53 protein-coding genes (2 of these 53 cut by a window edge) are annotated in these 57,671 nt (G+C 68.0%); 41 read left to right on the forward strand and 12 right to left on the reverse strand.

Features of this window, described 5'->3' with window-relative positions; genetic code table 11:
- The 3 genes in view from ACLJPD_RS31975 to ACLJPD_RS31985 are tightly spaced (at most 55 nt apart) and all read left to right on the forward strand, a layout consistent with a single transcriptional unit that may run on beyond the window.
- Positions 1 to 767, forward strand: the 3' portion of a protein-coding gene (locus tag ACLJPD_RS31975; RefSeq protein ID WP_410877188.1) for an FAD-dependent monooxygenase. 448 nt of this gene lie to the left of the window's left edge; 767 of the gene's 1,215 nt are visible here — the last part of the coding sequence; its start codon lies off the left edge, out of view; the stop codon is at positions 765 to 767.
- Between the two features lie 55 nt (positions 768 to 822).
- Positions 823 to 1,863, forward strand: a complete 1,041-nt coding sequence (locus ACLJPD_RS31980) for a nucleoside hydrolase (protein ID WP_410877189.1) — start codon at positions 823 to 825, stop codon at positions 1,861 to 1,863.
- Positions 1,860 to 2,738, forward strand: coding sequence for an amidohydrolase family protein (locus ACLJPD_RS31985; protein ID WP_410877190.1), 879 nt, complete (start codon positions 1,860 to 1,862; stop codon positions 2,736 to 2,738). Before ACLJPD_RS31980 ends, ACLJPD_RS31985 begins: the two co-directional genes overlap by 4 nt.
- A gap of 53 nt (positions 2,739 to 2,791) precedes the next feature.
- On the opposite strand, the gene ACLJPD_RS31990 is transcribed toward ACLJPD_RS31985, so the two are convergent.
- The gene (locus tag ACLJPD_RS31990; protein WP_410877191.1) at positions 2,792 to 3,424 is read right to left on the reverse strand and encodes a response regulator; all 633 of its coding nucleotides are present in this window, start codon (positions 3,422 to 3,424) and stop codon (positions 2,792 to 2,794) included.
- Complete coding sequence (locus ACLJPD_RS31995) at positions 3,421 to 4,569, reverse strand: sensor histidine kinase (RefSeq protein ID WP_410877192.1); 1,149 nt, start codon at positions 4,567 to 4,569, stop codon at positions 3,421 to 3,423. The genes ACLJPD_RS31990 and ACLJPD_RS31995 overlap by 4 nt, the downstream gene beginning before the upstream one ends.
- A 237-nt stretch (positions 4,570 to 4,806) precedes the next feature.
- Between ACLJPD_RS31995 and ACLJPD_RS32000 the strand changes: the two genes are divergently transcribed.
- Both ACLJPD_RS32000 and ACLJPD_RS32005 read left to right on the forward strand, forming a co-directional pair.
- Positions 4,807 to 6,297, forward strand: coding sequence for a multicopper oxidase family protein (locus tag ACLJPD_RS32000; RefSeq protein WP_410877193.1), 1,491 nt, complete (start codon positions 4,807 to 4,809; stop codon positions 6,295 to 6,297).
- Between the two features lie 128 nt (positions 6,298 to 6,425).
- Entirely contained in the window at positions 6,426 to 7,778 is a 1,353-nt protein-coding gene (locus ACLJPD_RS32005; RefSeq protein ID WP_410877194.1) for a TIGR01777 family oxidoreductase, read from the forward strand.
- A 131-nt stretch (positions 7,779 to 7,909) separates the two neighbouring features.
- On the opposite strand, the gene ACLJPD_RS32010 is transcribed toward ACLJPD_RS32005, so the two are convergent.
- Positions 7,910 to 8,746, reverse strand: coding sequence for a MerR family transcriptional regulator (locus ACLJPD_RS32010; protein WP_410877195.1), 837 nt, complete (start codon positions 8,744 to 8,746; stop codon positions 7,910 to 7,912).
- Between the two features lie 172 nt (positions 8,747 to 8,918).
- On the opposite strand from ACLJPD_RS32010, the gene ACLJPD_RS32015 reads away from it, so the two are divergent.
- The 7 genes from ACLJPD_RS32015 to ACLJPD_RS32045 all read left to right on the forward strand — a co-directional run bounded on the left by ACLJPD_RS32015 (position 8,919) and on the right by ACLJPD_RS32045 (position 16,001).
- Positions 8,919 to 9,512, forward strand: a complete 594-nt coding sequence (locus ACLJPD_RS32015; RefSeq protein WP_410877196.1) for a lipocalin family protein — start codon at positions 8,919 to 8,921, stop codon at positions 9,510 to 9,512.
- The gene (locus ACLJPD_RS32020) at positions 9,509 to 10,819 is read left to right on the forward strand and encodes a cryptochrome/photolyase family protein (RefSeq protein ID WP_410877197.1); all 1,311 of its coding nucleotides are present in this window, start codon (positions 9,509 to 9,511) and stop codon (positions 10,817 to 10,819) included. The genes ACLJPD_RS32015 and ACLJPD_RS32020 overlap by 4 nt, the downstream gene beginning before the upstream one ends.
- A gap of 120 nt (positions 10,820 to 10,939) precedes the next feature.
- Complete coding sequence (locus ACLJPD_RS32025) at positions 10,940 to 11,593, forward strand: fasciclin domain-containing protein (RefSeq protein ID WP_410877198.1); 654 nt, start codon at positions 10,940 to 10,942, stop codon at positions 11,591 to 11,593.
- 122 nt (positions 11,594 to 11,715) lie between these two features.
- Entirely contained in the window at positions 11,716 to 12,363 is a 648-nt protein-coding gene (gene sigK, locus ACLJPD_RS32030; protein ID WP_410877199.1) for an ECF RNA polymerase sigma factor SigK, read from the forward strand.
- Positions 12,360 to 13,094: an anti-sigma factor domain-containing protein gene (locus ACLJPD_RS32035; RefSeq protein ID WP_410877200.1), complete on the forward strand. Its 735-nt coding sequence runs from the start codon at positions 12,360 to 12,362 to the stop codon at positions 13,092 to 13,094. The genes sigK and ACLJPD_RS32035 overlap by 4 nt, the downstream gene beginning before the upstream one ends.
- Positions 13,095 to 13,141: 47 nt before the next feature.
- Positions 13,142 to 14,683 carry a molybdopterin-dependent oxidoreductase gene (locus ACLJPD_RS32040; protein WP_410877201.1) on the forward strand — a complete coding sequence of 514 codons (1,542 nt, stop codon included), beginning with the start codon at positions 13,142 to 13,144 and terminating at the stop codon, positions 14,681 to 14,683.
- Positions 14,684 to 14,876: 193 nt separating this feature from the next.
- Positions 14,877 to 16,001 carry a magnesium and cobalt transport protein CorA gene (locus tag ACLJPD_RS32045; protein WP_410877202.1) on the forward strand — a complete coding sequence of 375 codons (1,125 nt, stop codon included), beginning with the start codon at positions 14,877 to 14,879 and terminating at the stop codon, positions 15,999 to 16,001.
- A gap of 14 nt (positions 16,002 to 16,015) precedes the next feature.
- Here the strand turns inward: ACLJPD_RS32045 and meaB are convergent, their stop codons facing one another.
- From meaB to ACLJPD_RS32060, 3 genes are read right to left on the reverse strand one after another with little or no spacing between them, the layout of a single operon-like run.
- Positions 16,016 to 17,107 (reverse strand): methylmalonyl Co-A mutase-associated GTPase MeaB, encoded by a 1,092-nt coding sequence (gene meaB, locus ACLJPD_RS32050; protein ID WP_410877203.1) that lies wholly within the window; start codon positions 17,105 to 17,107, stop codon positions 16,016 to 16,018.
- Positions 17,104 to 19,368, reverse strand: coding sequence for a methylmalonyl-CoA mutase (gene scpA / locus ACLJPD_RS32055; protein WP_410877204.1), 2,265 nt, complete (start codon positions 19,366 to 19,368; stop codon positions 17,104 to 17,106). Before scpA ends, meaB begins: the two co-directional genes overlap by 4 nt.
- Positions 19,368 to 21,239: a methylmalonyl-CoA mutase family protein gene (locus tag ACLJPD_RS32060; protein WP_410877205.1), complete on the reverse strand. Its 1,872-nt coding sequence runs from the start codon at positions 21,237 to 21,239 to the stop codon at positions 19,368 to 19,370. The genes scpA and ACLJPD_RS32060 overlap by 1 nt, the downstream gene beginning before the upstream one ends.
- Before the next feature lie 173 nt (positions 21,240 to 21,412).
- Here ACLJPD_RS32060 and ACLJPD_RS32065 point away from each other — a divergent pair, with 173 nt between their 5' ends.
- From ACLJPD_RS32065 to ACLJPD_RS32095, 7 genes are all read left to right on the forward strand, one after another.
- On the forward strand, positions 21,413 to 22,087 hold the full coding sequence (locus ACLJPD_RS32065) for a TVP38/TMEM64 family protein (protein WP_410877206.1): 675 nt from the start codon (positions 21,413 to 21,415) through the stop codon (positions 22,085 to 22,087).
- Positions 22,088 to 22,140: 53 nt separating this feature from the next.
- Complete coding sequence (locus ACLJPD_RS32070) at positions 22,141 to 23,079, forward strand: hypothetical protein (protein ID WP_410877207.1); 939 nt, start codon at positions 22,141 to 22,143, stop codon at positions 23,077 to 23,079.
- A 254-nt stretch (positions 23,080 to 23,333) separates the two neighbouring features.
- Positions 23,334 to 24,752, forward strand: a complete 1,419-nt coding sequence (locus ACLJPD_RS32075; protein WP_410877208.1) for a condensation domain-containing protein — start codon at positions 23,334 to 23,336, stop codon at positions 24,750 to 24,752.
- A gap of 2 nt (positions 24,753 to 24,754) precedes the next feature.
- On the forward strand, positions 24,755 to 26,011 hold the full coding sequence (locus ACLJPD_RS32080) for a glycosyltransferase (RefSeq protein WP_410877209.1): 1,257 nt from the start codon (positions 24,755 to 24,757) through the stop codon (positions 26,009 to 26,011).
- Positions 26,008 to 26,961: an ATP-binding cassette domain-containing protein gene (locus tag ACLJPD_RS32085; protein ID WP_410877210.1), complete on the forward strand. Its 954-nt coding sequence runs from the start codon at positions 26,008 to 26,010 to the stop codon at positions 26,959 to 26,961. Before ACLJPD_RS32080 ends, ACLJPD_RS32085 begins: the two co-directional genes overlap by 4 nt.
- A gap of 23 nt (positions 26,962 to 26,984) precedes the next feature.
- Entirely contained in the window at positions 26,985 to 27,800 is an 816-nt protein-coding gene (locus ACLJPD_RS32090; RefSeq protein ID WP_410877211.1) for an ABC transporter permease, read from the forward strand.
- 11 nt (positions 27,801 to 27,811) lie between these two features.
- A complete protein-coding gene (locus ACLJPD_RS32095; protein WP_410877212.1) occupies positions 27,812 to 29,188 on the forward strand; it encodes a hypothetical protein in 1,377 nt (458 codons plus the stop codon).
- Between the two features lie 3 nt (positions 29,189 to 29,191).
- Here the strand turns inward: ACLJPD_RS32095 and ACLJPD_RS32100 are convergent, their stop codons facing one another.
- Complete coding sequence (locus ACLJPD_RS32100; protein WP_410877213.1) at positions 29,192 to 29,590, reverse strand: DUF779 domain-containing protein; 399 nt, start codon at positions 29,588 to 29,590, stop codon at positions 29,192 to 29,194.
- Between the two features lie 159 nt (positions 29,591 to 29,749).
- On the opposite strand from ACLJPD_RS32100, the gene ACLJPD_RS32105 reads away from it, so the two are divergent.
- The 15 genes from ACLJPD_RS32105 (at position 29,750) to ACLJPD_RS32175 (ending at position 45,688) form a co-directional block, all read left to right on the forward strand.
- Positions 29,750 to 30,745 carry an MsnO8 family LLM class oxidoreductase gene (locus ACLJPD_RS32105; protein ID WP_410877214.1) on the forward strand — a complete coding sequence of 332 codons (996 nt, stop codon included), beginning with the start codon at positions 29,750 to 29,752 and terminating at the stop codon, positions 30,743 to 30,745.
- A gap of 380 nt (positions 30,746 to 31,125) precedes the next feature.
- Positions 31,126 to 32,175, forward strand: a complete 1,050-nt coding sequence (locus tag ACLJPD_RS32110) for a 3-oxoacyl-ACP synthase III family protein (RefSeq protein WP_410877215.1) — start codon at positions 31,126 to 31,128, stop codon at positions 32,173 to 32,175.
- A 9-nt stretch (positions 32,176 to 32,184) separates the two neighbouring features.
- Positions 32,185 to 33,084, forward strand: coding sequence for a hypothetical protein (locus ACLJPD_RS32115; protein ID WP_410877216.1), 900 nt, complete (start codon positions 32,185 to 32,187; stop codon positions 33,082 to 33,084).
- The gene (locus ACLJPD_RS32120; protein ID WP_410877217.1) at positions 33,081 to 34,739 is read left to right on the forward strand and encodes a fatty acid CoA ligase family protein; all 1,659 of its coding nucleotides are present in this window, start codon (positions 33,081 to 33,083) and stop codon (positions 34,737 to 34,739) included. Before ACLJPD_RS32115 ends, ACLJPD_RS32120 begins: the two co-directional genes overlap by 4 nt.
- Entirely contained in the window at positions 34,736 to 35,779 is a 1,044-nt protein-coding gene (locus tag ACLJPD_RS32125) for an NAD-dependent epimerase/dehydratase family protein (RefSeq protein WP_410877218.1), read from the forward strand. Before ACLJPD_RS32120 ends, ACLJPD_RS32125 begins: the two co-directional genes overlap by 4 nt.
- A 135-nt stretch (positions 35,780 to 35,914) precedes the next feature.
- Positions 35,915 to 37,057: a peptide synthetase gene (locus ACLJPD_RS32130; protein ID WP_410877219.1), complete on the forward strand. Its 1,143-nt coding sequence runs from the start codon at positions 35,915 to 35,917 to the stop codon at positions 37,055 to 37,057.
- 52 nt (positions 37,058 to 37,109) lie between these two features.
- The gene (locus ACLJPD_RS32135) at positions 37,110 to 37,265 is read left to right on the forward strand and encodes a hypothetical protein (RefSeq protein WP_410877249.1); all 156 of its coding nucleotides are present in this window, start codon (positions 37,110 to 37,112) and stop codon (positions 37,263 to 37,265) included.
- A gap of 127 nt (positions 37,266 to 37,392) precedes the next feature.
- Positions 37,393 to 38,121 carry an IclR family transcriptional regulator gene (locus tag ACLJPD_RS32140; protein WP_410877220.1) on the forward strand — a complete coding sequence of 243 codons (729 nt, stop codon included), beginning with the start codon at positions 37,393 to 37,395 and terminating at the stop codon, positions 38,119 to 38,121.
- A 323-nt stretch (positions 38,122 to 38,444) separates the two neighbouring features.
- A complete protein-coding gene (locus ACLJPD_RS32145; RefSeq protein ID WP_410877221.1) occupies positions 38,445 to 39,527 on the forward strand; it encodes an ABC transporter substrate-binding protein in 1,083 nt (360 codons plus the stop codon).
- On the forward strand, positions 39,524 to 40,387 hold the full coding sequence (locus ACLJPD_RS32150) for an ABC transporter ATP-binding protein (protein WP_410877222.1): 864 nt from the start codon (positions 39,524 to 39,526) through the stop codon (positions 40,385 to 40,387). The genes ACLJPD_RS32145 and ACLJPD_RS32150 overlap by 4 nt, the downstream gene beginning before the upstream one ends.
- On the forward strand, positions 40,380 to 41,273 hold the full coding sequence (locus ACLJPD_RS32155) for an ABC transporter permease (protein ID WP_410877223.1): 894 nt from the start codon (positions 40,380 to 40,382) through the stop codon (positions 41,271 to 41,273). The genes ACLJPD_RS32150 and ACLJPD_RS32155 overlap by 8 nt, the downstream gene beginning before the upstream one ends.
- A gap of 15 nt (positions 41,274 to 41,288) precedes the next feature.
- On the forward strand, positions 41,289 to 42,629 hold the full coding sequence (locus tag ACLJPD_RS32160) for an LLM class flavin-dependent oxidoreductase (protein ID WP_410877224.1): 1,341 nt from the start codon (positions 41,289 to 41,291) through the stop codon (positions 42,627 to 42,629).
- A gap of 107 nt (positions 42,630 to 42,736) precedes the next feature.
- Entirely contained in the window at positions 42,737 to 43,672 is a 936-nt protein-coding gene (locus tag ACLJPD_RS32165; protein ID WP_410877225.1) for a TauD/TfdA dioxygenase family protein, read from the forward strand.
- A gap of 94 nt (positions 43,673 to 43,766) precedes the next feature.
- Positions 43,767 to 45,353 carry an FAD-dependent oxidoreductase gene (locus tag ACLJPD_RS32170; protein ID WP_410877226.1) on the forward strand — a complete coding sequence of 529 codons (1,587 nt, stop codon included), beginning with the start codon at positions 43,767 to 43,769 and terminating at the stop codon, positions 45,351 to 45,353.
- Positions 45,350 to 45,688: a 4Fe-4S dicluster domain-containing protein gene (locus ACLJPD_RS32175; protein ID WP_410877227.1), complete on the forward strand. Its 339-nt coding sequence runs from the start codon at positions 45,350 to 45,352 to the stop codon at positions 45,686 to 45,688. Before ACLJPD_RS32170 ends, ACLJPD_RS32175 begins: the two co-directional genes overlap by 4 nt.
- Here the strand turns inward: ACLJPD_RS32175 and ACLJPD_RS32180 are convergent.
- Positions 45,678 to 46,385, reverse strand: coding sequence for a hypothetical protein (locus ACLJPD_RS32180; protein ID WP_410877228.1), 708 nt, complete (start codon positions 46,383 to 46,385; stop codon positions 45,678 to 45,680). The two genes, ACLJPD_RS32175 and ACLJPD_RS32180, sit on opposite strands and share 11 nt — an antisense overlap.
- A 185-nt stretch (positions 46,386 to 46,570) precedes the next feature.
- Between ACLJPD_RS32180 and ACLJPD_RS32185 the strand changes: the two genes are divergently transcribed.
- On the forward strand, positions 46,571 to 46,912 hold the full coding sequence (locus ACLJPD_RS32185) for a hypothetical protein (protein ID WP_410877229.1): 342 nt from the start codon (positions 46,571 to 46,573) through the stop codon (positions 46,910 to 46,912).
- On the opposite strand, the gene ACLJPD_RS32190 is transcribed toward ACLJPD_RS32185, so the two are convergent.
- Together ACLJPD_RS32190 and ACLJPD_RS32195 are read right to left on the reverse strand one after the other, a co-directional pair.
- Positions 46,913 to 47,314: a YybH family protein gene (locus ACLJPD_RS32190; protein ID WP_410877230.1), complete on the reverse strand. Its 402-nt coding sequence runs from the start codon at positions 47,312 to 47,314 to the stop codon at positions 46,913 to 46,915.
- A 69-nt stretch (positions 47,315 to 47,383) separates the two neighbouring features.
- Positions 47,384 to 47,953, reverse strand: a complete 570-nt coding sequence (locus tag ACLJPD_RS32195) for a hypothetical protein (RefSeq protein ID WP_410877231.1) — start codon at positions 47,951 to 47,953, stop codon at positions 47,384 to 47,386.
- 752 nt (positions 47,954 to 48,705) lie between these two features.
- On the opposite strand from ACLJPD_RS32195, the gene ACLJPD_RS32200 reads away from it, so the two are divergent.
- Genes ACLJPD_RS32200 through ACLJPD_RS32220 form a run of 5 tightly spaced genes read left to right on the forward strand, consistent with a single transcriptional unit; the run spans position 48,706 to position 54,821 of the window.
- The gene (locus ACLJPD_RS32200; protein WP_410877232.1) at positions 48,706 to 50,232 is read left to right on the forward strand and encodes a condensation domain-containing protein; all 1,527 of its coding nucleotides are present in this window, start codon (positions 48,706 to 48,708) and stop codon (positions 50,230 to 50,232) included.
- Between the two features lie 4 nt (positions 50,233 to 50,236).
- Positions 50,237 to 51,652, forward strand: a complete 1,416-nt coding sequence (locus tag ACLJPD_RS32205) for a glycosyltransferase (RefSeq protein WP_410877233.1) — start codon at positions 50,237 to 50,239, stop codon at positions 51,650 to 51,652.
- Positions 51,649 to 52,596, forward strand: a complete 948-nt coding sequence (locus tag ACLJPD_RS32210) for an ATP-binding cassette domain-containing protein (RefSeq protein ID WP_410877234.1) — start codon at positions 51,649 to 51,651, stop codon at positions 52,594 to 52,596. Before ACLJPD_RS32205 ends, ACLJPD_RS32210 begins: the two co-directional genes overlap by 4 nt.
- 20 nt (positions 52,597 to 52,616) lie before the next feature.
- The gene (locus ACLJPD_RS32215; RefSeq protein WP_410877235.1) at positions 52,617 to 53,444 is read left to right on the forward strand and encodes an ABC transporter permease; all 828 of its coding nucleotides are present in this window, start codon (positions 52,617 to 52,619) and stop codon (positions 53,442 to 53,444) included.
- Between the two features lie 9 nt (positions 53,445 to 53,453).
- A complete protein-coding gene (locus ACLJPD_RS32220; RefSeq protein ID WP_410877236.1) occupies positions 53,454 to 54,821 on the forward strand; it encodes a hypothetical protein in 1,368 nt (455 codons plus the stop codon).
- A 30-nt stretch (positions 54,822 to 54,851) separates the two neighbouring features.
- Here the strand turns inward: ACLJPD_RS32220 and ACLJPD_RS32225 are convergent, their stop codons facing one another.
- Together ACLJPD_RS32225 and ACLJPD_RS32230 are read right to left on the reverse strand one after the other, a co-directional pair.
- The gene (locus ACLJPD_RS32225; protein ID WP_410877237.1) at positions 54,852 to 56,225 is read right to left on the reverse strand and encodes an FAD-dependent oxidoreductase; all 1,374 of its coding nucleotides are present in this window, start codon (positions 56,223 to 56,225) and stop codon (positions 54,852 to 54,854) included.
- Positions 56,226 to 56,340: 115 nt separating this feature from the next.
- A complete protein-coding gene (locus ACLJPD_RS32230) occupies positions 56,341 to 57,102 on the reverse strand; it encodes a 3-hydroxyacyl-CoA dehydrogenase (RefSeq protein WP_410877238.1) in 762 nt (253 codons plus the stop codon).
- Positions 57,103 to 57,172: 70 nt separating this feature from the next.
- On the opposite strand from ACLJPD_RS32230, the gene ACLJPD_RS32235 reads away from it, so the two are divergent.
- On the forward strand, positions 57,173 to 57,671 hold the 5' portion of the coding sequence (locus ACLJPD_RS32235; RefSeq protein WP_410877239.1) for a TetR/AcrR family transcriptional regulator. It continues 101 nt past the right edge of the window; only the first 499 of its 600 coding nucleotides appear in the window; its start codon is at positions 57,173 to 57,175; the stop codon falls past the right edge of the window.

Consider the following 57,671-nt stretch of genomic DNA (forward strand, 5'->3'; position numbering starts at 1 on the left):
CCGCAGGCAACACCGAGCGATTCGACCTGGTGATCGGCGCGGACGGCGTCCACTCGGCGACCCGTGGGCTTGTCTTCGGACCCGAGGAGAACTTCAGCACCAACCTCGGTGGCTACGGTGCCTTCTTCACCATGCCGAAGCCGGCCGACGTCGAGCCCGGCTGGTTCAGCATGCGCTTGGTGCCCGGTGCCATGCTCGGCATCCGTCCCGACGCCGACCCGAGCACCGCCAAGGCGATCATCACCCTGCGCACCGCGAAGGATCCGGCTCTGCGCCGCGACGTCGACGCCCAGCGCGCTCTCATCAGGAAGGCGATCGGCGACGCGGGCTGGCATGCGCCCGCGATCCTCGCGGCGATGGATTCCACGCCCGACTTCTACTTCGACGAAGTCGCCCGCGTCGATGTGCCCGAACTGTCCATCGGCCGGGTCACCCTGATCGGCGACGCGGGCTACTCTGGCTCCCCGCTGAGCGGCATGGGTACCGCGATGGCGATCGTCGGTGCCTACATCCTGGCTGCCGAGATCGCCGCCACCCCGGATGATCTGGCCGGCGCGCAGCGGCGGTACCAGGACAAGATCTTGCCGTTTCTCGACAAGGCGAAGGAGATTCCCGGTGGCGGTATGGCGATGATGATCCCCAAGTCGCCGCTGGTGACGCGGCTCGCCAAGGTGAATGTGCGGCTGATGATGTCGCGCCCGATGCGCCCGCTCACCAAGAAGATCTTCTTCGGCCACACCGAGGAATTCGCCCTCCCGACCTACTGATCCCACCCACACACTGGCCGCGGACCGCGAAAGGTCCGCGGCTACTCTCGATGACGTGCCGCAGAAGATCATCCTCGACGTCGATACCGGGATCGACGACTCCCTGGCCATCCTGTACCTGCTGGCTTCCGACGACGCCGAGATCATCGGCATCGCCGCCACCGCGGGCAACGTGGACGGCGCGCAGGTCGCGGCGAACACGCTGGCCGTGCTCGATCTCGGCCGGGCACCCGAGATCGAGGTGGCGCTCGGCGCGGCCGAACCGCTGGCCGTCCCGCTGCGCACCACCGAGGACACCCACGGCCCGCAGGGCCTCGGGTACGCCGAGCTGCCCGTCTCGCCGCGTTCGCTGTCGTCCCGGTCGGCGGCCCAACTCTGGGTGGACCTGGTTCGCGCCGACCCCGGCGAGGTGACCGGGCTGTGCACCGGTCCGCTGACCAATCTCGCGCTGGCCCTGCGCATCGAGCCCGAGCTGCCGCGCCTGCTGCGTCGCCTGGTCATCATGGGCGGCGCGTTCAACCACCCCGGCAACACCACCCCGACCAACGAGTGGAACATTCACGTCGACCCCGAAGCGGCCAAGGAGGTCTTCGACGCCTTCTCCGCGGCTCCACAGGACCGCAGGCCACTGGTCTGCGCGCTCGACATCACCGAGTCCATCGAGATGCTCCCCGAACACCTCGCATCGCTCGCACGGTCGGCACACAGCGCACCGGTCGAGCAGATCGGCGCAGGAGATCCCCCCGAATTCCGCTCGGCGGCGAGCAATCCGATCATCCGCTATCTCACCGACGCGGTGCGGTTCTATTTCGACTTCCACCACCAGTACGACCTGGGCTATCTGGCGCACATGCACGACCCGTTCGCCGCCGCGGTCGCGCTGGATCCGGCCCTGGCGATCACCCGCCCGGCCACCGTCGACGTGGAGCTGGCCGGCACCATCACCCGGGCCACCACCGTTGCCGACTGGGCGGGGATGTGGGGCCGAAAACCCAACGCCGACATCGTGATCGGCACCGACCCCGCCGTCTTCTTCGAACGCCTCGTCACCCGCGTCGGTGCGCTGGCCCGCCACCTCTACCCGGAGCAGTCATGACCGTAGACACCGTCGCCTACCTCGCCGACTTCCGCACCCGCTACGCCCTCCCCGCGATCGTGGACGTGCACACGCACTTCATGCCCGATCAGGTGATGCGCAAGGTCTGGGCCTATTTCGATGCCGCCGGTCCGCTGACGGGCCGACCATGGCCGATCACCTACCGTGACGACGAGCAGGTGCGCCTGAAAACGTTGCGCGACTTCGGTGTTCGCGCGTTCACCTCGCTGGTGTACCCGCACAAGCCCGGCATGGGCGAGTGGCTCAACTCGTGGACCGCCGAATTCGCCGCTCGCACGCCCGACTGCCTGCACACCGCCACCTTCTATCCCGAACCGGACGCGCCCCGCTATGTGCGAGCGGCGATCGATGCGGGTGCGCGAGTCTTCAAGGTACACATCCAGGTCGGCGCGTTCTCCCCGCTCGATCCCCTGCTCGACCCGGTGTGGGCGATCCTCGCCGAAGCCGGAACCCCCGTTCTCATCCATTGCGGCTCCGGTCCCGCACCCGGAGAATTCACCGGCCCCGGCCCCATCAGCGAACTGCTGCACCGATTTCCGACCCTGCGCTTGATCATCGCGCATATGGGGACCCCCGAATACAGTGAGTTCCTCGACCTGGCCGAGCAGTACCCCCAGCTCTTTCTCGACACCACCATGGTCTGGACGGATTTCAGCGAGGGTGGCGCGCCCTATCCGCCCGCCGAACGCGATCGACTGATCCGCTTCGGTGATCGCATTCTCTTCGGCAGCGACTTCCCCAATATCCCCTACCCTTACGCCGAGGCGGTCAACGCACTCGAACGCTTGGACCTCGGCACCGAGTGGATTCGAAACGTGTGCCACAACAACGCGGTTGCCCTTTTCGACCTGTGACCGTGCGCCCCTCGGTGCGCATTCCCTCGGACGCCGGTGACCGCGCCTGGCTTTCAGCGGCCGATGATCTCGGCCGCGTAGACGGCGAGCCGAACACGGTTGTCGGTGCCGGTCTTTGCGAGCAGGTTGGCGATGTGGGTCTTGACGGTGCTCACGCCCAGGTGGAGCCGGTCAGCGATCTCCTGATTGCCGTACCCCTCGGCGACGAGACGAAGGACGTCGCGCTCCCGTGGTGTCAGATCGGGCGTGGGGACCGGCGCCGACGGTGCCGCGAGCGCCCGGTCGACCAGGCGGCGCAGCAGCGCGGGCGAGAACAACAGGTCGCCCTCCACCGTGCGCCGGATCGCGTCGAGCAGCACGGCCGGCTCGGTGTCCTTGACGAAATAGCCCGCGGCACCGGCGGACAGCGCGGGCAAGAGGTGTTCATCGTCATCGAAGGTGGTCAGCACGAGCACTTTCGCGCGCGGCGACGACGCGAGGATCTGCTGGGTCGCCGCGACACCGTCGAGGCCGGGCATCCGCAGATCCATGACGACGAGATCGGGGGTGAGTTCGGCGTACAGCCGCACCGCTTCGACGCCGTTGGCCGCTTCCCCCACGACGGCCAGGTCGGTGGTGTCCTCGATGAGCATCCGCAGGCCCGCGCGGACCAGGCGCTGGTCGTCGACGAGTAGCACGGTGATCACAACAGCTCCTCCGCTCGCGCGCTGTCGGGCAGCCACGCCCGCACCACCCAGGTTCGTTCCTCGGCGCCGACTGAGAGTGTCCCACCGGCGAGTTCGGCCCGTTCCCGCATTCCGACGATGCCGTGTCCCGGCGGTGCCGCCGTTTCGCGCCTACCGTTGACAACCTCGATCGCGATGCCGCCGCCACTGCTGCCCACCCGAAACCGCACGGGCACACCACGATCCGCGTATTTCATCACGTTGGTCAGCGATTCCTGCACCAATCGCAACAGTGTGAGCCTGCTGATGGCGTCGAGCCCGTCGAGATCGGTGTCCACGGTTGCCTCTACGGTGAATCCGGCGGCGCGCACTCGGGTGAGTGCGGCGGTGATCTCGGTGGCGACAGCGTCGGAGTCGACCAGGGCGACGGTGCCGAGGGCCGGATCACGTAGCGCGGCGAGCAGCCTGCGGATGTCGGCGAGTGCGTCGGCCGCCGTGCCGCGTACGTCGTCGAGGACGGCACGCACGCGCGGATCGGCTTCTCGCACAACATGTCCGGCGACCGAGATCCGAAGGATGATCGAAGCCATGTGGTGGGCGACCACATCGTGGAGTTCTCTGGCCAGTGCGGCTCGCTCGTCGAGGCGGGTCCGTGATTGCGCCTCTTCGGCGCGCATGCGCACATTCTCCGCCAGGTCACGCTGCCCACGCAGGTACAACCCGAGCAGCAACGGCAGTCCCACATACGCCGCGGCCTCGACGAGGGTGGACGCCCGGCCGATCGAGTTGTCGTGCAGACCGACCCGCCCGAGCGCCACGGCGGCTGCCCAACCCGCCGTCGCCACCGCCGCGATCGACCACCGGTGCGTGCGCGCGACCACGTCGACCAGCGCCACCGCACCGAGGTAGGGCACCAGGCCCGACACGCCCCAGGCGTCTGTCCGCAGCATCGGCACCGCCAACGCCGACAGCACCATCGACACCGCGAGCGGCCACCGCGACCCGGCCAGGAACACCACGCCCGCCGTCATCGCGAGCACCCAGTAGTGCGGTGGCACACGGTACTGGCCCGGGTACGTGCTGGCCAGCAGCAATACCGGGATCAGCACGAGCGGCAGCCACCGCAGCAGCCCTCGCCAGTCGCGGTGTGCACGGATGTCGATCACGCCCCCACGCTAGGTGACCGAAGGGCGTGGACCGCGCGAGTAGGCGGTCGGCGAGTCCGCGCGGGCACGTGGTCGGCCCGCTGCCAGGGCGCCAGATCAGACCTCGGCTACCACGCCACGAGCACGTCCGCAAGGGTCGCGCGGGCGGATTCCGGCTGTCCTGATCCGGCTGTTCGGCGGAGTCGCCGCGGCCGTGACCGAACAAAGCTGGAGGTTCCCGCACAGAAGGAGCACACGTTGGTCTCGCGACGAGGATTTCTCACCGGGCTCGCCCTCGCACCGGTGGCGTACGCGGCCGGATGTTCGATGCGCCCGTCGGCACCTGGTTCGGCAGCCGACTCGACCCGCCCGTTACCCATCCCGCCGCCGGCCGCGTCCACCGTCGGTGCCGACGGTGTCCGCCGGTTCACGCTGCGGGCTCGGACGGGCACTACCGAGATGATCCAGGGCAGGCAGACCCCGACGTGGGGCTACAGCGGTTCGGTTCTCGGCCCCACCGTGCGAGCCCGACGCGGCGAGCAGGTCGCCTTCACCATCACCAACGATCTCGCAGAACCCACCTCGGTGCACTGGCACGGCATGCACCTGCCCGCGAAGTTCGATGGTGGGCCGCATCAGATGATCGCGCCGGGCGCGGTATGGACACCGAATTGGACGGTGCGCCAGCAGGCCGCGACGCTGTGGTATCACCCGCATCCGCACGGCGCGACCGAAAAGCACGTCCACCGTGGGCTCTCCGGCTTCTTCCTGATCGACGACGACGCGGCCGATGCGCTGGATCTGCCGAAAGAGTACGGCGTCGACGACATTCCGCTGGTGATCCAGGACCGCCGCTTCACCGCAGCCGGCGCCATCGACGAATCCGATACCACCGATGTGGGCTTGCTCGGCGACACGATCGTCACCAACGGCATCGCGAATGCCCACCTGTCCGTCAGCACCGAACGGGTCCGGTTGCGCATCCTCAACGGCTCGTCGGGCCGTCTCTACAACCTGTCCTTCGGCGACGGCCGAGCGTTTCAGCTCATCGCCACCGACGGTGGCCTGCTTCCGAAACCCGTCACCCTGAACCGAATCCAACTCAGCCCCGGTGAACGTGTCGAGTTGGTGGTCTCCTTGGTCGCCGGCGAGAACGTCACGTTACGCTCGCTGCCGATCACCGACCGCGCGGGCATAGACCGCGCCGCCGAGTTCGGCTTCGACGACACCTTCGACATCCTGACACTGCGTGCCGCCGACACCCTGCGCGCGTCCGCCGCCCTACCCGCGGCCCTGATCCCGATGCCCGCGCTGGCCGCCGCGACGACCCCGGCGACGCGCTCGTTCGACCTCCAGTGGTTCATGATCAACAACCGCCGCATGGACATGAACCGCATCGACATGACCGTCCCCGTCGACACCACCGAAGTCTGGACGGTGCGCAACAAGGACAACTGGCCCCACAACTTCCACGTCCACGATGTCCAGTTCCAGGTCGTCGCTGTCGACGGAAACCCGCCTCCCCCAGCACTTTCCGGCTGGAAGGACACCGTCTACACCACCCCGGACACCACCTATACCCTCGCCATGCACTTCGCCGACCACACCGATCCCACCTACCCGTACATGTATCACTGCCACCTCCTCCACCACGAAGACCAGGGCATGATGGGCCAATTCCTGGTCCTCGCCCCTGGTCAGCAACCAGCTCCCATGCAGATGGACATGGGCGCCATGGGTCACGGCTAGGGATTACGTCCGGACAAGGTGCCATGACTCTGCATCGTTGCCTCAGCAGATCGCGTCAATGACCGATCAATCGCAGTCTTCGATGCGTCATCGCTTCACCGAGCGCGGATCGTGACTACAGTCGAGTCATGGGCATCGAGTGTTCTGGCATCGTCGCAGCACCCAGGGCCGACGTCTTCGCCTGGTTCGCCCGTAGAGGTGCGTTCACGCGATTGGCACCCCCGTGGCAGCCGGTCACCCTGCTCGACGAAGCCGATTCACTGGCCACCGGGCGCGCGGTGCTTCGTCTTCCCGGCGGGCTGCGCTGGATCGCCCAGCACGACCCCGAGCAGTATCGGCCGCCGGAGCGGTTCGCCGACGCCGTCGCGGCGGACGGACCGGCCTCGTTGCCGGTCTCCCGGCTGCTGCCGTGGCGGCATGAACACGAGTTCGCCGAGATCGACGACGCGCACACCCGAGTCATCGATCGGGTGCGGACACCGATTCCGGAGTCGTTGTTGCGGCCGATGTTCGACTACCGCTACCGCCAGCTGACCGATGATCTGGCCGCCCACCGGCGCGCGACGGAGTCCGGCTGGCAACCGACGACGATCGCGATCACCGGCGCGTCGGGGCTGGTCGGCTCCGCGCTGAGCGCCTTCCTCAGTACCGGTGGGCACCGCGTGGTGCGGTTGGTCCGCCATCGCGCGGGTCATCCTGATGAACGACAGTGGGACCCCGCCGCGCCGGCCGCTGACCTGCTCGCCGACATCGATGCCGTGGTTCATCTGGCCGGGGCATCCATCGCCGGACGGTTCACCGCCGCGCATCGGCGGGCGGTGGCCGACAGCCGCATCGAGCCGACGCGGCGACTCGCCGAGCTCGCCGCCGCCTCTGGCATCGACACGTTCGTCAGCGCTTCCGCCATCGGTTACTACGGCTACGACCGCGGCGAGCAGACGCTCACCGAACAGTCCGAACGGGGTGACGGGTTCCTGGCCGATGTGGTCGAACAGTGGGAGGACGCGTGCGAGCCCGCGGCGGCGGGCGGAGTCCGCGTCGTGCGGGTGCGCACCGGCATCGTGCAGTCTCCGCGTGGCGGCACCCTGCGGTTGCTGCGACCGTTGTTCAGCGCCGGGCTCGGTGGCCGGATCGGGGACGGCCGACAGTGGTTGTCCTGGATCGGTATCGACGATCTCGTCGATGTCTACCATCGCGCACTGTGGGACACCACGATGGCCGGTCCGGTCAATGCCGTTGCACCGCAAGCGGTTCGAAACAGCGAATACACGCAGGTACTGGCGGGGGTGCTGCACCGTCCCGCACTGCTGCCGGTCCCGAGTTTCGGTCCGGCGGTACTTCTCGGCAAGCAGGGGGCGCGCGAACTCGCCGAGGCCAATCAGCGGGTGACGCCGACCCGACTGACAGAGGCCGGGCACACCTTCCGCACCGAGGGTTTGGCGGAGACTCTGCGGCATCTGCTCGGACGGACCGCGAGCTGACGCGTTACGGCGCCAGTTGTCGGCAGTCCGTAGACCCGGAAGTCAGCAGTGCGGCCCGCACGCATCGACTGCGCATCGTTCTATGATCGACCGTGGACGCCGAGGCGGCATGTGGCGTCTGGCGAGACTGATCAGCGGAGGGCGTCTACCGCGGCCGCGAGTCCGCCGACCCGCTCGGCCGCCTCGGGCAGCATCACGACATCCCAGCCCGGCCCGCCGACGAACACCCGCGCACCTGCCCGCGCGCACGCCAGCACCGCCGAGGTCAGCGCGGTCGACTCGCGTTGCGACCACAGCAGCACCGAGACACCGCTCGGATGTCTGGCGAGCGCATCGGACAGCGCCACCGTCGGCACGTCGGCGCCCAGCATGCGCGCACCCACCCCGGCCTGCGCCAGGGCAGCACGCAGCACGTCGAGCGGGAGCGAATGCGTTTCGCCGCTGGTGCACGCGAGCAGCACGGGCGCGCTGCTCTGCGCCGGTTTCACCTGTTGCATGACTGCCGCGATCGACCACGACAGCAGGTGCTCGACGTCGATGCATCCCTCACCGCCGCTCTGACGTGCGACGACATCAGCGAAGGCAGGGCGGCACAGGGTGTCCCATGTCTGCACCACACCATGAGCCCGCACGTGCGCGTCCAGCTGCGCGTGGACCGCGGTGGTATCCAGTGCGAACGCCGCGTCGAGCAGGCCGGAGCGGTCACCGAGAACCGGCACGGGCCCACGAGCCGCCGCCGCGGCCCCGGCCGGACTCGCGCCGCCGCCGATGAGCGCGAGCATGTGTTCGAGCACCGCGATATCGGCGTCGGAGTAGAGCCGATGGCGGCCCGGCCGGTCCTGGGCGGGACCGATGCCATAACGGCGGTTCCAACTCCGCAGCGTCGCGGTCGGGATGCCGAGACGGTCGGCCACCGCGCGCACCGTGAATCCGGCCGCGACGGATTCGGGAGCAGAACCGGCGGGCATCGTTTCATTCTGCCCGGACCGCCATGACCGGCGCGTCACGGCCCGGCCTCCGCACGGCGGCGGCGTACGCTGCGCGCCGAACCGACGTCCCACCGAACCATCCGCTTCATGCATCAATAGTGCATCATTTACTGCTAGCATGGCCAGAAACCACCTACCGCGAGGAGTTCTAGTGCGCACCCGTCTCGGCCCGTGGACAACCACCCTGCTGATCGCCGCCGGCCTCGCCGTCACGGGCTCGGCCACCGCGGCCGCCGAACCACCCGCGCCGGTACCTCGCCTCGAGCTCGACCGATACCTCGGCCAATGGCATCAGCTCGCGGCGGTACCACAGCCGTTCAACCTCAACTGCGCGCGCGATACGACCGCGACCTACACCCTCGACCCGAGCGGCGACGTCGGCGTCTTCAACCGTTGCAGCACCTGGACCGGCGGCGTCGACGAGATCCGTGGCACCGCGACGGTGAACGACCCGGTCACGAACGCCCAACTGCACGTGAGCTTTCCGGGTATCCCCGGCCAGGACGGGCGCGAGGGACCGACGAACTACATCGTGACCGCGCTCGGCCCGGATTATTCGTGGGCGCTGGTCACCTCGCCGAGCAGGCTCTCCGGTTTCGTCCTCTCCCGCACTCCGGCGCTGGACGACACCACCTGGCAGCAGATCGACGAGGAGATCAGGATCGCGGGCCAGGATCCGTGCATCTATCTCACCTCACCCACGACCGGCGGACGTGAGGGCGTACAGCCCCTCTGCGCACGATGAGCGTCGCCATCGCCCTGTTCACTCGCGACCTGCGCGTGCACGACAATCCGGTGCTCACCGCGGCCGCGCGCGAAGCCGACCAGGTGGTGCCGTTGTTCGTCGTCGACGAGGCGCTGGTGCCCGATCGCTGCCCGCCCAATCGCGCGCACTTCCTCGCCGCCGCACTGGCCGAACTCGACAAGGAACTGCGCGCACTCGGCGGCACACTCGTCGTGCGCCGTGGCGCGGTGATCGACGAGGTCGGCCGAGTGGTGCAGGAGACCGGCGCCACGAGCGTACATTTGGCCGAGGACGTCAGCCGTTACAGCAGCAAACGCGAGAAGGCGCTGCGTCAGATCCCGAACATCACCGTGCAGTGCCATTCCGGTTCCGTCACAGCCCATTCCGCCGAGCTCGTTCCCTCGACGGGACGCGATCATTTCGCCGTTTTCACCCCGTATTTCCGCCGCTGGAGCGCGGCCCATCACCGCACTCCACTACCGGCGCCGCGATCACTGGTGGTGCCGCCGATCCGGAGCGATGCGCTGCCAGGGGCGCAGGATCTGAACTCAGAGGAGCCGTCGCCACAGTTGCAGGTCGGCGGCGAGTCCACCGGACGTGCCCTGCTGCGTGATTGGCTCGACGGCCCGATCACCGGCTATGCCCGCGACAACGACTATCTCGCCGCAGACGCCACCTCCCGACTCTCGCCCTATATCCACTTCGGATGCGTGTCGCCCACCGAGGTGCTGAGCCGGGTCGATTCGTCGGACGAAGGCGGGCTCGCCTTCGTCCGACAGCTGGCCTGGCGCGACTTCCACCACCAGGTGCTCGCGGCCCGCCCCGATGCCGCCTGGTCGGACTACCGCAGGCGCGTGAGTGCGGGCCCCGACGACGAGAAGGCCGTCACTGCCTGGCGAGAAGGGCGCACCGGCTACCCGATCGTCGACGCGGGCATGCGGCAACTCCACGCTGAGGGCTGGATGCCGGGCCGAGCGCGCTTGATCGCGGCCAGCTTCCTCGCCAAGTCGCTACACCAGGACTGGCGGGTCGGCGCCGCACACTTCCTGCGCTGGCTCGTCGACGCCGACCTCGCGAACAACCAGCTCAATTGGCAGTGGGCCGCGGGCACCGGCACCGACACCCGGCCCAACCGGGTCCTCAATCCCCTGCGCCAGGCCGACCGCTACGACCCCGACGGCGCCTACGTGCGGCGCTGGCTGCCCGAGTTGGCGCACCTGCCCGGCGCGAGCATCCACCGTCCGTGGCGCGCGAACATCGATCCGGCGGACTATCCCGCGCCGATCATCGACTGTGTCGGCAGCTGAGGCGATGTCGAGGAAAACAGTGCCGCTCGCGACCAGTCCGAACCACCGAGCCTGCCGAACTCCGTTACATCCAGAACAAGTGCGGCACTTCGCCGCCTCGACGGAAGTGACGGAAACATCATGCGCTCTCTGCCCAAAACCCTCGTTGCGACGATGCTGCTCGGCTCGGCACTCGGCCTCACGGCCTGTTCCGACGATGACTCGAGCACCACCGCCGCCTCATCCTCCTCCGCGCCGATGACGTCGGCACCGACCACCACCACCGGCGCATCCGCCGCTTCCGACCTGGTCGGTCCCGGATGCGCGGCATACGCCGCCCAGGTTCCCAGTGGTCCCGGCTCGGTCAGCGGGATGGCCCAGGAACCGGTCGCCGTCGCCGCGTCCAACAACCCGATGCTCACCACGCTGGTCTCGGCGGTCTCGGGCAAACTCAATCCCGAGGTCAACCTGGTGGATACGCTCAACGGCGGCCAGTTCACCGTCTTCGCACCCGTCGACTCGGCGTTCGCGAAGATCGATCCGGCCACGATCGAATCGTTGAAGACCGATTCGGCCACTCTCACCTCGATCCTCACCTATCACGTGGTGCCGGGCCGGATCGCTCCGCAGGACATCGCGGGCACGCACAAGACGGTCCAGGGCGCCGACGTCACGGTCACCGGCTCGGGCGACACGATCAAGGTCGCCGACGCGAACAACATCTGCGGCGGCGTAGGCACCTCCAACGCCACCGTGTACATGATCGACAGCGTGCTCATGCCGCCTGCGGCGTGATGTCGACGATGGTCGCACCGGCGCGCAGTCCAGCGTCGCAGCAGAAATATCTCGGCGGCGCCCATCCGAACCCGAAGGCAGGCCGAAATCCCTCTCATGCTGATTCAAGCAGGGACCACACGATGACGACCCGGCCGGGCTCCTCACCGATCCGCCTGCGATCGGTGACCGAGCCGGCCCCGGCCTGCCCGGCGGGCGACCGGCGCGACTATGCCGTGCAAGCGCAGCTGGTCACCTTGCTCGACGATGTCGCGGCAGGTGACCGGTCAGCGTTCGCCGAGTTCTACCGGGCCACCAGCCCACGGGTGTTCGGACTCGCGCTACGCGTGGTGCGCAACCACGGTGCCGCCGAGGACATCGCCCAGGAGGTTTTCCTCCAGGTCTGGTCGCTGGCCGGCCAGTACGACCCGGCCAAGGCCAGCCCGATCGGCTGGCTGATGATGCTGACCCACCGGCGCGCGGTCGACCGGGTGCGGGCCGAGCAGTCGGCCACCCGCCGCGACATCGTGTTCGGTCACGCCCACCTCGGCTGCGACCACGACATCGTGGCCGAAGAGGTCACCCAGCGACTCGACGAGCAGTCGGTACTGGACTGTCTCGAGACGATGACCGCCCTCCAGCGCGAAGCGGTGGCGCTGGCCTACTACGGCGGCCGCACCTACCTCGAGGTCTCCGAGACCTTGGCGGTGCCGTTGCCGACAGTGAAGAGCCGGATCAAAGACGGCTTGAAAAGGCTCGAGAATTGTTTGACCGGAGGGAGTTCCCGATGAGCGACACCGATCGGCGGACCCCCTGGTCGTGGCTCGACGAGGCCTACCCGTATGCCATCAACGCGCTCGATCCCGCGCAGCGACAGGCACTCGACCAGTGGCTGGAGGCTGCCGGACCCGACCGGGCCGCCGAATTCCAGACCCTCGTGCGCCGCATCCAGGAGACCATGGCGGAACTGACCGTATTCGACTCGGTCCAACCACCGGCACGACTCGAATCCGCCCTGATGCGGGCACTGGACCGCCACGACCCACAGATACATCCGCTCGCGCGCCACCGCGCACGCGGCACACGATGGCAGCTGCGATGGTTGACCGTCGCCGCCGCGGCGATCGTGGCCGTCGGCGCCGGCGTCGGCATCGCGGTGGTGATGGAGCGCGCGAATGAAGGCACGGGAGCCGTCACCGCACAGCAGGTGCTCGACCAGCCCGACAGCCAGGAGTCCTCGGTCGCCATCACCGGCGGCGGCGCGATGACAGTGTACCAATCGAAGGCCCTCGGCGCCGCCGCGGTGTCGTTCGACGATATGCCCGCGCTGCCTGCCGATCGCAGTTACCAGCTGTGGCTGATGCCATACGCGGGCGGCACGAAATCGGTGGCGGTGATGGACGGTCCGGCCTCGGTCGTCACCGCTGTCGACGTCGCCGACATCCTCGCGGTGACCGTCGAACCCGCCGGTGGTTCGCCCGGGCCGACCACCGACCCGATCGTCAGCATGACCGTCGGCTGACCCGCTGCGGCGGACCGTGCCGACACTCGAACACCAGGAGTGACACCATGGTTCGCCCACGACGTTTCACACATCGCCATCCGGGCCGTCTCGCTGCGGCGGCCGCTGCGGCCGCGGCCGCAGCGCTCGTCCTCGGGGTCGGACACCTCGTCGCCGTGTTCATCGATCCCGCCTCCTCCCCCTTCTTCGTCCTCGGCGCCACCGTGGTCGATCAGACCCCGAAGTGGTTGAAGGACAGCGCTATTCGCTGGTTCGGCGCCAACGACAAGTTGGCCCTGGCCGTCACGATGGGCCTGGTCATGGCGGTGGCTGCCGCGATGATCGGCCAGGTAGCCCGCCGCAGCCTGGCTACGGCGGCGAGCCTGCTGGGCGTTCTCGGTGTGGTTGTAGCGGGCTTGGCGCTGCTCCGCCCCACTGCCACACCGCTTTTCGTTGTCCCCGCGCTGGTCGGGTCGCTGGCGGGGATCGCGGCGCTGTGCGCGCTGTTCCTCGTACCGTCCGATGGTGTCCGGGCGACGGGGCCGACGCGGCGCGGCTTCCTGCTCGCGCTGACGGCGGTGGCCGCGGGTGCGGCGGCGGCGGGTGCGGCGGGGCGGGTCATCGGCACCCGACTGCGCGATATCACTGCCGACCGGGCGGGTTTCGTCCTTCCACGGGTCGCGGCTCCGGCGCCACCGGTCACCGCCGAGATGGACCGAGCGATTCCCGGGCTCACTCGATTCGTCACGCCCGCAAACGATTTCTATCGGGTCGACACCGCGCTACAACTCCCGTCGTTGACCCGCGCGCAATGGCGGCTACGCATCCACGGGATGGTGGACCGCGAAATACGTCTCGACTTCGACGAATTGAGTGCCAAGCGCGCCGTCGAGGCGCTCATCACACTTACCTGCGTCTCCAACGAGGTCGGTGGTGATCTCGCAGGCACCGCCCTGTGGACCGGATACCGCCTGTCCGATCTGCTGGCGGAGGCGGGCCCTTCCTCCGACGCCGACATGATCCTGTCGCGCAGCATCGACGGATTCACCGCCGGCACACCACTGGCCGCCGTGCTCGACAACCCCGACGCTCTGCTCGCCGTCGCGATGAACGGCGAAGCGCTGCCCGTCGCCCATGGCTACCCGGCCCGCATGATCGTGCCCGGCCTCTACGGCTACGTCTCGGCCACCAAATGGGTTGTCGACCTGGAACTGACCCGATTCGACCGCGCCCAGGCGTACTGGACGCAACGCGACTGGGCACCGCGGGCACCGGTCAAGACCGCCTCCCGGATCGATGTCCCGGCGGCCTTCGCCAACCTCGACGCCGGAACCGTCACAGTGGCAGGCGTCGCCTGGGCCCAGGGTCGCGGGATCAGCGCCGTGGAAGTCCAGGTCGACGACGGCCCGTGGCAGCCGACCACACTCGCCACGGCCTACTCCCTCGATACCTGGCGCCAATGGACCTGGACCTGGGATGCCTCGCCGGGCACTCATTCTCTACGTGTGCGCGCGGTCGATGCCACCGGGGAGGTACAGACCGACGCCAGGGCAACCCCGTTCCCCGACGGCGCGACGGGCAGGCATTCGCGCGTTGTCATGGTGCGATGAACAACCGCACGGACCCGCGCAGGCCTGGGCGAGGAGATAGTTCACCGCTCGAATACTTAGGCACATACCTACGTATTCACACTCGTGACGATCGTGTTCACACTCGTGACGATCCGCGCAACCCCTGGTTCGGTTGCGACGGTGTTCGCAGCCGTGGGATGCTGCGCAACGATCGAAGAGAGCGAGGTGGACGATGGCCGACGGCCCACATGCCTCCCCTACCGCCGGGTATCGGCGCAGCATCGGGGCAGTGGTGGCAGGCGCCCCGTTCCTGTCCCGCAGCAGGCGCCGAGTGGAAGTCGTCCCCAAACCCGCGGTCCCGACCGCGCGCGCCATCATCGACTGCGCCGCCTACGTCGACGGCAAACGCCTGCCCGGCCGATTCACCCCCGAGACCGCCCTGGCCGAAATCCGTGGGCGCGGTGCGGGTTTCGTGTGGATCGGCCTGTTGGACCCGGACCTGCGCCAGATGGGCGAGATCGCCGAGACATTCGGACTGCACGAGCTCGCGGTCGAGGACGCGGTCACCGGCAGGCAGCGCCCGAAGTTCGAACGCTACGACGACACCATGGTCACCGTGATGCGGACCGTCGGCTATGTCGAACACGATATGCACACGGTCAGCGAGATCGTGCAGACCGGCGAGATCATGGTCTTCCTCGGCGCCGATTTCGTCGTCGCGGTCCGCCACGGCGAACACAACGAACTCACCGCGGTCCGGCACGAGCTCGAAGCCGAACCCGATCGCCTCGCGCTCGGCCCCGGTGTGGTACTGCACGCGATCGCCGACCATGTCGTCGACACCTACATCGATGTCACGCAGGCGGTCGAGTTCGACGTCGAGTCGATGGAGGAAGAGCTCTTCAGCCCGCGCAGCAAGCTCCCGATCGAGGCGATCTACCAGCTCAAACGGGAAATTGTCGAGTTGCGGCGCGCCGTGCGCCCGCTCGCGGGTCCGCTGCAGACCCTCACCGCGCCGCGCACGCCCCTACCCAAGGAAGTGCGCCGCTACCTCCGCGATGTCGCCGACCACCACAGTGGTGTCGCTGAACGCATCAACGACCTCGACGAAACCCTCACCACCCTGGTCGGCGCCGCCGTGGCCAAGATCGCCGTGCAGCAGAACACCGACATGCGCAAGATTTCCGCGTACATCGCCATCCTGGCCGTCCCGACCATGATCGCCGGCATCTACGGCATGAACTTCGATCACATGCCCGAACTCCGACAGACCTGGGGCTACCCCGCGGTCCTCATCATCATGGCCACCATCTGCTCGACCTTGGCCGTGGCCTTCCGCCGCATCCGCTGGTTGTGAGGACGCATCGCCGATCAGGCGTCGAAGGCATCCAAGATCTCTTCGGCCGCGAGAGCCGGCGTCAGCGTCCCCGCTCGCACAGCTGATTCCACCTGCGCGCGAACATCTTTCACGTTCGGATTGTCGGCGAGGCGACGCAGGATCTGGTCGTGGACCATTGTCCAGGTCCAGTCGACCTGCTGACGGCGGCGCTTCTCGGCGAATTCACCCGCCTCGGTGAGTACTCGGCGGTGGTCGAGGACGGTGTCCCAGAACTTGTCGAGACCAACGCCTTCCAGGCCGCTCATGGTGAGCACCGGCGGCTTCCACAGTGCGTCGTGCGGGTGGATCAAGCGCAGAGCACCCGCCAATTCGCGGGCGGCACCCTTGGCTTCGATCTCGTGTTTACCGTCGGCCTTGTTGACGGCGACGAGTTCGGCGAGCTCGAGCACACCTTTCTTGATGCCCTGCAACTGATCTCCGGTGCGGGCCAGCGTGAGGAAGCAGAACACGTCGACCATATTGGCGACGGTCACCTCGGACTGGCCGACGCCGACGGTCTCGACGAGGATCACATCGTATCCGGCGGCTTCCAGGAGCACGATCGTTTCGCGGGTCGCCTTGGCCACCCCGCCCAGCGTGCCCGCGGTCGGCGACGGGCGGATGAACGCGTCGGCCTCCAGCGACAACCGCGCCATCCGCGTCTTGTCGCCGAGGATCGAGCCGCCGGTGCGGGTCGAGGACGGGTCGACCGCGAGTACCGCGACCCGATGCCCCTTGGCCAGCAGGTACATACCGAGCGCATCGATGAAGGTCGACTTGCCGACACCGGGAACGCCGGTGATACCGACCCGGTTCGACACGACACTGCCCGGTTCCGCCGCCACCCGCAGCAGCAGCTGCTGAGCCAGTTCGCGGTGGTCGGAGCGGGCGGATTCGACGAGCGTGATCGCGCGAGCCAACGCCGACCGCTGCCCGGCCTTCACCTCATCGGCGAGTGTGTCGACGTCGATCGTCCGGCGAACACCCACGGCGGTGCGCCCTTCGTTGCGCGGCGAGCCGACGCCCGCGGTGGTCCCGAGCCGAGGGTGCGCGTCGGCACCCCCGGCTTCCTGTGCGGCGCTCATTCGCCTGTGCCGCCACCGATCTCGTGCCCGAGCGCGGCGCCCAGCTTCTTCAGCAGGTCGATGGCCGCGTCGGCGATGACGGTGCCGGGCGGGAAGATCGCGGCAGCACCGGCTTCGTAGAGCTCGTCGAAATCACCGGGCGGGATCACGCCGCCGACGATGACCATGATGTCAGGGCGGCCGACATCGGCCAGCGCCTGCCGCAGGGCGGGCACCAGCGTGAGATGACCGGCGGCCAGCGAGGACACACCGACGATGTGCACGTCGTTGTCGGCCGCCTGGCGCGCCACCTCTTCGGGCGTCTGGAACAGCGGGCCCACGTCGACATCCATGCCGAGGTCGGCGAACGCGGTCGCGATCACCTTCTGGCCGCGATCGTGACCGTCCTGGCCCATTTTGGCGACCAGGATGCGCGGACGGCGCCCTTCCGCCTCGCCGAACTCCTCGACCAGCGCGATGGCGGCGCCGATGTTGGTGGCCTTGCCTGCTTCGTCACGGTACACACCGGACAGGGTACGGATTTCGGCCTGATGGCGGCCGTACACCTTCTCCAGCGCGTCGGAGATCTCACCGACGGTGGCCTTGGCACGGGCCGCGTCGATGGCGAGCGCGAGGAGATTGTTCTCCATGCCACCCTCGGAAGACGCTGCCGCACGGGTCAATTCGGCCAGCGCGCGCTCCACAGCGACCGAATCCCGTTCGGCGCGAAGCCGTTCCAGCTTCTCGATCTGTTCGGCCCGCACCCGCGAGTTCTCGACCTTGAGGACCTCGACGGCGTGGTCCTCTTCGACCTGATACTTGTTGACGCCGATCACCGGCTGCTGGCCGGTGTCGATGCGCGCCTGGGTCCGCGCGGCGGCCTCTTCGATGCGCAGCTTCGGAATACCTTCCGAAATCGCCTGTGCCATTCCGCCGTGCGCCTCGACCTCGGCGATGTGGGCGCGCGCCCGCTCGGCGAGCTGGTGGGTGAGCCACTCGACGTAGTACGAGCCGCCCCACGGGTCGATCGGGCGGGTGGTGTTGGATTCCTGCTGGATGAGCAGCTGGGTGTTGCGGGCGATGCGGGCGGAGAAGTCCGTCGGCAGGGCCAGGGCTTCGTCGAGCGCGTTGGTGTGCAGCGACTGGGTGTGTCCCTGGGTCGCGGCCATCGCCTCGATACAGGTGCGCGCCACATTGTTGTAGGCGTCCTGCGCGGTCAGCGACCAGCCCGAGGTCTGCGAATGTGTCCGCAGCGACAGCGATTTCGCGCTCTTGGGTTCGAACTTCGACACCAGCTCGCTCCACAGCAGCCGCCCGGCACGCAGCTTGGCGACCTCCATGAAGAAGTTCATGCCGATGGCCCAGAAGAACGACAGGCGCGGCGCGAACTTGTCGACATCCATGCCCGCGGCGATACCCGCGCGGATGTACTCCACGCCGTCGGCCAGGGTGTAGGCCAGCTCCAGATCGGCTGTCGCACCGGCCTCTTGGATGTGGTAACCCGAGATGGAGATCGAGTTGAACTTCGGCATCTTCGCGCTGGCGAAGGCGAAGATGTCGGAGATGATCCGCATCGAGGGCTTGGGCGGGTAGATGTAGGTGTTGCGGACCATGAACTCTTTCAGAATGTCGTTCTGAATGGTTCCGGCCAGCTGCTCGGGCGTCACGCCCTGCTCTTCGGCGGCGACGACGTAGAGCGCCAGGATCGGCAGCACCGCACCGTTCATGGTCATCGAGACCGACACCTGATCCAGAGGGATCTGGTCGAAGAGCTGGCGCATGTCCAGGATCGAGTCGATCGCGACACCGGCCATGCCGACGTCACCTTGGACGCGGGGGTGGTCGGAGTCGTAGCCACGGTGGGTGGCGAGGTCGAAGGCGACCGACAGGCCCTTCTGGCCCGCCTGCAGGTTGCGGCGGTAGAAGGCATTCGAGTCCGCGGCGGTGGAGAAGCCCGCGTACTGGCGGATCGTCCACGGCTGGTTCACGTACATGGTCGGGTACGGGCCGCGCAGGAACGGCGCGACGCCCGGCACGGAATCGAGCGGGTAGCCCTGTGCCACCACGGCGTCCCGGTCGGCCTTGGTGAACACCGGCGGAACGTCGATGCCCTCCGGAGTCGACCAGACCAGCTGTTCGGCGGTGGTCTGGTTGGCCGTCGCGGCATCGGCCACGAAGGCGCGCACCTGCTCGGCGTCGACGTCGGCGGGCGCGGGCGCGTGGTCGGTCAGCGGCACCTCGGCGAAGCTGCCGATGACGTGCTCGATATCAGATGTGGTCATCAGGCTCCCACCTTCTCCAGCAGCTGCGACAGGACCGCGACCGCGTCGATGCGCAGGGCGAGGTACCCGTCGGGACGCTGCGTCCCGCTGTATTGCTCGACCGATTTCTCCGCTCCGGCCAGCAGCACGGTCTCGATTCCGGCGGCGCGCAGCGCGTCGGTCGCGGCTCCCGCCTGTTCGCCGTAGCGCTTGTCGGCACCGCACAGGACTGCGATGCGCGCACCGGATTCGGCTGCGGCGGTAGCGATCGCGTCGATCGTGAGCGGACCGGGGTTGACCGACTCGATGCCGCCCGAGGCGAGCACGTTCGCGGTGAAGATGGTGCGCGCGTTGTGTTCGGCGACCAGGCCGAGCGGCACGATCAGTGCCTTCGGACGGGCGCCGTTGGCAGCCAGGTAGGCATCGGAGCGGTTGCGCAGCTCTTCGAAGGCGGCACCGTAGCGCGCGTTGGGGCCCGGTTCACGGGCCTGCTCCGACAGCGGGGTCTCGGCGAGGTTGGGGAATTCGTTGACACCGGTGACCGCGGTCCTGCGGTGGGCCACGTCGGCGGCGCGGGTGGCGGCGGTCTCGGCGATCCGGGCCGCGAGCACACCGGCGTCGAGCGCGGCGAGGTAGCCGCCCGCCGACTCGAGTTCCTGCATGAAATGCCATGCCTTGGCGGCGAGTTCATCGGTCAACTTGTCGACGTACCAGGAACCGGCGGCAGGGTCCTGCACGTGCCCGAGGCGGGCTTCCTCGAGCAGCAGCAGTTGGGTGTTGCGCGCCAGGCGCTGGGAGAACGTCGTGGACACGCCGAGTTCGCCCGCGGGCAGCGCCGCGTCGAAGGGCAGCACGGTCACCGAATCGGCGCCGCCGACGCCGGCGCCGAAGGCGGCGAGCGTGGTGCGCAACAGGTTCACCCAGGGGTCTCGCTGGGTCATCATGGCGGCAGAGGTGACCGCCTGCTGCGGAGCGGCACCGAAGGCAGGGGCACCGGAGACCTGGGCGACGCGCGCCCACAGTCGCCGAGCCGCCCGGAACTTCACGATGGTGGCGAATTGGTCGTCGGTGGCCGCGAAGCGGAACTCGAGCTGACCGAACGCGTCGGCGATGTCGACCCCGGCACCGGTCAGCAGGCGCAGGTAGGCCAGACCGGCCGCGACAGCGGCGCCCACCTCCTGCGCGTCGGCTGCACCGGCGTTGTGGAAGGCGATGCCGTCCACCGTGATCGCGCGGACCTTCTCGGGCCGGGCGATCGCGCGCACGGCCAACGCCACGGCCTCGGCCTGGTCGAGGTCTTCGGCACCGGTGAAGGCGCTGGTCAGCGGGGCGGCACCGAGGCCGACCCGGATCTGCGTGCGATCGGCGATCGAGTACCCGTCGAGTACCTCGAACACGCGATCGGTGGCCGTGCTGGTCGCCGCACCGGCCACCAACGTCAACGGAGCCAGCTCGAACAGCAGGCCACGCAGAGCGACCGGGATGTCGTCGACAGCGACGCCGTAGGCGCCCACACCGAGTGCGATCGCGCTGACACCGTTCTCCAGACCGGTCAGAATCGCCCGGTTGGTGGCCTCGGCGTCGTCCGTGCCCGCGAACGCGCCGACGAACCAGCCGCGCTGCGGGTCACGAGCGGCATCGCCACCGCGCACGTAGGGGAAGGCGCCGGGCAGCGGCTGCTCGGGCAGCTCGTCGCGGCGGGTGTAGAGCGGGGCGATCGTGAGCCCGTCGTAGGTCGTCTCGTCGAGCAGATGTTCCGGTTCGGCGGGGAGCTCGGAAGCCTCGACCCGTCGCGCTTTCGCCAGCACACCCGCCACACCCTTGCGCCACGCGGCGTACTCGGGCACCGGATCCGGTGCGAGCCCCGCCCCGGACTCTGAACCAATCGGCATAGCTGCTGTTCTCTCTTCCATTCGACGACCGCACCCCGGTGTGCTGCCGATCCGTGAAATCCCACAAGCGGGCCCACAGCGAACCAGGAGGTATCCGGTTCCCCCATGATGCTAACTGTGACAGGGTGTCCACCCTCTCGGGCCATCCCCTACCGGCCGGTACGCTGACCCGGGTGCCCCGACTGATCCGTTCCCCGCGCCTGCTCATCGCCGTGGCCGGGCTCGCCGCGCTGTTCGTGGTGGCGATGCTGGTTCCGTTGCCGGGCCCACAGCAGATCCGCGAGTGGGCCGGTGGGGCCGGGCCGCTGCTGCCACTGTTGTTCTTCCTCTTCTATGCGGTGGTCGCCGTCGCGCCCGTTCCCCGCACCGTGCTCACCGTGACCAGCGGCGTGCTGTTCGGTCCGATCCTCGGGTCGGTCGTCGCCATGGCCGCCACAGCGGTGAGCGCGACGGTGGCACTGCTCGGGGTGCGCGCGCTGGGACGCGACCGCGTCGCCGAACATCTCACACACCCTGCGGTGCGGGCGATCGACGATCGACTGGCCCGGCGCGGCTGGCTCGCGGTCGCCGCGATCCGGATGATCTCCTTCGCACCGTTCTCCATCGTCAACTATTGCTGTGGACTGTCCTCGGTCCGGGTCGGTCCGTATCTCGTTGCGACACTGGTCGGTTCGGCACCCGGCACGATCTCGACGGTGGTGCTGGCCGGTTCACTGGCCGGCGGCACCCATCCGGTCGCGATCATCGTGTCGGCCGTCTGTTTGTCGATCGGGCTGATCGCCCTGATCGTCGACCTCCGACTCCCAGTCGACGCGCCGGTCCTCGACCCGGAGCCCGCCACTCCCTGACCGACGGCGCGCCTACTCCGAGTGGTCGAGATCCGCCCGGATAATCCCAGGTCATGGCGATCACGGTGGGCCGCAGATCCGCACTCGCACTGCTGGCCGGACTCCCCCTGCTGGCGGCAGGTACGGCTCGAGCACAGTCCGTTCTCGGTCCAGGGGTCGGCGTCGACCCGAACCGCACCCCGGTCCGCTACACGATGACCGCCTTCCGCGTCGACAGCGATACCACCCTGGCGGTCTACGAGTCCGCCGACGGTACCGACTTCACCCCGGTCGCCGAGCACGCGTACTCTCCTCCGACCGGCCTGGTCCGCGATCCGAGCGTGCTGCTGCACACCGACGGCCACTACTACCTCACCTACACGATCGCCGGCGACGCCACCGCGATCGGCTTGGCTCGCAGCCGTGACCGGGTCACCTGGACGTTCCTCACCGATGTGCCGATGCTGGTGGCGGGCAGGCTCGACGGCGCGTGGGCGCCGGAGTGGTACGCCGACGCGGCGGGGCGAGTGGGCATCATCGTGTCGCTGACCTGGGGTCACGGCTTCACCCCGCATCTGCTCATCCCACTCGATGCCGGGCTCACCACCTGGTCGCCGCCGGTGCCCATGCTCGGCCTCGGTCCCACTGGACCCGGCTCGCTCGGCCATATCGACACCACACTGGTCCGCCTGGACGGTCGGCTGTTCGCGTTCGTGAAGAACGAGGACTCCAAGCTGATCGAACTCGCCGTCGCCGATCGGCCCGTCGGGCCGTACCGCTTCGTCGCGACGGGCGACTGGGCGGGCTGGGGTGGACCGCGGGAGGGGCAGTCGATCGCCCGCCTCCCCGACGGCGGGCACCGTATCTACCTGGACGCCTATACCGAAGGTCGCTACTACTTCAGCGACAGCTATGACGGGTTCCGCACCTGGTCGCCGCCGGCCGAACTGCCTGGTCTGTCCGGTGTAGTCCGACACGGCACGGTCCTGACCGAATTCAGTTCGCTGACCTGAACGAACCCCCAATACTCCAAGGGAAGTTGCTTCAGGTTGTGATTCGGAACAAATCTGAAAGTGATCTTCTTCACACCCTCCAATTGTGACTAAGCAATATTTCAGAAATCTCTCAGAGTTATAGACTCTGAATAGCCCAGGGTTCGCCAGCTACATCCGGTGCGGGATCCAGAGCAACGCCCGGTGACGCGCCCGCGATCACCGAATCCCCTTCGCGCCGTTTCTCGGCTTGCATTCTCATGAGGTGACCCGCCATGGAATACACCCATCTCTCCGAATTCCGGATTCGCTGCGGCGACCTGACGATCTGGACCCCTGAGCTCATCTCGCCCGACGCGTGGCGAGATGACGAACGCCCCCTCGCCAGCGTCCACGAGCAGTACCTCGGCTTCCTCGATCCCGACGACGCCCGCCCTGGTCGCGGGCGCTGGATCGGCACCATCTTCGAAATGGACGCCCCACTCGACGCCGAAGCCTGGGCCACGACGCTGCGACTGTGGCACGACCGCCACGAGGGTTTCCGCACCACCGTCGCCCCCACCGGCGACGGCGGCTACCACCGCGTGAGCACCGCCCCCGGCACCGTTCGCGTCACCGGCGCGACGGTCGCCGACCTCTCCGACGGCGACGAGATCAACGAATACCTCTGTGACGCACTGGAATTGCGCCTGTCGGCACTGGTATGGCCACATCTGCTGGTGGCCACGGTCGCGCACGACACCGACGACTTCACCGTCCTGGTCGGCGCCGATCACTCGGTGCTCGACGCCTACTCCCAGGCCGTGCTCATCCTCGAGCTGCGCACCCTCTACACCGCGGTCACCACCGGCGAGGAGATCCGCGAGTCGGCCACCTTCGGCAGTCCCGCCGACTACGCCGTCATCGAGCGCGCGGCCGCCGAGGAGCTCGACCTCGACTCCCCCGCCGTCGCCGTGTGGCGCGAATTCCTCGGTGCGCCGGGCTCTCCCATGCCCCGCTTCGCCGCGGATCAGGTCGCGGTGCTCGACGGCGAGCACGCCCAGCCCAGTGTCTCGCGCACCCTGCTCGGCATCGAACAGCTCGAGGAAGTCGAGGCGGCGCTGGATCGGATGAAGCACCGGCTCTCGGTGACCGTGTTCGCCGCGTTGGCGATGGCCTCGCGGGAAACCTTCGGCGACAACCGGTTCCGCACCGTCATGCCGATCGCGACCCGGCCCGACCTCACCTGGCTCGAGTCGATGGGCTGGTTCGTCAATGTCGTCCCGGTCGACATCACCCTGCCCGCCGGGGCGGACATGACCGTCGCGCTGCACGCGACCCGCGCCTCGCTCAAGCGCGCCCATCTCTGCAACGACGCCTCCTGGGGCCGTTCACTGGCGATGGTCGGCGCGGTGGAGGGCCCCACCTACGGTGCGTCCTTCCTCGACATCCGCATGCTCCCGGACTATGAATTGGTCGCTGACCTGCGCGGGCGCACCCTGCGCGCGGTGTCGTACTCCACCGAAGAGGTGTACTTCTGGGTCGTGCGCGGCCCCGACGGCCTCTATGTCTCCACCCGGCACCCCGCGGGCCTGCCCGGCGAGGTGATGGAGCGCTTCCTCACCGAATTCGCCAGGGCCATGTACTCGGTGACCATGATCCCGGCCGCGACCGCACCGGTCACCGATACCACGGCAGCACTGAGCGCGGGCTGAGCATGCGTGCGCTGCTTGCCTTCACCGGGAGCCGGGGCGACGCCCAGCCCGGCATCCTGCTGGCCCGCGAGCTGCTGGCTCGCGGGCACTCGGTGACGCTCGCACTGTCTCCCAATCTCGTCGACTTCGCCACCGCGCACGGCATCGCCGCCGTCGGCTTCGGCCGCGACAGCGCCGAACTGCTGCGCACCCAGCACGACGACCACCGTTTCCGCAGTCCGAATCCGCGTCAGCGGGTGCGCGCGGTGCTGGATCTGCAGCGGCGCGGGGTCGTCGAGGCGGTGCGTGACCTGCTGGTTCTCGCACCGGGTCACGACGTGGTGGTGACCGGGATGGCGGGCGAGGAAGCGGCCGAGAAGGCAGCGCGGCGCCTCGGATTGCCCCTGGCGGCAGTGCACTTCTTTCCGATCCATCCGAATCGGTCGGTGCCGGTGCTACCCACGGCGTGGGGCGCCCGGATCCCCGGGGCACTCAACCGGCGGATCTGGTCGGCGCTGCGCTGGGCACGCGATGCCGCGCTGGAACAGCCGCTGTCGGAGTTCGGGATCGTCGAACACTCGCTGCCCGACCGGGTGTCGATCCAGGCCTACGATGTCGACCTGTTTCCCGGGTTGGCCGCCGAGCTGCCCGATCGTCACCCGGTGACCGGGTTCGCCGTCGATGTGGGCGGATTCCTCAGCACACCGACCGATCCCGCGCTGGCCGCCTGGCTCGACGCCGGGTCGGCACCGATCTATGTCGGCTTCGGCTCGATGGCGGTCGACGATCCGGCCGCACTGGTGACGATGTTGCGCGCGGTCTGCGCACGTCGCGGTCACCGGCTGCTGCTGGCCGCGGGGTGGGCGGGGATCGAGCCCGCCCTGTCGCCCGAACTGGCGATCGTCGAGCACGTCGACCACGCGTCGGTGTTACCGCGCTGCATCGCCGCGGTGCACCACGGCGGCGCGGGAACAACCGCCGCCGCACTGAGAGCCGGTGTCCCGCAGGTGATCTGCGCGATCCAAGCCGATCAGCCGTACTGGGGCCGGGCGCTGGAGCGTCTCGGTCTGGCGGGCACCGTGCGTGCCGCCGATCTCACCGCGACCGAGCTCACCGCCCTGCTCGACCGCGTCGCCGACCCGAACCTGGTGGCACGGGCGGGCGCCTATGCGCACCGGTTCGCAATCAACGGGGTGGCACGTGCGGTCGACGAGGTGGAATCCCTTGTCCCCCTGTCGTACTCGACTCCAGTTTCCAGCCACGCCGGGAGGCCGCAGTGAGCACCGAGATCGCCGTCCGCACCAGCGGACTCGGCAAGTCCTACGGCGATTTCACCGCAGTAGGCAGCGTCGACCTCGAGATCGCGGCCGGATCGGTGTTCGCGATGCTCGGCCCCAACGGCGCGGGCAAGACCACCACCGTTCGCATGCTCGCGACGCTGCTGCGACCGGATCGGGGCAGCGCCGAGGTGTTCGGTTACGACGTGGTACGCGAGGCGACCGCGGTGCGCTCGATGATCGGTCTCACCGGTCAGTACGCCTCCGTCGACGAAACCCTTACCGCCGGTGAGAATCTGCGCCTGTTCGGTCGACTGCTCGGCCTGTCGCGCCGCGAAGCCTCGGCCCGGGCCGAGGAACTCCTCGAGGAATTCGAGCTCTCGGCTGTCGCGCGCCGCAGCGTGAGCGCGTTCTCCGGTGGCATGCGACGTCGCCTCGATCTGGCCGCGACGCTGATCACGGTGCCCCCGTTGATCTTCCTCGACGAGCCGACCACGGGGCTCGATCCGCACACCCGCGACCGCATGTGGGGCATCGTGCGCGGGCTGGTCGAACGCGGTGCCACGGTGCTGCTCACCACCCAGTATCTGGAGGAGGCCGACGCACTGGCCGACCGGATCGCGGTGATCGACCGTGGCACGCTCGTCGCCGACGGCACCCCGGCCGAGCTCAAGTCCTCGATCGGCGAGCAGGTCTTGCGCCTGGACATCCGCGACACCGCCGACCTGCGCCGGGCCGAGGCGCTGATCCGGGACATCACCGGCGAAGTGCCCGACGGCTCGTCGACCGGGACGTTGACCGTCGCGTTGCCCGATGTCGCGCGCGGCGCCGATATCGTCGCCGCCTGTCGCGAGCAGGGCATCACCCTGCGTGGCTTCGCGGTGGACCGGCCCGACCTCAACGAGGTGTTCCTCTCGCTGACCGGACACGCACGCACCGAGGACGCGGTATGACCACCCTTCGCGAAAGTTCGAGCATGACTCTCACCGCCGAGAAACCGACCCAGGTGGTGCGCAAGCCACGCGTGACCCGCGTGAGTCCGCTTGCCGCGCTGCATCATTCGCTGATGATGGCGTGGCGCGGGCTGCTCACCTTCCGGCACAGCCCGCAGTTGCTCTACGACGCCATCCTGCTGCCGATCGTCGGGCCGGTGCTGTTCGGCAGCATCTTCGGCACCGCCATCGCGGGCAGCATGGCGGCGTACCTGCCGATCATGATCCCCGGCGTGCTCGTCCAGATCGTGCTCACATCCTCGGTCGCCACCGGCGTGCAATTGTCCGAGGACATCCACTCGGGCGTCTTCGACCGCTTCGTCGCCATGCCGATCGCCCGATCCGCCCCGGTTGCCGGAGCATTGCTGGCCGGGGCCGTGCGCTACCTGATCGCCGCGACCACCGTCGTGATCGTCGGGTTCTGCATGGGCTACCGGCCCGAGCACACCGCCGGATTCCTGGCCGGGGCGGTGCTCGTCGTCTTCGCCACCACCGCGATCAGCTGGTTGTTCGCGTTCATCGGCGCCACCATCGCCCGCCCCGCCGCCGTCCAGGGCATGTCCATGCTGGTGCTGACCTTCCTCGGTTTCGCCTCCAACGCGCTGGTTCCCGAGGAATCCATGCCCACCTGGATGCGGCACGTCTCCGACCTGAATCCGGTGTCCTACCTGGTCTCCGCGGTGCGCACCCTCGCCGCCGACGGCACCGTCGGCGCCGACGCCTGGTGGTCCCTGGTGGCCTCGGTGGTCGTAGTCGCCGTCTTCGCGCCGCTGACCGTGCGCACTCTCCGTTCTCGCTGAGGAGTCCTTCGATGACCGTCATCTCCCCCACCGCCGCGGTGTCCACCGAGCTCAACCGGATCACCGCCGACGACGACCTGTTCTTCAAACTGCACAGCCTCTACCCCAATGCCCTGGTCAACCAGCTGGCTTACCGCTTCGACACCGCGCTGAGCCGGGACCTGCTCGCCGACTGGCACGCGCACCTGGCGACCGGGTTCATCGCGCGCCGGGTCCGCACCACCCGGTTCCCGATCGCCCGTGCGCATTGGGAGCCCGCCACCGAATCCCTGCCGCTGCGCTGGTCGGACACCCCGATTCCCGAGGACCGGATCCTCGACTGGTTCCTCGAGCAGGCCGCCGTCGAATTCGACCCAGAGCGCGGCCTGGTGTGGCAACTCGCGGGCGCGCCGCTCGAATCCGGTGGCACCGTGGTCACCCTCGTCGCCTCGCACGTGGTGTGCGACGGCGGCGCCATGATGCACGCGATCGTCGACTCCCTCGACCGGCTCAACCGCGGTGAGACACCCGACCGCTTCGCCAGCGCGGGCAGACTCGTCGGCCCGGTGGCCGGCACCGGACGCTTCGCCGCCGACCTCGCCGATGCCCGTGGCCAGCTCGGCGCTGTCGTCCGTGGGGTGCGGGCGGCACGCCGGTCGCGCGGTGTCAGCGAACCGGCCCGCAACCCGCGCCCCGCGTCGCCACGATTGCCGCATGCCGACACCTGGCAGGCCGCCGAGTCCATCGTCCAGCTCGATCTCGCGAACTGGGACGCCGTCGCGGCCGCACACGGCGGAACCACCAACGGCCTGCTCATCGGCGTGGCCGTCGGGCTGCTCGGTCGCAGTGGCCGCATCGTCGACGGTGCCGAGGTTCGCGTCGACATTCCGCATTCGATGCGCGAGGCCGACGACCCACGCGCCAACGCCACCACCGGCCTGCCGATCAGCGTCGGCTACCGCGCGGGCGAACGCGCTGATCTGCCCGCGGTGCGCGCCGCGCTCAAAGCGGCGGGCCTGGCCTACCGCGATCCTTCGACCATCCCGGCGATCCAGCACCTGCAACCGGTGCAGATGCTGTTACCGAAAGTGGTGCTGCACAAGTTCGCCCGCACCGCGAAGGCACCGGAATGCCTGTGCACCAACATGGGTCGCACCGCGCAGAACATCGCGGTCCTCGGTGCCCACCGTGCGCGCGACGTCATCATGCGCCCGGTGGTCAATCCCGGCCCGGTCGAGTTGTTCCGTCAGGTAGAGGTCGGCGTCAATCTCGCCTTCTCCTGCGATGACGACACCGTGACACTCGTGGTCACCGGCGGCGACCCCGACCGCTTCCCCACCCGCACGGCCCTGCGCCATCTCCTGGCAGCCGAGTTCGCCGACTGGGGGCTGACGCCGCGGTTCTGGTGACGGCTAGGAGGCTTCCTCGACGAAGTCGGCGGCCTCCTCGGCCTTGTCGATGCGCAAGGTGAACCGGAAACCGCAGGCGGCCTCGAGCGAAGGAGAACCAGGCTGCGGACGGTTGCGCACCTCGATCCTGACGTCGAGGTCGTCGAACCCGACGTGGAACCGCTCCGCCATCCACAACGGGGTGTGCCACGCCGTCTGCCCGGCGAGCACGTCGTCGGCACCTGGCCGAAAGTCCCTGAGCCGCACACAGACCGGCGTATAGCCATCGGTGTCGGGCGCGAGGTACAACACCACCGGACCGTGCATTTCGACCAGCAGCCGCAGTACGTCCAACGCATCATCACTGGCCTCGACCGCACGATGTCGATGGTCGACCTTGCGGCCGTGGGGATGTCGAACCATGGGTTGTGCTCCTCGCAGATTCTCGACGGTGATCGTGCTCGGAGCACACTATGGTTGCGAAAGGTTGGTCCAGGGTTGGTACCCGGTCCAACTTGCGAAGATCTCCCCCACGTGTCGCACCCGCGGAATCGGATCGCGTCCCTGGCGTTGACTACTGATATGGCACTCGAATCGGTTCGCTTCTCGATCCTGGACCGCTCCCGCGTACGGCGCGGGCAGAACCACGGCGATGCCCTGCGCGAGACGGTCGCGTTCGCGGTGCTCGCCGAGCAGTGGGGCTACCACCGGTTCTGGGTCGCCGAGCATCACAGCGTTCCCGGTGTCGCCGGAACCGCGCCGACGGTGCTGGCCGCGGCGGTCGCGGCGGCCACCTCACACATCCGGGTCGGCACCGGCGGGGTGATGCTGCCCAATCATCAGCCACTCGTCGTCGCCGAGCAGTTCGGCGTGCTCGGATCGCTGTTTCCCGGACGGATCGACATGGGTCTGGGTCGTTCGGTCGGATTCACCGACGGCGTGCGCCGCGCGCTCGGCCACGACCTCGACGATGCCGACGACTTCGACGCACGCCTCACCGAGGTCCTCGACTACTTCGAGGCGGGTAGGGGTGGCGTGCACGCCGACTCCGTGCAGGGCAACGACATCCCGGCGTTCCTGCTCGCCACCGGCTCCGGGGCCGAGCGCGCCGCACGATTCGGACTGCCGCTGGTGATCGCTCCGATCGCGGGAACACAGGCCATGGTGGGCGCGATCGAGAGGTACCGCGCCCTGTTCCAGCCGACGGCGCGAACGCCACGACCCTATGTTGTCGTCTCCGCGGCGGTGGTGATCGCCGACTCGACCGAGCAGGCACACCAACTCCTGCTCCCCGAGGCTTGGTCGAGTGCCTACTCACGCACCCATGGTGAGTTCCCCGCGCTGATCCCACCCGCGGAGATCGACCCGGCGACAATGACCGACCGCCAGCGCCACCTCTTCGAACAGGCGCTCGGCAATCAGATCCACGGCACCGAGGACCAGGTGGCAGAAGCAGTGGAAACCTTGGTGCATCGCACCGATGCCGATGAACTCCTCGTCCACACCAGCACATTCGATCGAGCGGCGCGCCTGGAATCGCATCGGCGGCTGGCTCGCGTGGTCGGTCTCGAAGGTTAGTCCGGCCGACAAACTGCACGAGACCACTTCTGCTCTGAAAACAACCTCGCCCGGCTCGCAATTCATTCGACGGTGTAAACAATCGTGAGGTCACTCACTCCGCGAGCATCGTTCCGCGGACGGCACCGCTGTGTGGTCAGCCCGAATGACAGATAGCTCGGCCATTGCCCTACGCTCACGTAGGCCACCTGCCCTGGTAGTTTCGTGCCGTTCACCAGTTTGCCCTTGTTACCGTAACACCATGTCGCACAAACGAATTCGAGTCCGACAGTGCGCTGTATCACCGCACGCAACGGGTGCCCGAGGCCGGTAGGGTTCGATTCCACCGGCGGTCAGAAATCGTCCGGGGCACCATTCTTCGACCGCATCCGGGAGCTCACGTGTCGCATTCGCGTTTCGAATCCATCGGGGCATATCTTCCGTCGAACATCCTGTCCACCACCGAATTGATCTCGCGACTGAAGACACCACCGTCGTTCGATCTGGAGCGCATCACCGGTGTCCGAGAACGCCGCGTGCGCGATACCCGACCGGAGTCGGTCGAGGATTCGTTCACCCTTGCCGTCAACGCCGCGCGCGACTGCCTTGCCCGGTCGCGCTACGCGGCAGGCGAGTTGGACGTGATCATCTCCTGTTCGATCACCCGCAGCAACGACGGCACCCGCATGTACATGGAGCCCTCGTTCGCGTCGACGATCGCCAAGACCCTCGGCGCCGAGCAGGCCATCACCTTCGACGTCTCCAATGCCTGCGCCGGAATGCTCACCGGCACTTACATTCTCGATCGGATGATCCGCTCCGGTGTGGTGCGCAACGGCATGGTGGTCAGTGGCGAGGCGATCACCCCCATCGCCGAGACCGCGGTGCGCGAGATCTCCGAGAAATACGATCTGCAGTTCGCCTCGCTGTCGGTGGGCGACTCCGGGTGCGCTGTCGTGCTCGACCGCGCGGTCGATGACGCCGACAAGATCCACTACATCGAATTGCTCACCGCCGCAGAGCATTCGCACCTGTGCCTCGGCATGCCGAGCGACAAGTCGTCGGGCGTGGCGCTCTACACCGACAACCGCAAGATGCACAACGAAGCACGGTTCCTGCTCTGGCCCGACGCGCAGGGCACCTTCCTCGAACAGCAGGGCCGCGACTTCGCCGGTGAACAGTTCGACTACATCATCCATCACCAGTTCGGCGCTGCGGCCGTGCCGTATATCAACGCGGTGGCCGCCCGCGAGTTCGGCGCCGAGATGCCGCCGGATCTCAATGTGATCGAGAAGTACGGAAACACCTCGACCACTTCACATTTCATCGTGCTCCACGATCAACTCGCCGACGAGAACATCGCGGCGGGATCGAAGCTGCTCATGGTGCCTGCCGCGTCCGGTGTAGTCGCGGGCTTCCTGTCCACCACCATCTCTTCCCTGAAGGTCTGAGGTTCGCTCATGGGCACATGTATCCGTTCCACCGGAACCAGCAGGTCTACCGACACCCACAGCGTCGTGGAGCACAGCGGCCGCGCCGCCCGACAGTGCCTCGAACAGGCCGGTGTCCGTCCCGACCAGGTCGGCGTCCTGATCAACACCGGCGTCTTCCGCGACTCGAACACCGTCGAACCGGCGGTGGCCGCGCTGATCCAGAAGGCCGCGGGCATCGGACTCGACTACACCAGGACCGATCCGCGGACCTTCTCCTTCGATCTGATGAACGGCGCGGTCGGCGTCGTCAATGCCGTGCAGGTGGCGGGGTCGGTCTTGGCGACGGGCAGTACCGAGCATGTCCTGATCGTCGCCGGTGACACTCATCCTTCGCTGGCCCGGTCGCGCGCCGACGCCGAATTCCCTTACGCCACAGCGGGTGCCGCGCTGCTGCTCGAGCAGGTCGACGGACCTGAGGGCTTCGGCCCGGTTCACACCGCCACCGGACCCGGCACCCCCGCCGCACAGGCATACGTCGACACGGCCACCATGGGCGCCGTGGGCCGCACCATGATGACGGTCGAACGCGACACCGACTTCGAGGACCGAATCCTCACGGTGGCGACCGAAGTCGCGCAGTCCGCGCTCGCCGACTTCGAGGGCGCCTTCGTCGCGCTGATCGCCTCCACGCCCACTGCGCACTTCCCCGAACGGCTCGCCGACGCGCTCGGCATCGACCAGGACGCGGTGCGGGTGCCCGACCTGTCCGACGGTGACCCGCACACCGCCGCGCTACCGCTGGCCTACGCCCGCGCGACCGCCGAAGGCACCCTCGCCGGCTACACCCATGTGCTGTTCGTCGCGGCGGGTGCGGGCCCGTCCGCGGCCGCGACGCTGTACCGGCTCCCCGCGGAGACCACCGCGTGACGACGGCGACCTACTGGCAGACCATCGACCGATTCCGGGCGCTCGCCGGCGAGCAGCCCGATCGCGAGGCGGTCATCCATCCCGATGGCACCACCACCGACGGGCTCCCCGATTACCGCAGCATCACCTACCGCGACCTCGATCGCTGGTCCGACGCTATCGCCGAACACCTCACCGATTCAGGGGTGGGCAGCGGCACCCGCACCATCGTGCTCGTCCTGCCGAGCCCGGAGCTGTACGCGATCCTGTTCGCGCTGTTGAAGATCGGCGCCGTCCCGGTCGTGATCGATCCGGGCATGGGCGCGCGCCGCATGGTGCACTGCCTGCGGGCCGTCGAAGCGCAAGCGTTCATCGGGATCCCGCAGGCGCATGCCCTGCGAGTGCTGTTCCCGCGCGCCTTCCGGCGGGTGCGCACCACGCTCACCGTGGGACGCCGCTGGTTCTGGGGTGGTCCGACGCTGAATTCGTGGCGCCGCACCCCGGTCGGCGCGCTGCCCGAGCGTGTGCCCGCCGATCCGGACGCAGTGCTGATCATCGGCTTCACCACGGGCAGCACCGGTCCCGCCAAGGCCGTCGAACTGACCCACGGCAATCTCACCGCCATGGTCGAGCAGGTGCACGCCGCCCGCGGGCACACACCACCGGACACCTCGCTCGTGACGTTGCCGCTGGTCGGTGTCCTCGACCTGCTGCTGGGGTCGCGATGCGTGCTGCCACCGCTGATTCCGAGCAAGGTCGGCTCGACCGATCCCGCTCACGTCGTCGACGCGATCCAGCGTTTCGGCGTCCGCACGATGTTCGCCTCGCCCGCGGTCCTCATTCCCCTGCTGGAGCGGTTGCGCGCATATCCGGTCGATCTGAAGTCGCTGGCCAGTATCTTCTCCGGTGGTGCTCCCGTTCCGCACTGGTGTGTTGCCGGTTTGCGCGAAGTCCTGCGGCCCGACGTCGAGATCTACGCCGGATACGGTTCGACGGAGGCACTGCCCATGTCGACCATCGAATCGCGGGAGCTGCTCGCCGGCCTGGTCGAGCGCGCCAAGCGCGGCGAGGGCACCTGTATCGGCAGACCCACCGATCGAGTGCGGGTCCGGCTGCTCGCCATCACCGACGATCCGGTCGCTACCTGGGACGAGGCCGAATCGCCCGGCGAGCGGGAAGTCGGCGAGATCGTCGTCGTCGGCCCGAATGTGAGTACGCGCTACTACTGGCCCGCACACGCCAACGCCACGGGCAAGATCACCGACAATGAGCGGATCTGGCATCGCACCGGCGATCTGGGGTGGCTCGACGAGCAGGGCCGAATCTGGTTCTGCGGGCGCAAGAGTCAGCGGATCACGACCGCGCAGGGTCCGATGTTCACGGTGCAGGTCGAACAGGTCTTCAACGCGGTAGCCGGGGTCTCGCGCACGGCACTGGTCGGTGTCGGGGCACCCGGCACCCAGCGACCGGTCCTGTGCGTGGAACTCGAACCCGGCGCCGAAGCGGTGGCCGTGCTCACCCGATTGCGCACGCGCGCTGCCGAATTCGACACTCTCGCCCCGATCGCCGAGTTCCTCGTGCACCCGCGCTTTCCGGTCGACATCCGGCACAACGCCAAGATCGGCCGCGAACAACTCGCCCGCTGGGCCACGAAGAGACTGGACACGCGACGATGAAGATCCTGGTCACCGGTGCGTCCGGATTCCTCGGCGGCGCCATCGTGCGCGCTCTGATCGCCGAGGGCACCCACGATGTCTCGATCCTGGTGCGGCGCACCAGCGTTCTCGACGATCTCGGTCCCACCGTGGAGCACGTCACGGTCGTCTACGGCGATCTCACCGACGCGGCCTCGCTCAGCGGGGCCACCAGCGGCATGGACGCGGTGATCCACAGCGCCGCGCGGGTCGACGAACGCGGCACCAGGGACCGCTTCTGGACCGAGAACGTGCTGGCCACCGAACTGCTCCTCGATGCGGCGCGACGAACGGGCGCGAACCGGTTCGTCTTCATCTCCAGTCCGAGCGCCCTGATGGAGCGAGACGGTGGCGATCAGGTCGACGTGGACGAGTCACTGCCGTACCCGGTCCGCTACCTCAACCACTACTCCGAAACCAAGGCCGCGGCCGAGCGAGCCGTACTCGCCGCTGACACAACGCAATTCACCACGGTGGCGCTGCGCCCGAGAGCGATCTGGGGCGCCGGGGACCGATCGGGGCCGATCGTACGACTGCTCGACCGGACTGCCACCGGCTCCCTGCCCGACCTGTCCTACGGTCGCTCCGTCGAAGCCTCACTGTGCCACGTGGACAATATCGTTCACGCCTGCCTCCTTGCGCTGAACTCGGACACGGCGGGCGGCAAGGCCTATTTCATCGCCGATGCCGAAAAGACCGACGTGTGGGGATTTCTCGGCGAGGTCGCCACTCGGCTGGGGTTCCAGCCGCCGACGCGTCGACCGAACCCGCGTGTGCTCGCCGCCGTGGTCGCGACGATCGAAACCCTGTGGCGCATACCGTCGGTGGCGAATCGCTGGTCGCCGCCACTGTCACGCTATGCCGTCGCCTTGCTGACGCGCACCGCCACCTACGACACCAGCGCGGCCCACCGAGATCTCGGCTACGCACCCGTGATCGACCGCGACACCGGGCTGGCCGGATTCCTGGCATGGCTCGACGACCAGGGCGGCATCGAAGTCCTCGCCGAGAATCTTCGGTAGTTCGCACACCCGCGATCACCGTCGCACTCGCCACCCAGGATGCACCGGTGGGCCCCCGCCGACAGCTGCGCCGTCCCGTCGAGACCACCCTGTAGGAGCTTGAATATGCATGGCAGCAAGGTATTTCGTCGATCCGTGTCGACCACCGAGCGGATGTATTTCCCCATGCGCGAGCTGGCCCCACCCTTCCTCATGCAACTGGTGGTTCCCGGTGAGGGCAACATCGACCCTGACGCATTGCGCACAGCGGTAACCACTGCCGCGGCGACGACCCCCGGCGCGCGACTGCGACGCCACGGCGCCGAGTGGGTCGACAGCGAAATCGCACCGGCCGTGCGCGTGGTCGACCACCAACTGAGCTACCCCGCCCTCGAGACCGACCCGGTCCTCACCAGCGCGATCGGGCCGACACCCGACGCCACCGTCGAGGTGCTGCTGCTCACCGGCGCGCCGACGACCCTGATCTTCCGCGTCTTCCACGGCGTGATGGACGGCATGGGCATGGTGACGTGGGCGACAAATGTGCTGCGCGCTCTGCGCGGCGAGGACCCCGTCCCCCACCTCGACCCGATCGCCGACCAGGAACTCGTCGCGAAGATCGGTGCGCCCGGCAAGCCGACACCGATGGTTCCGCGCTACCGCACCGCCGTCGGCCGAGGTCGCCAGCGCCGCGACCGCACACCACACCTGCTCCGTCATCGCCGCATCGATGCCGCCACCCCCGGCGCGCTGGCCCGCGTCTGCGCATTGCTGGCCGCCGAAACCCCCGGCACGTCGCGCATCATGATGCCCGTCGACCTGCGCCGCCACGACCCCGCGCTGCGCTCCACCGCCAACCTCGCGCTACCGCTGTTCCTCGATATCGCACCCGGCCGCGACTGGACCGCGATCAAGGACCAGATCAAGGCAGGCCTGCTCGAACGACGCGAACTGAATCAACTGGCCAACACCAAGGTCGCGCTGGTCCCCGACCCGGTCAGCCGCGGCGTACTGCGCACCACGAACTGGCTCGGCGCCCGCCTGGGCCGCAACCTCGCCTCCGCCACCGTTTCCCACATGGGCCGCTTCACCGCCGAGGAACTCGCAGTCCCCAGCTTCCGCCCGACCGGCCTGTTCGTCCTTCCCCAACACAGCGTCGCCATGCCCCTGCTGTTCGGTCTGACCGAATTCGACGGCCATACCGAACTCACCGTGTCAGCCCGCAACGGTGCCGGCATCGAGGCCCGCCTCGAAGCGCTACTCGACCGCATCATCGACCTGCTCGAACTTTCCGAGTAGGCCCCTACCCTGGTACCAGCGCATTGGTGGCTACCGCGACTATCGTGGAGTCGTGGGCATCATGGGTGAACTGTTTCCGGGCAAGAAGCTGCAGAACGAGGGCAGCGGCGACAGTGACGGCCAGCCCCGCGAGCCGCGCCTCGACATCGACCTGGATGCGGGCGTGATCCGCGTCTCCGGCACGATCGAACCCGCCGAAACCGACTGACCGATCCCCACGCAGCGTCGCCGCGGTGAGCGATCGTTGCGCCTTTCGCTCACCCCTGCGCGCAATCATTGTGCCCACGGGCGCGGGTGGCCATAGTTCTCGACACGTCGTCGAGCAGGAGGCCACCATGACCGGCACCGAACCACCACGTTCCGGCGCACAGGCGGTCGACCGAGCCGTCTGCGTGTTGAACTGCTTCCAGGGTGGCGATCCCGAACTGTCGCTCAGCGAGCTCGCGCAGCGCGCGGGGTATCCGGTGAGTACCACGTTCCGGCTCGCTCAGGCGCTGGTGCGTGGACGATTGCTCGAGCAGGACCCGACGACGGACCGCTACCGGATCGGGCACGGTCTGGCGTGCCTGGCTCGACCCGCGCTGTCGCGGCTCGGCCTGGACGCCGCGGCACCACACCTGTACGCACTGGCGGCGGGGATCAAGATCACCGTCAGTCTCAGCGTTCCCGACGCCGACGAGGCACTCACCCTCTTCCACGCGCGACCACCGATCCATTTCTGCCACAACCAGATTCCGCGGGAGCGCAGACCGTTGCGGGCCAGCGCCGTCGGCCACGCACTGATCGCCCATACCGCCGACGCGGAGGGTGCGCTGTTCGACACGGTGCGCCGTCGCGGGTTCGCCGTCGAGGAGATCGACAGCGAGGAGCCGATCCGCGCGATCGCGGTCCCGGTGCTCGGCCCCGACAAGCAGGTGTGGGGGGCGCTCGGTGTGCAGGCGCGGGCGGTGCGCCTCGACCACGATCTGGTGCGCGCCGTCATTCCCGCCATGCATCGGATAGCGGTGCGCATCGGCCCGTATTCGCACGCCGCGGCCGCTGGTGACGGATTCGGCGCAGCGTGATTTTCACGATGTGGAAACGGTATTGCCGATCGAATATCACCAGGCGCACTATGTAATTCGATGCGATGTCGCAAAGACGTCGCACCCGCACCGAAAGTCTCGACATGATGGAATCCCCCGCGCTCGTCCGCCGTCGAACGGTGGACTTGATGCGCCTGTCCCCCGGATCCTGTCGCAGCTGATGTAGCGGCGACACACCTTCCGTCGCCGGACTCTTCTTTCTGATACCCCGCTGATCCGCCCTTCGTGTGCGGATTGTCGCGGCGTGCGCACCGTGTCGCCCGCCGCGCGGTCCCGCGCGCCGTCGAAAGAATTCGCGAAACATGTTCTCCCACCATTTCCGACGACGCCCGCTGCGCGCGCTCGCCGCCGCGCTCGTCGCACCCGCCGTCCTCGCGGTCGTCACCGCGTGCGGCACCACCGACGCGGGGACGACCGCCGACGGCAAGACCGTGCTGCGCTACCAGGGACAGACCGGACAGGTCACGCCGTACGAGCTCGCCGACAACCTGGGCTACTTCACCGAGATCAGCTTTCAGTGGGAAGGCGACACCACCAGTGGCCCGGCCAATATCCAGGCGGCCGCCACCAAGCAGGTCGAATTCGGCAGCGCGTTCAACGGCGCCGTGGTCAAGCTCGCCGCGGGCGGCGCCCCGGTACAGGCGGTGCTGAGCTCCTACGGCTCCGATGCCAAGTCGTTCACCGGCTACTTCGTCCGCGACGACGCGGGCATCACCAGTGCCCGTGACCTGATCGGCAAGAAGGTCGGTGTGAACACCCTCGGCGCGCACCACGAGTTCGTCACCCGCGAATGGCTGCACCAGCAGGGCCTGAGCGAGGCCGAGATCAAGCAGGTCCAGCTGATCGTGGTGCCGCCGGTCAACACCGAGGAGGCACTGCGCAGCGGACAGATCGATGTCGCCGCACTCGGCAGCGTGTTCCGCGAAACCGCCGTCGCGCGCGGCGGGCTGCGCCCGCTGTTCACCGACAAGGACATCTTCGGTGAATTCGATTACGGCACCTACGTTTTCCGCAAGGACTTCATCGCCCAGAACCCCGAGGCCGTCAAAGACTTCGTACAGGGCACCGCGCGTGCCACGCGCTGGCTGCAGGTCACTCCGCGTGACCAGATCGTCGCCAAGTTCACCGAGATCATCAACAAGCGCGGCCGCAACGAGAACCTCAAGCTGCTCGACTACTGGCGCAGCCCCGGAATCCCGGTGCCCGGAGCGGTGATCGCGGACAAGGAGATCCAGATCTGGATCGACTGGCTCGAGCGCAACGGTGAACTGCCCAAGGGCAAGATCACCGCCAAGGACCTGTTCACCAACAAGGACAACCCCTACGCCAACGGCACCTACCAGCCGACCAGTGGCCCGACCGGAGAGGTGGTTGCCGCGAAATGACCAGTACCCCAGCCAAACTCGCGTTGCGGTCGGTGGGCAAACAGTTCGCCGTGCGCGGCACCACAGAGAAGTTCACCGCGATCGACGACATCTCGATCGAGGTCGGGGCAGGCGAGTTCCTCGTCCTGGTCGGACCCAGCGGCTCCGGCAAGTCCACTTTGCTCGATCTGCTGGGTGGACTGAGCAAGCCCAGCTCCGGGCAGATCCTGCTGGACGGCACCCCGATCACCGGTCCCGGCCTCGACCGCGGCGTGGTGTTCCAGCAGTACGCACTGCTGCCGTGGCGCACCGCCCGCACCAATATCCAGTTCGGACTCGAGGCCAAGGGCATAGCCCGCAAGGAGCGCAAGGCGATCGCCGAGCACTATCTGGAGCTGGTCGGCCTGGCCGGCTTCGGCGACCGGTACCCCCACGAGTTGTCCGGTGGGATGAAGCAGCGCGTGGCGATCGCCCGCAGCCTGGCCTTCGACCCCGAAGTGCTGCTGATGGACGAACCGTTCGCGGCGCTCGACGCGCAGACACGGGAGTCGCTGCAAGACGAGTTGTTGCGGATCTGGCGAGCGACCGGCAAGACGATCCTGTTCATCACCCACGGCATCGACGAGGCGGTGTACCTGGGCCAGCGGGTCGCTGTACTCACCTCGCGGCCCGGCCGGGTCAAGGCGGTGATCGATATCGACGTCGATCGCGGTGGCGATATCGATGTCCGCTCCAGCGAACAGTTCCGCGAGTACCGCCATCGGATCTGGACCGAATTGCAGAGCGAGGTGAGCCGGGCACAGCGCCTCGAGCTCGCCGCCGACGACAGCACGACCGCCGCGGCGGTCGCGTCCACCGACAGGAGTCCCGCCCATGTCTAGCGCCGTCCCGCTGCTCGTCCGCCCCGTGGAGGTCACCGCCGAACCGGCCGCACTCTCGCGTGCGCCCGTCGCGGTGTCTGCTGTTCGCGCCGCGCTCACCCAGGCGGTCAGCGCGGCAGGCAGCACAGTACTTCGCATCGCCAAACCATTGTTCGCCTTCGCCCTGCTGCTCGGCGTGTGGGAGCTGGCACCGCGATTCGACCTGGTCGACGAGGTGTTCCTGCCGCCGTTCTCCACGGTGGTGCAGGCTTTCATCGAGTTGGCGGGCAACGGTCAACTGGCCGAACACACCTCGGCCAGCCTCACCCGATCGGTTACCGGCTTCTCGTTCGCCCTGGTGATCGCCGTCCCGGTCGGCATCGCCATCGCCTGGTACAAGCCGGTCTCCGACTTCATCAATCCGGTGCTGGAACTGTTCCGCAACACCGCGGCCCTTGCCCTGCTTCCGGTGTTCGTCCTGATTCTCGGCATCGGTGAGACATCGAAGATCGCGCTCATCGGCTACGCCACGTTCTTCCCGATCCTGCTCAACACCATCACCGGCGTCCGCACCGTCGATCCGCTTCTCGTGAAGTCGGCGGTATCGCTTGGTTTCTCACCGCTGCGACTGTTCCAAAAGGTGATCCTGCCCGCGGCGATCCCGTCCATCTTCACCGGCATCCGCATGGCCGCGGCGGGCTCGATCCTGGTGCTCATCGCGGCCGAGATGATCGGCGCGCGTGCCGGTTTGGGCTATCTCATCACCGCCGCGCAGCAGAACTTCCAGATCCCGCAGATGTACGCGGGGATCGTGGCGATCTCGCTGATCGGCCTCGGTTTCAACTTCGCCCTCGTCGCCCTGGAACGCCGGCTCTCGCGCTGGCGCACCTCACCGACCAACGTCTGATCAGGAGATCCCCCGATGTCTCACAGAACCTTTCATCTGAATGCCTTCCTGATGGGTGTCGGCCACCACGAGGCCGCGTGGCGCCATCCCCGCACCGATGAACACCGTGTGCTCGATGTAGGTCACTTCCAGGAACTGGCGCGCATCGCCGAGCGCGGCAAGCTCGACTCGGTGTTCTTCGCCGACACCCTGGCTGTCGGCCCGCGCATCGAACGCAACACCCTGACCGTGTTCGAACCGATCACGCTCCTGTCGGCGATCGCGGCGGTCACCGAGCGGATCGGCCTGATCGCCACCGCGTCCACCAGCTACAACGAACCGTTCAACCTCGCACGCAAGTTCGCCTCGCTCGACCACATCAGCGCGGGCCGAGCCGGCTGGAACATCGTCACCTCCGGCAATGTCGACGAGGCCTACAACTTCGGGCTCGATGCGATCCCCGAGCACGCCCGTCGCTACGAACGCGCCGAGGAGTTCGTCGACGTGGCCTTGGCGCTGTGGGACAGCTGGGAGGCCGAGGCGATCGTGCTCGACACCGAGACCGGCGTCTTCGCCGACCCGAGCCGAGTGCACACTCTCGACTACGCGGGCGAGCGGTTTCGTGTGCGTGGCCCGCTGAACTCCCCACGTGGACCGCAGGGTCGTCCGCTGCTGGTGCAGGCCGGGTCCTCGGAATCGGGCAAGGAGTTCGCCGCACATCGCGCCGAAGCGGTGTTCACCGCACAGCGCACCCTGGAAGAGGGCGTCCGGTTCTACCGCGATCTCAAGTCTCGATTGGCGAAATACGGTCGCGCACAAGATGACCTGAAGGTACTCCCGGGCCTGGTGCCGTTCATCGCCGATACCGTCGAGGAGGCCAGGGCGCTCGAGCAGGAGTTCACCGACCTGATCTCGCCCGACTACGCACTGCGTCAGCTCTCGTCGATCCTCGGCGTCGACCTCACCACGCACGCCCTCGACGCACCGCTGCCGCCGCTGCCCGCCGAGAGCGAGATCGAGGGCGGTAAGAGCCGGTTCACACTGGTCAAGGAGCTGGCCGAGAACGAGGATCTCACGGTGCGCCAGCTCATCGGCAAGCTGGGCGGCGGTCGTGGACACCGCACCTTCGCCGGCACGCCCGAGCAGGTGGCCGATGAACTACAGAGCTGGTTCGACGCGGGTGCCGCCGATGGCTTCAACATCATGGCGCCCTACCTGCCCGGTGGCTTGGCGGACTTCGTCGACCGCGTGGTGCCGATCCTGCAAGAGCGCGGGCTGTTCCGCACCGACTACGAATCCACGACGCTGCGTGGGCATTACGGCCTCGCGCCGGTGGAAAGCCAGTTCGCCGAGCGGGACTCACGAGTGAGTGCCTGATGCGCACCCGTCGACTCGACATCGAGTTCATGCGGGTGGTGAGCAGTTCCTGTACCGGGTGACGACACCCGGACCCCACCACAGACTGCACACGAAGGACCACCGACATGACCACCATCGAAAGCCCCCGCATCGCCACCTCCCTCACGATCGCCCCGGTCGCGGGCCACATCGGCGCCGAGGTGACCGGCGTCGACCTGCGCGAGGACCTCACCGACGCCCAGGTCGACGAGCTCACCGCCGCGCTGCACCGGCACAAGGTGCTGTTCTTCCGCGACCAGCACATCGGGCACCCCGAACAGATCGCGTTCTCGCGCCGCTTCGGCGCCGTCACCCCGTCACACCCGTACGACGACGACGCGCCCACCGAGTACCCGGAGATCCTGGCCGTCGACAGCCGCCTCTACGAGAAGAAGTTCGGCCACAAGAAGTTCAGCTACACCAACCACTGGCACACCGATGTCTCGCCGCTGATCAACCCACCCGCGGCCTCGATCCTGCGTGCCGAGATCGCCCCCGAGACCGGCGGCGACACCCAGTGGACCAACCTGGCCGCGGCCTATGCCGGTCTGCCGAAATCACTGCGCACCTTCCTCGACGGACTGCGCGCCGAGCACCGCTTCGGTGGCCGGATTCCGCCGTGGGAGGCGGGCAGCGAGTACGCCCGCAAGATCGCCGCCGCACCGCTGGTGACCGAACACCCTGTCGTGCGTGTCCACCCGGTCACTGGTGAGCGCGTGCTGTTCGTCAACCCCGGCTTCACCACCAGAATCCTCGGCCTCACCCCACCCCAGAGCGATGCCCTCTTGCAGCTGTTGTTCGACGAGATCGCCCACCCCGCCTACACCGTCCGCTTCCGCTGGGACAAGGGCAGCATCGCCTTCTGGGACAACCGCGCCACCGCCCACCTCGCCCCGAGCGACCTGGACCACCTCGATGTCACCCGAGTTCTCTACCGCACCACCCTCGAGGGCGACATTCCCGTCGGCGTCGACGGCGAACCCTCCACCTCGATCGCCGGCGCGAAGTTCGCCGGCGCCTGAGAACCGTTGCGGTGCCCACACATCCGTGTCGGGCACCGCTTCTCCCCGGCCCTCGGTGGCCGCCTCCCCCGCGCGACGAACACAGGAGCACACCTTGACCCAACCGTGGCACACCAGTACCGACGTGCTGATCATCGGCGGCGGTCCCGCGGCCTCCTGGGCCGCGATCCACGCCCGCGAGGCAGGAGCCGAAGTCATCCTGGTCGACAAGGGTTACTGCGGAACCAGTGGCGCCACCGCACCTTCGGGCACCGGCGTCTGGTACGTCGCGCCCGAAGCGACAGCCCGCGCCAACGCGAAGGCGAGCAGGGAAGCGCTGGGCGGCTATCTCGCCGACCACTATTGGATGGACCGGGTCCTCGACCAGACCTACGCCAACATGAACCGCCTGGCCGTGGAGGGCCGTTACCCGTTCCCCCTCGACCCGGCCACCGGCGAACCGCTGCGAACCGGCGTGCAGGGTCCGGAGTACATGCGCCGGATGCGCGCCTGGCTCACCCGCCTCGGCGTGCAGATCCACGACCACTCCCCGGCGCTGGAACTGCTCGTCGACGCGGCGGGCGCGGTGCGTGGCGCGGCGGGCTATCAGCGTCAGCTCGATCGGGACTACCGGATCACCGCGGGCGCTGTCGTGCTCGCGACCGGCGGGTGTGCGTTTCTGTCACGGGCGCTCGGCACCAACGTCGACACCGGCGACGGCGCGCTGATGGCTGCCGAGGCGGGCGCGCGGTTCTCCGGGATGGAGTTCTCCAACGCCTACGCCATCGTGCCCAAGGGCTCCACGATCACCAAGACCGCCTACTACGGCTACGCCACCTTCTTCGGCGAGGACGGCCGAGTACTCGACGAGGCAGGATCGACGAAGGGTCGTTCGGTGATCGCGCGAACGCTGCTGCAGGAGAGGGTGTTCGCACAGCTGGATCGCGCCGACCGGACTGTGCAGGCGCAGATGCGCCTGGGTCAGCCGAACTTCTTCCTGCAATTCGATCGTCGCGGAATCGATCCGTTCACCGAGCGATTCGAGATCGATCTGCTCGCCGAGGGCACGGTTCGCGGCACCGGCGGCATCGATGTCGTCGACGACGACTGCGCCACCAGTGTCCCCGGACTCTATGTCGCCGGGGACGCGGCCACTCGCGAACGGATCTGCGGCGGCTTCACCGGCGGTGGCAGTCACAATGCTGCCTGGGCGATGTCCTCGGGCAGTTGGGCCGGGGCAAGCGCGGGCGAACACGCCCTCACGGTCGGCCGACCCAGCGCCGCGGTGCACGGAATCGGCGGCGTCGGGTTGCGCCGTGTCGACTCACCAACGGTCACCGCGGAGCAGGTGGTCGCCGCCGCGCAGGACGAACTCATCCCGTTCGAGAAGAACTACCTGCGCGACGGTGCCCGGCTGCGGCCCGCGTTGGCCCGACTCGACGAACTGTGGGAGGCTGCGTCGGCGGGACTCGGCGGCGGGACCGGCGAGGAGCGGGTCAGGGCCCGGCAAGCCGCGGCCATCACCGCGGTCGGGCGACTGATGTACCGATCCGCGTTGGCGCGCACCGAGACTCGGGGGATGAGCAAGCGCGCGGACTACCCCGATGTCGATCCGGCGCAGCATCATCATCTGTACTCGGGCGGGCTCGACGAGCCGTGGGTCGCGGGCACCCGCGACGCGGATCTGGCGGTGGCGTCGTGATCGAATTGCTGCGCGCGCAGGACTGCATCGGCTGCGACAAGTGCGTGATCGCCTGCCCCACCAATGTCTTCGACCGCACCGACAGCGGAATCCCGGTCATCGCACGGCAGTCCGACTGCCAGACCTGCTTCATGTGCGAGGCGTACTGCCCGACCGATGCCCTCTACGTCGCGCCCGAAGTGACCCCGCTGCCGTCGGATGCCACGGTGCCGACTGAGCACATCGGCCGCTATCGCGAGAAACTGGGTTGGGGGCACGGGCGCGTCTCGGGGGCCAGGGTCGCGGTGGGTCCGCGGCTGCCACACGGCACACCGCCGCCGCGGCTCAGCTCCTGAGCGGCGGCGGCAGCACAGCGGGTGGCGGGTCGTCGAAGATGTTGCGATCCACGATCGGGTCGGGGACGCGCAACAGGTCTGCGGCGCTCACCTCGTCCCAGTCGTATCGCTGGTTCGCACACTGCAATTCGACCAGCGACACCGCCGATACCGTGTCGTCGATGCTGAAATCGGTGAACCCGTCCTGCTCGAGCATGTCGCTGATCTCGTGCACCCGCATCGGACCGGTGGCGTGCGCCAGCGCGAGGTACGGCCGCAACGGCTCACCGAACTCCGGTATCCGCTCGCGAATCCATACCTCGCTCAACGCCGTCGTCAGGTCCTCGCGCACCCGCAGCAATTCCTCGGGCAACGCGATCGGCAACCGCACCGAATCCGGTGCGACCACCGGTGGCCCGAACGTGATCTGGAACGGTGCGTGCCCGGCGAGCAGCTTGCGCGCCCCGGCCACCAGCGCCGCCAGATGTACGCCCTTCACCCCGTCGACGAATCCGATGCCCTGCACACCGATCCGCAGTCGCGCGGCGTCGACCTGCTCGAAGTCCGGCAGGCGCGACAGCGTGGGCGCGAAGATCTCGACCAGTTTGTCGGCCACCGGTTGGGTCGGCACCACCTGCCAGTCGTAGAACGAACGACCCGGCGTCCACCCCGGACGCCACCACCAGCGGCTGGCAACGGTCATTTCGCTCGCGATCATGGTGCGCCACCTCCCGATCTCGGCCGACCCGCCGGTGCACACCCGGCAGGCCGGTCGTCCGCCCGACACGATCGGCACCGATGGTTGCGATGCCAGTTACCTCTCAGCGACGGTATTCCCGGTGTGATCGGCGGGCAACCTGGTGAGACCGTTCCGTTGTGTCTTCGACGCACTACACTGACGCCATGCCTGTTCGACGGCTGATCACGCTTTCCGCGTTCGCCCTCCTGCTTCCCTTCGCCGTTTCCGCGTGCACCATGACCGGACCTGGCTCCACCTCCGAATGCACCGTGAGCGGCTGCACCGTCACCTTCGAGCGCGGGGTGAGCGCCAAGGCTTCGGTCCTCGGTATCGACGCGGAGCTCGTCTCCGTGAACGGTGACATGGTCACCCTGAGCATCGGTGGCCAGCAGGTCACGGTGCCGGTCGGACAGTCTCAGGCCAGCAACGGGATGGACGTACGGGTCAGCGAGGTCACCGATGACAAGGTCGTCGTCGTGCTCGCGACCGGCCTGAACCCGAACTGATCAGCCGGGCACGATCGACCGATCGGCCGGTTCGCTGATCACCCAGGGCGCGTTCGGTTGATCGAGGATCCAGCGCCAGCTCCCATCGGGCTGCCTGCGCGCCACCTCGACGGTCGCCCCGGTCCCGCCGGGCAACCGCGACGACGTCATGGCCAGGTCGCCCGCGAGTAAGGTCGGCGCCTGATGACCGGGTTGGAAAACCGGGCGATCGGCGAGCAGTCGCGCATACGCCGCCCGGATCTCGTCGACTCCCGTCGCGACGACCCCGTCCGGCAGCGCGAGGACCGCGTCCGACTCGTACAGCTCGACAAGCCCGTCCACGTCCCCGGCATTCAATCGCTCGACCACCAGTCGGCTCAGATCTTCCGGACGCTGCGCACGCTCTCGCACATTCTCGGCCATCGCCACCCTCCCTCGACTCGGGTTGTGCGACAACGGTAACGCCGGGGTACGACACGAATCGCGAGGCCACTACTCGTGCAGCGTCACCGCGAATCGATACCAGTTCCCGTCATAGGGCGTGTACACCGGCTCATATCCCGCTCCGCCATGATCAGGGGGTGGCGTTCCCGGCGGAAAATAGGCCAATCCGCCGACGATCGCCATGTCATCGATCGCGAACTGGCACCCGCCGTCGTCGGGCCTGACTCCCCGAGTTCGAATGACACCGACCCACTGCCCCTCGGATTTCGAGCAACGCCGCGCGGTGTCGGTCATGGATCCCTTCGACATCCACCACCCCACCTTTTCCGGCACCCCGAGCAGCACCAGACCGACCCCGACGATCACCACTACCGGCGCGGCGACAACGGCTCGGAATTCCCGGTACCGAGCACACCCGATCGGCGCCAGGATCATCCAGGACAGGCCGACCGCCAGCAGCATCACTATCGGAACGGCCCAGGCCAGCAGGTCGATATGCGTCGCGTCGATCACGAACATCGCCGCGATCGCCACGATCGCCGCCCCGATGGTGATCCGCATCGCCACCCGCCACGTCCGCGTCACCTGGTTCGTCGGCTGTGTCCCCACCGTCGTCATCAGCCCACTCTACGAGCTACTCGCGTCCCGAGGAACGGCGAAACCCCCGAAAGCCAACGGCCCTCAGGGGTTTCACAGACACAGCGTGATGTCAGCTGATCACAGCGGCGGGAATCCCGACGATCCGGTCGCCATCCAGTTCCAGAACTCGGTGACGCGGTTGAGGACCAACGCCATGATGTCGAGGGCAGTGCTTCCCATTGTCTTCCTTCACATCCGAACGAATACTTCGCGCCTTCACCCTAGCAACCGGCATCGAGTAGGCAACGTTGTGATCACGGACAGATGACAGGGCCGGCAGTGGTTGCCGGCGATGAATATCCCGGATGCACCGGTTGCCATATAGCGAATGGCATATATGAATTGCGTCAGATGAACACGAGGGAAACACGCTCGGACGGGTCGACCACCCGCGGTGTGACGGTGCATACAAATACCGTTACAGCCGGAATGAACAAAATATCGACAGACAATCATGTACCCGATTGCACCGATCCGAACCCCGATGCGGGACAGGCGAACCCGCTCAGCACTCCCGCAAAGTCGCAGGCGGCAGACTTTTGTTCAACAAAACCGTGATGCCGGTCACCGTATTCCTCTCAGCAGAATCACATATACGATCACTCTCGCCGAGGCTTCCGGAAATATTCCATCGCCGAAGTTCCACGGCATCAGGTGACACAGTGCGGTGTTCTCCTTCGATCCCATCCTTCCGCCGCTTCGGCATGCATTCGTCACGAGGTGAACCGGTCATGGAATACACCCACCTGTCCGAATTCGAAATCCGTTCAGGCGCTCTGTCGATGTGGACGCCCGAACTTCCCGCCGACGCGTGGCGGGCCGACGATCGCCCACTGACCTGCGTGCACGCCGACTACTGCGCGAGCGTTGATCCCGCTGATCCGCTGCCCGGTCGTGGCCGCTGGATCGGCACCGTCTTCGAGATGGATGCCCCGTTCGACGCCCGCACCTGGCGCGAGACGCTGCGGCGCTGGCATGCCAGGCACGAGGGCCTGCGCACCACGGTGACTACCGCCGCCGCGGGCGAGCCGCGCAGGCTGGTCGCCGCACCCGTCGCTGTCGATATCGCCGAACAGCCCGTGACAGGACTCACCGACGGCACTGACATCAACGAATTCCTCCGCGACACACTCGAAGAACGCCTGTCGCCGCTGGTGTGGCCGCACTGCCTCGCCGCCACGGTCGAGCATGCCGATACCGGTGACTTCACGGTGCTCGTCGCCGCCGATCACTCGGTGATGGACGCCTATTCGCAGGCCATCCTGATCCTGGAACTGCGCACGCTCTACCGCGAGGTCACCGCGGGTGAGCCCGCCCGCGAATCGGTGACTTTCGGCAGCACGGCCGACTTCGCTGTCCTGGAACGCGCGAGCGCGGCCGAACTGGATTCGAATTCCCCCGCGGTCGCGACGTGGCGCGAATTCCTCGCCGACGGTGCGATGCCGCGCTTCGCCCCGCACGCCGCCCGGCCCGCTCGCGCGGATCTGCCGCAGCCGAGTGTGTCGCGACGACTGCTCGATCTCGCCGCACTCGAGCAGGTCGAGGCGGCGCTCGACCAGGTACGGCACCGGATGTCGGTGGCCGTGTTCGCCGCGCTGGCCGTGGCCAATCAGCAGCGCTTCGGCGCGGACCGGATGCGCACCGTGATGCCGATCGCGACCCGCCCTGACCTGCGGTGGATGGAGTCGATGGGCTGGTTCGTCAATGTGGTCCCGGTCGATATCGCGCTGGCTCCCGGCGTCGGCATCACCGCGGCGATGGAACAGACACGGGCCGCGCTGCGTCGGTCGCGCCTGGCCAACGACGCTTCCTGGTCGCGAGTGCTCGACCTGCTCGACATCGCCGAAACGCCGCGCTTCGGCATCTCCTTCCTCGATATCCGGGTGCTGCCCGGCTATGAGCTGGTCGCCGAGCTGCGCGGGCGGACCTTGCGCGCGGAGTCGTACTCCCCCGACGAGGTGTTCCTGTGGGTCGTGCGGGCGGCCGACGGTCTGTATGTGTCGACCAGGTACCCCGCGGGGTTCCCCGCCGAGATCATGGACGAATTCCTGACCGCTTTCGGTCGGGCGCTGTCGTCGATCACCGCCACGGAGTACGCGGATCCGGCTGTCGGCGCGGGGCACGAGGGGCAGCCGTCCGTCCCGGTGCCCGTGGGTGCGGCGGCCGACGGGCGTTGCGAGCCGCAGCCGTCTGCCGCGGCGCGGACACCGATGCCTGCCGACGCACGAGCACTGCGTGTCGCCGTGCAGGCGGGGTGAGCGGATGCGCGCACTGTTGGCCTTCACCGGCAGCCGAGGAGACGCCCAACCCGGCATCCTGCTGGCTCGTGCGCTGCGCGAGCGCGGTCACGACGTGACGCTGGCACTGGCGCCCAACCTCGTCGCCTTCGCTCATGACCACGGGGTTCCCGCAGTGCCGTTCGGCCGCGATACCGCCGATCTCCTGGACGCGCAACGCACCGACCACGGGTTCACCAGCCGCGATCCGCGTGCCCGACTGCGGGCGCTGTTCGAGCTGCAGCGGCGCGGCGTGCCCGAGCAGCTCGAGGACCTGCGCGAGCTGGCACCCGGACACGATGTGGTGGTCGCGGGGATGGCGGGCGAGGAAGTCGCCGAGTCGGTGGCGCGGGCGCTCGGGCTGCCGTTCGCGGCGGTGCACTTCTTTCCGATCCAGCCCAACAGCGCGGTTCCGGTCGTGCCGGTGCGTTGGGCCGCGCGAATCCCCGGGTTCGTGCACCGATGGGGGTGGTCGGCGCTGGCCCGAGCACGTGCGGCCGCGTTGGCGCCCGTGCTGCGGCCGACCCGCGAGTTGACCGCGCCATCGGTCACGCGCGTCGATACCGGGCCGGCGACTACGCGAATCCAGGCCTATGACCCGCGACTGTTCCCCGGTGTGCGGGGGCAGGTGCCGGGACCGTTCACGGGATTTCTGACCGATGTGGATGGGTTCCTCACCGGTGCAGAGAGTTTCGCGAGCGACGAACCGGCCGTCACATCGCTCGACATCCGCGATCCTCGAACGTCTTCGTACTTCGGATCAATCAATTCCCTTGGTGGCACAGCAGCTTCCGATACTGTCGCGTCTTCGTCTACTCGCCCGCAGTCGTCTACGAGGTCTCTCGAGTCGTGGCTCGATGCGGGAACAGCCCCGATCTACGCCGGGTTCGGTTCCATGGACGTCGGTGACCCGGCCGCCTTCGTCGCGATGTTGCGCGAGGTGTGTGCCCGGCGAGACCGTCGACTGCTGCTCGCGTCGGGCTGGGCGACGATCGCTCCGGGATTCGAGGAAGCCGTCGCAATTGTCGGCCAGGTCGATCACGCCCGGGTGCTGCCCCGCTGTGTGGTGGCCGTGCACCACGGCGGCGCGGGCACAACGGCCGCTGCGTTGCGATCCGGTGTGCCGCAGGTGATCTGCTCGGTCCAGGCCGACCAGCCCTATTGGGGCCAGGCGTTGCAGCGACTCGGCCTCGCGGCCACGATTCCCGCGAAGAAGCTCACCGGCGAACGCCTCGAAGCACTACTCGACCGGGTCTCGCATCCCGACGTGGTGCTGCGCGCGGCGTCCTATGCCACCGGTTTCGCCACCGACGGTGTCGAGCGGGCCGCCGATGTCGTCGAGGCACTGGTCGGTTCGTCGGTCACCCCTGCACTGCTCCGTTCCGCCGGGAGGCAACTGTGAATACCGATATCGCCATCCGCACCACCGGTCTCGGCAAGTCCTACGGGGATTTCACCGCTGTCGGCAGCGTCGACCTCACCATCGCGGCGGGCACCGTCTTCGCCCTGCTCGGCCCCAACGGCGCGGGTAAAACCACCACCGTCCGCATGCTCGCGACCCTGGTCCGTCCCGATCGCGGCTCCGCGGAGATCTTCGGTTACGACATCGCGCGCGACGCGACCGCCGTGCGCTCGATGATCGGGCTCACCGGCCAGTACGCCTCGGTCGACGAAACCCTCACCGCCGGAGAGAATTTGCGGCTGTTCGGCCGCTTGCTCGGACTCTCCCGCCGCGATGCCGCGCGCCGCAGCGTCGAACTCCTCGAAGACTTCGAGCTGTCGAAGGTCACCGATCGGCCGGTGAACCAGTTCTCCGGCGGAATGCGACGGCGCCTGGATCTGGCGGCGACGTTGATCACCGATCCGCCGCTGATCTTCCTCGACGAGCCGACCACCGGCCTGGACCCGCACACCCGCGACAAGATGTGGGGCGTGATCCGGCGGCTCGTCGCCCGGGGCGCGACCGTCCTGCTCACCACGCAATACCTCGAAGAAGCCGACGCGCTGGCCGACCGGATCGCCGTCATCGACCGCGGGACGATCGTCGCCGAGGGCACCGCAGCCGAGCTGAAATCCTCCATCGGCGACCAGGTGCTGCGCCTGGAACTCGCCGACGCCGCCCAGTCCGCGCACGCGGAGTCGATCGTTGTCGAACTCACCGGCGAGGTCCCCGAAGGATCGTCGGCGGGCATGCTCACCATTGCGCTGACCGATGCGGGCACCGCCGCCGACATCGTGGCCGCCTGCCGTACCGCGGGTATCGCACTGCGCGGATTCGCCGTCGACCGTCCCGATCTCAATGCGGTCTTCCTCGCGCTGACCGGCACCGACCGCGTCGCCGCCTGATCCGAAAGACCGAGGCCAGTATGACCACCACCATCGCTGTCGAGGCCACCACGCCGACGACGATCGACCGCCGCCCCCGGATCACCCACGTCAGCCTGCGCGCCTCGCTGTTCCAGTCGCTGATGATGGCGTGGCGAGGACTGCTCACCTTCCGGCACAGTCCGCAGTTGCTCTACGACGCGCTGCTGCTGCCCATTGTCGGGCCGCTGTTGTTCGGCAGCATCTTCGGCACCGCCATCGCGGGCAGTATGCAGGCGTATCTGCCGATTCTGATCCCCGGCGTGCTGGTGCAGATCGTGCTCACGTCGTCTGTCGCCACCGGTGTCCAATTGTCCGAGGACATTCGGTCCGGCGTCTTCGATCGGTTCGTCGCCATGCCGATCGCCCGGTCGGCACCTGTCGCCGGAGCACTGCTGGCGGGCGCGACGCGGTATGTCATCGCCGCGACCACCGTGGTGATCGTCGGGTTCGCGATGGGTTATCGGCCGGATCATCCGGTCGGGTTCGTCGCCGGTGCGGTGCTCGTCGTTCTGGCCACCACGGCGATCAGCTGGCTGTTCGCGTTCATCGGGGTCACCGTGTCCAGACCCGCTGCGGTGCAGGGGATGTCGATGCTGGTGCTCACCTTCCTGAGTTTCGCCTCGAACGCGCTGGTGCCGGAGTCGGCGATGCCGACCTGGCTGCGCTACGTCTCCGACTACAACCCGGTGTCCTACCTCGTGTCCGCCGTGCGCGGGCTGGCCGAAGACGGTGTCGTCGGCGCCGACGCACTGTGGTCGGTGGTGGCCTCGCTCGTGATCGCCGCCGTCTTCGCGCCCCTGACCGTCCGTACCCTGCGTGCTCGCTGAGGAGTTCTGATGACACTCACCGCCCCGGCCATCGTCGCCGCGCCCACTGTCAACCGGCTCACCGCCGACGACGATCTGTTCCTCAAGCTGCACAGTCTCTACGGCAACGCGCTGGTCAATCAGCTCGCCTGGCGGTTCGACGAGCCCCTCGCTCCCGAGTTGCTCGCCCGCTTCCACGACCGATTGGCCCGGGGTTTCCTGGCCCGCCGCGTGCAACCTGCCCGGGTTCCGTTCGCCCGCCCCTACTGGCTTCCCGCGACCGAATCGCTTCCGCTGCGCTGGGATCCGTTGCCCGTCGCCGAGGACGAGATCCTCGACTGGTATTTCGCGCAGAGCCGGGTCGACTTCGACCCTGAGACCGGTCAGGTGTGGCGGCTCTCCGCGGCGCCGACCACAGCGGGCGGGACACTGGTGTCGCTGGTGACCTCGCACGTGGCATCCGATGGCGGCGCGGTGTTGTTCGCCGTGGGCGACGCACTTGCTCGGCTCGATGAGAGTCCGAGCTTCGCCACAGGTTCGGGTCAGCTGGTCGGTACGCGACCACGGAACTCGTTGGGCGCGAACGTGACCGATGCGGGCCGACAGCTACGCGCGGTCGCGAAAGGAATCCGGGCGGCAATCGCCACCCGCGGTGTCACCGAGCCGGACCGCAACCCACGTCCTACCCTCCCCCAGCTCCCACTCCCTGATCGGTGGTCACCTGCGGACCTGGTTGTCCAGCTCGATCTCACGGAGTGGAACACCGCCGCTGCCCGGCACTCCGGCACGACGAACGGCCTGCTGATCGCCCTGGGCGCGGGCCTGCTCGGCCGCAGCGGACGTGTCGGCGACACCGCCGACATCCGTGTCGATATCCCCCACTCGATGCGCACCCCCGACGACCCCCGCGCCAACGCCACCACCGGCCTACCGATCTCGGTCACCTACCGCATCGGCGACCGCATCGACCTGACCGCCATCCGGTCCGCCGTGAAACGTGCCGCTACCGCCTACCGCGACCCAGCCACCACCCCCGCCCTGCAACACCTGCAACCGCTGCAGATGATCCTGCCCCGCTTCGTCCTGCGCCACTTCGCCCGCACCGCCAAAGCCCCGGAATGCCTGTGCACCAATCTCGGCGAAACCGCCAGTGGTGTAGCCGATTTCGCAGGACACCACGCCTCCGCTGTCCTCATGCGCCCGGTCGTGTGCACCAACGACACCACCATGTTCCGCCGGGTAGAGGTAGGCGTGAACCTCTCCTTCTCCACTGACGGCCACACCATCACCCTCGCGGTCACCGGCGCCGACCCCGACCACTTCCCCACCCGTACCGCCCTGCGCGATCTACTGACCGCCGAATTCGAGTCCTGGGACCTCACGCCACATTTCTGGTGACGACAGGGGTCGAACCGGCAGTCGAGGCGATCACTGACCGTGTGCCACCGCACGAACGGCTGCCCTCGCGGCGACCAGGACGGGGTCCCAAACCGGGGAAAACGGTGGTGCGTAGCCGAGATCGAGGGCCGTGACCTGCTCCACCGTCATTCTCGCGGTGAGTGCCACCGCGGCGATGTCGATGCGCTTGGCGGCACCATCGCGTCCGACGATCTGCACGCCGAGCAGCCGCCCGGTGCGACGTTCGGCGAGCATCTTCACCGTCATCGGTTTCGCGCCGGGGAAATATCCCGCGCGACCGGTGGATTCGATGGTGACGGAATGGAACTGGAGCCCAGCGCGCTGAGCGTCCCTCTCCCCCAAGCCGGTTCGTGCCACCTCGAGGTCGCACACCTTGCTCATCGCGGTGCCGACCACGCCGGGGAAGGTCGCGTAGCCGCCACCGACACCCGACCCGATCACCTGCCCGTGCTTGTTGGCATGCGTGCCGAGCGGAATGTGACGCAGCGTGCCCGACACCAGATCCAGCACCTCCACACAGTCACCACCGGCCCAGATGTCGTCATACCCGCGCACCCGCTGAGCGAGATCGGTCAGCAGACCACCGCTCTCACCCAGCGGTAGCCCGGCGTCGCGGGCGAGGTCGGTGGCCGGTCGCACGCCGATTCCCAGCACGACGACATCCGCCGGATATTCGTTGTCGGCGGTGGTCACGGCGCAGACGCGGCCGTCCGCGGCGGTGCGCATGCCGGTGACCTCGGTATCGCGTACGAGCCGAATTCCCATCCCCACCATGGCTTCTCGCACCAGCGCGCCCATATCGGGGTCGAGGGTCGCCATGGGTTCGGCGGCCCTGGTGATCATGGTGACCTCGAAACCCCGGCGCACCAACGCTTCTGCCATTTCGACACCGATATACCCGGCGCCGACCACGACGGCTTCTCGCCCGGTCGCCGACTCCAGCGCCTCGATGAGCACCTGCCCGTCATCGAGGGTCTGCACGCCGTAGACGCCCTCCGCATCGATGCCGGGCAGCGGCGGACGGACCGGCGTCGCCCCGGTGGCGAGTACGAGCTTGTCGTAACCCGTCCAAGCCTCGGCCTCGCTGTCGAGATCACGCGAAAGCACCCGCTTGCGCACCGTGTCGATCGCGGTCACCTCGGTCCGCAACCGTAGATCGATGTCGCGGGCCCGATGTTCGGCGGCCGAGCGCGCGATCAGGTCGTCGGCCTCGGCCACATCCCCGGCGACCCAGTACGGAATACCGCACGCCGAATACGAGGCATGGTTGCCCTTCTCGAACACCACGATCTCGAGCTCCTCGACACCCCGCAACCGACGCGCCTGCGACGCTGCCGCCATCCCCGTCGCATCCGCGCCGATAACCACCATGCGTACGCCCATGACACCACCGTACGAGGAAGTCTCGTGCCACCCGCTACCAGGACGACGTTGTGGTCGGATTCACTATCCGGCCCAGGCTGACTGCCTGACCGGATGTCGTGTAGCACAGGTCAACTCAGCGCGGCGCCATCCGGATGGCGCCGTCGAGGCGGATGGTCTCGCCGTTGAGCATCGGGTTCTCCACGATGTGGCGGGCCAACGCGGCGAATTCGCTGGGCTGACCGAGGCGCGAGGGGTGCGGTACCTGGGCGCCGAGGGACTGCAGCGCCTCCTCGGGCAGCGTCTCGAACAGCGGGGTGCGGAACAGGCCGGGCGCGATCGTCACGACGCGGATCTTGAAACCGGCCAGGTCACGCGCGATCGGCAGGGTCAGGCCGACGATGCCACCCTTGGACGCGGCGTAGGCGGCCTGGCCGATCTGGCCGTCGTAGGCGGCGACGGAGGCGGTGTTGATGATGACGCCCCGCTCCTCGCCGACCGGGTCGGTACCCGACATGCGTTCGGCGGCCAGCCGGATCACGTTGAACGTACCGACGAGGTTGACGTTGATCACCTTGGTGAAATCGGCGAGCGGGAACGCACCCTTCTTGCCGACCGTCTTGATCGCATTGCCGATGCCCGCGCAGTTCACCGCGATCCGCAGCGGCGCCAGCGATTCGGCGACGTCGAGTGCCGCGGCCACCGCGGATTCATCGGTCACGTCCGCGGCCGCGAAAGCCGCGCCGTCGCCCAGTTCCTTGGCGATGGCCGCACCGTTGGACGAGGGGAGGTCGACGATGACGACCTTGGCGCCCTTGGCGTGCAGTTCCCGCACGGTCGCCAAGCCGAGACCCGACGCGCCGCCGGTGACGATCGCGGACGAGTTGACGAAATCCATACTGTTTCTCCTGTTTCGGTGAGGTCTCACCGATATTGACACACTTCGCCAAAACTGTTTGGCTTTCGCGGTGACCCAGCCCCGCCGCCCCGGCCGCCCCTCTGTGCTGGACACCGCAGCCGTGTCCGTGGGCGCGCTGCGGCTGTGGACCGACCGCGGGTTCGCCACCACCGGCTGGAACGATCTCGCCGAGGCCACGGGAGTCAGCACACGAACCTTGTTGCGGCACTTCTCGTCTCGATCCGAGATCGCCTGGATCGGCGTCGCGCCCGCGACGGAACGGCTCCGAGACGCACTCGCCGGCGCCGGCGCCGAGGAGTCGCCCGCGGTGGTGGTCAGGACCGCGATCGTCGAATCGGTGTCCCGCGATCCGCGGATCCAGGAGCTCGCCCCGGACTGGCTGCGGCTGATCTCATCGGAGCCCGAACTGGTCGCGACCGCTCCTCGGATCTACCAGCCGTGGATCGACACACTGTCGGGATATCTCGCCGGCCGACTGCCCGGCTCCCCCGCAACCATCTGCCGGGCCATCGCGACCGCCTACCAGTCCGCTACCTTCGCCGCGCTGA

Origin of the sequence: Nocardia sp. A7 (assembly GCF_046549215.1) — a bacterium.
In the GTDB taxonomy this organism is placed as follows: domain Bacteria; phylum Actinomycetota; class Actinomycetes; order Mycobacteriales; family Mycobacteriaceae; genus Nocardia.

Coding starts and splice junctions, on each gene's coding strand:
- sigK (WP_410877199.1), top strand. CDS start 11,716: ATGACGACCCGGCCGGGCTCCTCACCGATCCGCCTGCGATCGGTGACC.
- ACLJPD_RS32035 (WP_410877200.1), top strand. CDS start 12,360: ATGAGCGACACCGATCGGCGGACCCCCTGGTCGTGGCTCGACGAGGCC.
- ACLJPD_RS32140 (WP_410877220.1), top strand. CDS start 37,393: ATGACCGGCACCGAACCACCACGTTCCGGCGCACAGGCGGTCGACCGA.
- ACLJPD_RS32205 (WP_410877233.1), top strand. CDS start 50,237: ATGCGCGCACTGTTGGCCTTCACCGGCAGCCGAGGAGACGCCCAACCC.
- ACLJPD_RS32230 (WP_410877238.1), bottom strand. CDS start 57,102: ATGGATTTCGTCAACTCGTCCGCGATCGTCACCGGCGGCGCGTCGGGT.
- ACLJPD_RS32100 (WP_410877213.1), bottom strand. CDS start 29,590: ATGGTTCGACATCCCCACGGCCGCAAGGTCGACCATCGACATCGTGCG.
- ACLJPD_RS32200 (WP_410877232.1), top strand. CDS start 48,706: ATGGAATACACCCACCTGTCCGAATTCGAAATCCGTTCAGGCGCTCTG.
- ACLJPD_RS32150 (WP_410877222.1), top strand. CDS start 39,524: ATGACCAGTACCCCAGCCAAACTCGCGTTGCGGTCGGTGGGCAAACAG.
- ACLJPD_RS32160 (WP_410877224.1), top strand. CDS start 41,289: ATGTCTCACAGAACCTTTCATCTGAATGCCTTCCTGATGGGTGTCGGC.
- ACLJPD_RS32105 (WP_410877214.1), top strand. CDS start 29,750: ATGGCACTCGAATCGGTTCGCTTCTCGATCCTGGACCGCTCCCGCGTA.
- ACLJPD_RS32190 (WP_410877230.1), bottom strand. CDS start 47,314: ATGGCCGAGAATGTGCGAGAGCGTGCGCAGCGTCCGGAAGATCTGAGC.
- ACLJPD_RS32115 (WP_410877216.1), top strand. CDS start 32,185: ATGGGCACATGTATCCGTTCCACCGGAACCAGCAGGTCTACCGACACC.
- ACLJPD_RS32215 (WP_410877235.1), top strand. CDS start 52,617: ATGACCACCACCATCGCTGTCGAGGCCACCACGCCGACGACGATCGAC.
- ACLJPD_RS32180 (WP_410877228.1), bottom strand. CDS start 46,385: ATGATCGCGAGCGAAATGACCGTTGCCAGCCGCTGGTGGTGGCGTCCG.
- ACLJPD_RS32145 (WP_410877221.1), top strand. CDS start 38,445: ATGTTCTCCCACCATTTCCGACGACGCCCGCTGCGCGCGCTCGCCGCC.
- ACLJPD_RS32090 (WP_410877211.1), top strand. CDS start 26,985: ATGACTCTCACCGCCGAGAAACCGACCCAGGTGGTGCGCAAGCCACGC.
- ACLJPD_RS31985 (WP_410877190.1), top strand. CDS start 1,860: ATGACCGTAGACACCGTCGCCTACCTCGCCGACTTCCGCACCCGCTAC.
- ACLJPD_RS32225 (WP_410877237.1), bottom strand. CDS start 56,225: ATGGGCGTACGCATGGTGGTTATCGGCGCGGATGCGACGGGGATGGCG.
- ACLJPD_RS32005 (WP_410877194.1), top strand. CDS start 6,426: ATGGGCATCGAGTGTTCTGGCATCGTCGCAGCACCCAGGGCCGACGTC.
- ACLJPD_RS32010 (WP_410877195.1), bottom strand. CDS start 8,746: ATGCCCGCCGGTTCTGCTCCCGAATCCGTCGCGGCCGGATTCACGGTG.
- ACLJPD_RS32220 (WP_410877236.1), top strand. CDS start 53,454: ATGACACTCACCGCCCCGGCCATCGTCGCCGCGCCCACTGTCAACCGG.
- ACLJPD_RS32025 (WP_410877198.1), top strand. CDS start 10,940: ATGCGCTCTCTGCCCAAAACCCTCGTTGCGACGATGCTGCTCGGCTCG.
- ACLJPD_RS32095 (WP_410877212.1), top strand. CDS start 27,812: ATGACCGTCATCTCCCCCACCGCCGCGGTGTCCACCGAGCTCAACCGG.
- scpA (WP_410877204.1), bottom strand. CDS start 19,368: ATGACCACATCTGATATCGAGCACGTCATCGGCAGCTTCGCCGAGGTG.
- ACLJPD_RS32045 (WP_410877202.1), top strand. CDS start 14,877: ATGGCCGACGGCCCACATGCCTCCCCTACCGCCGGGTATCGGCGCAGC.
- ACLJPD_RS32125 (WP_410877218.1), top strand. CDS start 34,736: ATGAAGATCCTGGTCACCGGTGCGTCCGGATTCCTCGGCGGCGCCATC.
- ACLJPD_RS32080 (WP_410877209.1), top strand. CDS start 24,755: ATGCGTGCGCTGCTTGCCTTCACCGGGAGCCGGGGCGACGCCCAGCCC.
- ACLJPD_RS32165 (WP_410877225.1), top strand. CDS start 42,737: ATGACCACCATCGAAAGCCCCCGCATCGCCACCTCCCTCACGATCGCC.
- meaB (WP_410877203.1), bottom strand. CDS start 17,107: ATGAGCGCCGCACAGGAAGCCGGGGGTGCCGACGCGCACCCTCGGCTC.
- ACLJPD_RS32185 (WP_410877229.1), top strand. CDS start 46,571: ATGCCTGTTCGACGGCTGATCACGCTTTCCGCGTTCGCCCTCCTGCTT.
- ACLJPD_RS32020 (WP_410877197.1), top strand. CDS start 9,509: ATGAGCGTCGCCATCGCCCTGTTCACTCGCGACCTGCGCGTGCACGAC.
- ACLJPD_RS32075 (WP_410877208.1), top strand. CDS start 23,334: ATGGAATACACCCATCTCTCCGAATTCCGGATTCGCTGCGGCGACCTG.
- ACLJPD_RS32070 (WP_410877207.1), top strand. CDS start 22,141: ATGGCGATCACGGTGGGCCGCAGATCCGCACTCGCACTGCTGGCCGGA.
- ACLJPD_RS32040 (WP_410877201.1), top strand. CDS start 13,142: ATGGTTCGCCCACGACGTTTCACACATCGCCATCCGGGCCGTCTCGCT.
- ACLJPD_RS32195 (WP_410877231.1), bottom strand. CDS start 47,953: ATGACGACGGTGGGGACACAGCCGACGAACCAGGTGACGCGGACGTGG.
- ACLJPD_RS32060 (WP_410877205.1), bottom strand. CDS start 21,239: ATGCCGATTGGTTCAGAGTCCGGGGCGGGGCTCGCACCGGATCCGGTG.
- ACLJPD_RS32155 (WP_410877223.1), top strand. CDS start 40,380: ATGTCTAGCGCCGTCCCGCTGCTCGTCCGCCCCGTGGAGGTCACCGCC.